This is a genomic window from Exiguobacterium sp. ZWU0009, from assembly GCF_000798935.2.
GTDB classification, from domain to species: domain Bacteria; phylum Bacillota; class Bacilli; order Exiguobacteriales; family Exiguobacteriaceae; genus Exiguobacterium_A; species Exiguobacterium_A acetylicum.
Genome location: NZ_CP018057.1, coordinates 1,812,926 through 1,869,990, shown reverse-complemented (window position 1 = coordinate 1,869,990; position 57,065 = coordinate 1,812,926). Strand labels below are relative to the sequence as shown.

At 46.9% G+C, this 57,065-nt stretch carries 63 protein-coding genes and 1 tRNA gene (2 of these 64 running past the window's edge); 41 read left to right on the top strand and 23 right to left on the bottom strand.

Features of this window, described 5'->3' with window-relative positions; translation table 11 throughout:
- From L985_RS09925 to L985_RS09850, 16 genes are all read left to right on the top strand, one after another.
- On the top strand, positions 1-1,037 hold the 3' portion of the coding sequence (locus tag L985_RS09925) for a mannitol-1-phosphate 5-dehydrogenase (protein WP_047395567.1). The gene continues 106 nt to the left of window position 1, outside the view; the window shows 1,037 of its 1,143 coding nt (coding positions 107-1,143); its start codon lies beyond the left edge, outside the window; the stop codon is at positions 1,035-1,037.
- 245 nt (positions 1,038-1,282) lie between these two features.
- Complete coding sequence (locus L985_RS09920) at positions 1,283-2,080, top strand: hypothetical protein (RefSeq protein WP_029341935.1); 798 nt, start codon at positions 1,283-1,285, stop codon at positions 2,078-2,080.
- 68 nt (positions 2,081-2,148) lie between these two features.
- On the top strand, positions 2,149-2,673 hold the full coding sequence (locus L985_RS09915) for a TraR/DksA C4-type zinc finger protein (protein ID WP_029341934.1): 525 nt from the start codon (positions 2,149-2,151) through the stop codon (positions 2,671-2,673).
- A 194-nt stretch (positions 2,674-2,867) separates the two neighbouring features.
- Positions 2,868-4,388 carry an aldehyde dehydrogenase gene (gene adh, locus L985_RS09910; RefSeq protein WP_029341933.1) on the top strand — a complete coding sequence of 507 codons (1,521 nt, stop codon included), beginning with the start codon at positions 2,868-2,870 and terminating at the stop codon, positions 4,386-4,388.
- A 22-nt stretch (positions 4,389-4,410) separates the two neighbouring features.
- Positions 4,411-4,773 (top strand): DUF779 domain-containing protein, encoded by a 363-nt coding sequence (locus tag L985_RS09905; protein WP_047395570.1) that lies wholly within the window; start codon positions 4,411-4,413, stop codon positions 4,771-4,773.
- Positions 4,774-4,960: 187 nt separating this feature from the next.
- Entirely contained in the window at positions 4,961-5,971 is a 1,011-nt protein-coding gene (locus L985_RS09900) for a S66 family peptidase (RefSeq protein WP_047395574.1), read from the top strand.
- Positions 5,972-5,986: 15 nt separating this feature from the next.
- Positions 5,987-6,328: a hypothetical protein gene (locus L985_RS09895; protein WP_023468553.1), complete on the top strand. Its 342-nt coding sequence runs from the start codon at positions 5,987-5,989 to the stop codon at positions 6,326-6,328.
- Between the two features lie 21 nt (positions 6,329-6,349).
- Positions 6,350-7,282: an alpha/beta hydrolase gene (locus L985_RS09890; protein ID WP_029341930.1), complete on the top strand. Its 933-nt coding sequence runs from the start codon at positions 6,350-6,352 to the stop codon at positions 7,280-7,282.
- 42 nt (positions 7,283-7,324) lie between these two features.
- Positions 7,325-7,408, top strand: a tRNA-Leu gene (locus tag L985_RS09885).
- Positions 7,409-7,610: 202 nt separating this feature from the next.
- Entirely contained in the window at positions 7,611-8,378 is a 768-nt protein-coding gene (locus tag L985_RS09880) for a transporter substrate-binding domain-containing protein (RefSeq protein WP_023468551.1), read from the top strand.
- Between the two features lie 31 nt (positions 8,379-8,409).
- A complete protein-coding gene (locus L985_RS09875) occupies positions 8,410-9,054 on the top strand; it encodes an amino acid ABC transporter permease (RefSeq protein WP_047395577.1) in 645 nt (214 codons plus the stop codon).
- A complete protein-coding gene (locus tag L985_RS09870) occupies positions 9,051-9,779 on the top strand; it encodes an amino acid ABC transporter ATP-binding protein (RefSeq protein WP_023468549.1) in 729 nt (242 codons plus the stop codon). The genes L985_RS09875 and L985_RS09870 overlap by 4 nt, the downstream gene beginning before the upstream one ends.
- Before the next feature lie 312 nt (positions 9,780-10,091).
- Positions 10,092-12,932 (top strand): 2-oxoglutarate dehydrogenase E1 component, encoded by a 2,841-nt coding sequence (locus L985_RS09865; protein WP_047395580.1) that lies wholly within the window; start codon positions 10,092-10,094, stop codon positions 12,930-12,932.
- A 35-nt stretch (positions 12,933-12,967) separates the two neighbouring features.
- A complete protein-coding gene (gene odhB / locus L985_RS09860) occupies positions 12,968-14,230 on the top strand; it encodes a 2-oxoglutarate dehydrogenase complex dihydrolipoyllysine-residue succinyltransferase (protein ID WP_047395583.1) in 1,263 nt (420 codons plus the stop codon).
- Between the two features lie 152 nt (positions 14,231-14,382).
- On the top strand, positions 14,383-15,279 hold the full coding sequence (locus tag L985_RS09855; RefSeq protein WP_047395586.1) for a glycerophosphodiester phosphodiesterase: 897 nt from the start codon (positions 14,383-14,385) through the stop codon (positions 15,277-15,279).
- A gap of 217 nt (positions 15,280-15,496) precedes the next feature.
- Positions 15,497-15,940 (top strand): Rrf2 family transcriptional regulator, encoded by a 444-nt coding sequence (locus L985_RS09850; RefSeq protein ID WP_047395589.1) that lies wholly within the window; start codon positions 15,497-15,499, stop codon positions 15,938-15,940.
- A 53-nt stretch (positions 15,941-15,993) separates the two neighbouring features.
- Here L985_RS09850 and mnhG read toward each other — a convergent pair whose 3' ends face one another.
- From mnhG to L985_RS09815, 7 genes are read right to left on the bottom strand one after another with little or no spacing between them, the layout of a single operon-like run.
- The gene (gene mnhG / locus L985_RS09845) at positions 15,994-16,368 is read right to left on the bottom strand and encodes a monovalent cation/H(+) antiporter subunit G (protein ID WP_047395592.1); all 375 of its coding nucleotides are present in this window, start codon (positions 16,366-16,368) and stop codon (positions 15,994-15,996) included.
- Positions 16,352-16,588, bottom strand: a complete 237-nt coding sequence (locus L985_RS09840; RefSeq protein WP_369792030.1) for a Na(+)/H(+) antiporter subunit F1 — start codon at positions 16,586-16,588, stop codon at positions 16,352-16,354. The genes mnhG and L985_RS09840 overlap by 17 nt, the downstream gene beginning before the upstream one ends.
- 47 nt (positions 16,589-16,635) lie before the next feature.
- On the bottom strand, positions 16,636-17,112 hold the full coding sequence (locus L985_RS09835) for a Na+/H+ antiporter subunit E (protein ID WP_047395595.1): 477 nt from the start codon (positions 17,110-17,112) through the stop codon (positions 16,636-16,638).
- A gap of 3 nt (positions 17,113-17,115) precedes the next feature.
- The gene (locus tag L985_RS09830; protein WP_047395597.1) at positions 17,116-18,603 is read right to left on the bottom strand and encodes a Na+/H+ antiporter subunit D; all 1,488 of its coding nucleotides are present in this window, start codon (positions 18,601-18,603) and stop codon (positions 17,116-17,118) included.
- Positions 18,596-18,937: a Na(+)/H(+) antiporter subunit C gene (locus L985_RS09825; protein ID WP_023468540.1), complete on the bottom strand. Its 342-nt coding sequence runs from the start codon at positions 18,935-18,937 to the stop codon at positions 18,596-18,598. The genes L985_RS09830 and L985_RS09825 overlap by 8 nt, the downstream gene beginning before the upstream one ends.
- A gap of 1 nt (position 18,938) precedes the next feature.
- Positions 18,939-19,379, bottom strand: a complete 441-nt coding sequence (locus L985_RS09820; RefSeq protein ID WP_023468539.1) for a Na(+)/H(+) antiporter subunit B — start codon at positions 19,377-19,379, stop codon at positions 18,939-18,941.
- Positions 19,376-21,781: a Na+/H+ antiporter subunit A gene (locus L985_RS09815; protein WP_035396993.1), complete on the bottom strand. Its 2,406-nt coding sequence runs from the start codon at positions 21,779-21,781 to the stop codon at positions 19,376-19,378. The genes L985_RS09820 and L985_RS09815 overlap by 4 nt, the downstream gene beginning before the upstream one ends.
- Positions 21,782-22,138: 357 nt before the next feature.
- On the opposite strand from L985_RS09815, the gene L985_RS09810 reads away from it, so the two are divergent.
- Complete coding sequence (locus L985_RS09810; RefSeq protein WP_029341919.1) at positions 22,139-22,390, top strand: hypothetical protein; 252 nt, start codon at positions 22,139-22,141, stop codon at positions 22,388-22,390.
- A gap of 40 nt (positions 22,391-22,430) precedes the next feature.
- Here L985_RS09810 and L985_RS09805 read toward each other — a convergent pair whose 3' ends face one another.
- A complete protein-coding gene (locus tag L985_RS09805; protein WP_023468536.1) occupies positions 22,431-22,724 on the bottom strand; it encodes a hypothetical protein in 294 nt (97 codons plus the stop codon).
- A gap of 244 nt (positions 22,725-22,968) precedes the next feature.
- Positions 22,969-23,682 (bottom strand): YebC/PmpR family DNA-binding transcriptional regulator, encoded by a 714-nt coding sequence (locus L985_RS09800; RefSeq protein ID WP_023468535.1) that lies wholly within the window; start codon positions 23,680-23,682, stop codon positions 22,969-22,971.
- A 194-nt stretch (positions 23,683-23,876) separates the two neighbouring features.
- Here L985_RS09800 and L985_RS09795 point away from each other — a divergent pair, with 194 nt between their 5' ends.
- Positions 23,877-25,649, top strand: a complete 1,773-nt coding sequence (locus L985_RS09795; protein ID WP_047395601.1) for a glycoside hydrolase family 13 protein — start codon at positions 23,877-23,879, stop codon at positions 25,647-25,649.
- A gap of 55 nt (positions 25,650-25,704) precedes the next feature.
- On the opposite strand, the gene L985_RS09790 is transcribed toward L985_RS09795, so the two are convergent.
- The 6 genes from L985_RS09790 to L985_RS09765 all read right to left on the bottom strand — a co-directional run bounded on the left by L985_RS09790 (position 25,705) and on the right by L985_RS09765 (position 30,423).
- Positions 25,705-26,907: a DUF1015 domain-containing protein gene (locus tag L985_RS09790; protein WP_071908814.1), complete on the bottom strand. Its 1,203-nt coding sequence runs from the start codon at positions 26,905-26,907 to the stop codon at positions 25,705-25,707.
- Positions 26,908-26,921: 14 nt separating this feature from the next.
- Positions 26,922-28,079, bottom strand: a complete 1,158-nt coding sequence (locus L985_RS09785) for a phosphoglycerate dehydrogenase (protein WP_047394199.1) — start codon at positions 28,077-28,079, stop codon at positions 26,922-26,924.
- A complete protein-coding gene (serC, locus tag L985_RS09780; protein WP_047394203.1) occupies positions 28,080-29,144 on the bottom strand; it encodes a 3-phosphoserine/phosphohydroxythreonine transaminase in 1,065 nt (354 codons plus the stop codon).
- Positions 29,145-29,268: 124 nt separating this feature from the next.
- Positions 29,269-29,634: a nuclear transport factor 2 family protein gene (locus L985_RS09775; RefSeq protein WP_047394207.1), complete on the bottom strand. Its 366-nt coding sequence runs from the start codon at positions 29,632-29,634 to the stop codon at positions 29,269-29,271.
- Positions 29,635-29,718: 84 nt separating this feature from the next.
- Entirely contained in the window at positions 29,719-29,919 is a 201-nt protein-coding gene (locus tag L985_RS09770) for a cold-shock protein (protein WP_023468529.1), read from the bottom strand.
- Between the two features lie 243 nt (positions 29,920-30,162).
- A complete protein-coding gene (locus L985_RS09765; RefSeq protein WP_029341914.1) occupies positions 30,163-30,423 on the bottom strand; it encodes a hypothetical protein in 261 nt (86 codons plus the stop codon).
- Positions 30,424-30,566: 143 nt separating this feature from the next.
- Between L985_RS09765 and L985_RS09760 the strand changes: the two genes are divergently transcribed.
- The 7 genes from L985_RS09760 to L985_RS16800 all read left to right on the top strand — a co-directional run bounded on the left by L985_RS09760 (position 30,567) and on the right by L985_RS16800 (position 36,557).
- Positions 30,567-31,124, top strand: coding sequence for a GNAT family N-acetyltransferase (locus L985_RS09760; protein WP_029341913.1), 558 nt, complete (start codon positions 30,567-30,569; stop codon positions 31,122-31,124).
- Complete coding sequence (locus L985_RS09755; RefSeq protein ID WP_051656280.1) at positions 31,111-31,617, top strand: NUDIX domain-containing protein; 507 nt, start codon at positions 31,111-31,113, stop codon at positions 31,615-31,617. The genes L985_RS09760 and L985_RS09755 overlap by 14 nt, the downstream gene beginning before the upstream one ends.
- Before the next feature lie 160 nt (positions 31,618-31,777).
- Entirely contained in the window at positions 31,778-32,761 is a 984-nt protein-coding gene (gene guaC, locus L985_RS09750; protein WP_029341911.1) for a GMP reductase, read from the top strand.
- Positions 32,762-32,884: 123 nt separating this feature from the next.
- Positions 32,885-34,165 carry an ergothioneine biosynthesis protein EgtB gene (egtB, locus tag L985_RS09745; RefSeq protein ID WP_047394211.1) on the top strand — a complete coding sequence of 427 codons (1,281 nt, stop codon included), beginning with the start codon at positions 32,885-32,887 and terminating at the stop codon, positions 34,163-34,165.
- Positions 34,165-35,121 (top strand): L-histidine N(alpha)-methyltransferase, encoded by a 957-nt coding sequence (gene egtD, locus L985_RS09740; RefSeq protein ID WP_029341909.1) that lies wholly within the window; start codon positions 34,165-34,167, stop codon positions 35,119-35,121. The genes egtB and egtD overlap by 1 nt, the downstream gene beginning before the upstream one ends.
- Positions 35,122-35,208: 87 nt before the next feature.
- On the top strand, positions 35,209-35,718 hold the full coding sequence (locus L985_RS17265) for a helix-turn-helix domain-containing protein (RefSeq protein ID WP_071908812.1): 510 nt from the start codon (positions 35,209-35,211) through the stop codon (positions 35,716-35,718).
- A complete protein-coding gene (locus L985_RS16800) occupies positions 35,661-36,557 on the top strand; it encodes an IS3 family transposase (RefSeq protein ID WP_442856721.1) in 897 nt (298 codons plus the stop codon). Before L985_RS17265 ends, L985_RS16800 begins: the two co-directional genes overlap by 58 nt.
- 73 nt (positions 36,558-36,630) lie before the next feature.
- On the opposite strand, the gene L985_RS09725 is transcribed toward L985_RS16800, so the two are convergent.
- On the bottom strand, positions 36,631-36,954 hold the full coding sequence (locus L985_RS09725) for a hypothetical protein (RefSeq protein WP_047394863.1): 324 nt from the start codon (positions 36,952-36,954) through the stop codon (positions 36,631-36,633).
- A gap of 42 nt (positions 36,955-36,996) precedes the next feature.
- Entirely contained in the window at positions 36,997-38,115 is a 1,119-nt protein-coding gene (locus L985_RS09720; protein WP_047394860.1) for an NAD(P)/FAD-dependent oxidoreductase, read from the bottom strand.
- A gap of 284 nt (positions 38,116-38,399) precedes the next feature.
- Here L985_RS09720 and L985_RS09715 point away from each other — a divergent pair, with 284 nt between their 5' ends.
- The 3 genes from L985_RS09715 to L985_RS09705 all read left to right on the top strand — a co-directional run bounded on the left by L985_RS09715 (position 38,400) and on the right by L985_RS09705 (position 41,306).
- Positions 38,400-38,948 (top strand): hypothetical protein, encoded by a 549-nt coding sequence (locus tag L985_RS09715; protein WP_047394858.1) that lies wholly within the window; start codon positions 38,400-38,402, stop codon positions 38,946-38,948.
- A gap of 486 nt (positions 38,949-39,434) precedes the next feature.
- The gene (corA, locus tag L985_RS09710; protein WP_047394855.1) at positions 39,435-40,385 is read left to right on the top strand and encodes a magnesium/cobalt transporter CorA; all 951 of its coding nucleotides are present in this window, start codon (positions 39,435-39,437) and stop codon (positions 40,383-40,385) included.
- Positions 40,386-40,397: 12 nt separating this feature from the next.
- Positions 40,398-41,306, top strand: a complete 909-nt coding sequence (locus L985_RS09705; protein ID WP_047394851.1) for a LysR family transcriptional regulator — start codon at positions 40,398-40,400, stop codon at positions 41,304-41,306.
- Between the two features lie 282 nt (positions 41,307-41,588).
- On the opposite strand, the gene L985_RS09700 is transcribed toward L985_RS09705, so the two are convergent.
- Both L985_RS09700 and L985_RS09695 read right to left on the bottom strand, forming a co-directional pair.
- The gene (locus tag L985_RS09700) at positions 41,589-45,176 is read right to left on the bottom strand and encodes a dynamin family protein (protein ID WP_047394848.1); all 3,588 of its coding nucleotides are present in this window, start codon (positions 45,174-45,176) and stop codon (positions 41,589-41,591) included.
- Positions 45,177-45,296: 120 nt separating this feature from the next.
- Entirely contained in the window at positions 45,297-46,721 is a 1,425-nt protein-coding gene (locus L985_RS09695) for an NAD(P)H-binding protein (RefSeq protein ID WP_047394845.1), read from the bottom strand.
- 156 nt (positions 46,722-46,877) lie between these two features.
- Here L985_RS09695 and L985_RS09690 point away from each other — a divergent pair, with 156 nt between their 5' ends.
- Together L985_RS09690 and L985_RS09685 are read left to right on the top strand one after the other, a co-directional pair.
- Positions 46,878-47,267, top strand: a complete 390-nt coding sequence (locus tag L985_RS09690; RefSeq protein ID WP_029341901.1) for a hypothetical protein — start codon at positions 46,878-46,880, stop codon at positions 47,265-47,267.
- Positions 47,268-47,512: 245 nt separating this feature from the next.
- Entirely contained in the window at positions 47,513-48,862 is a 1,350-nt protein-coding gene (locus tag L985_RS09685; RefSeq protein ID WP_047394842.1) for a phenylacetate--CoA ligase family protein, read from the top strand.
- 59 nt (positions 48,863-48,921) lie between these two features.
- Here the strand turns inward: L985_RS09685 and L985_RS09680 are convergent, their stop codons facing one another.
- Entirely contained in the window at positions 48,922-49,776 is an 855-nt protein-coding gene (locus tag L985_RS09680) for an AraC family transcriptional regulator (protein WP_047394838.1), read from the bottom strand.
- A gap of 172 nt (positions 49,777-49,948) precedes the next feature.
- On the opposite strand from L985_RS09680, the gene L985_RS17170 reads away from it, so the two are divergent.
- Genes L985_RS17170 through L985_RS17160 form a run of 4 tightly spaced genes read left to right on the top strand, consistent with a single transcriptional unit; the run spans position 49,949 to position 51,225 of the window.
- Entirely contained in the window at positions 49,949-50,458 is a 510-nt protein-coding gene (locus L985_RS17170) for a hypothetical protein (RefSeq protein WP_235609827.1), read from the top strand.
- The gene (locus L985_RS17210) at positions 50,446-50,574 is read left to right on the top strand and encodes a hypothetical protein (protein ID WP_256375353.1); all 129 of its coding nucleotides are present in this window, start codon (positions 50,446-50,448) and stop codon (positions 50,572-50,574) included. The genes L985_RS17170 and L985_RS17210 overlap by 13 nt, the downstream gene beginning before the upstream one ends.
- Positions 50,575-50,586: 12 nt before the next feature.
- Positions 50,587-50,733 (top strand): hypothetical protein, encoded by a 147-nt coding sequence (locus L985_RS17165; RefSeq protein WP_231925627.1) that lies wholly within the window; start codon positions 50,587-50,589, stop codon positions 50,731-50,733.
- A 24-nt stretch (positions 50,734-50,757) separates the two neighbouring features.
- On the top strand, positions 50,758-51,225 hold the full coding sequence (locus L985_RS17160) for a phenylacetate--CoA ligase family protein (protein ID WP_231925626.1): 468 nt from the start codon (positions 50,758-50,760) through the stop codon (positions 51,223-51,225).
- Positions 51,226-51,356: 131 nt separating this feature from the next.
- Here L985_RS17160 and L985_RS09670 read toward each other — a convergent pair whose 3' ends face one another.
- The gene (locus tag L985_RS09670; protein WP_029341898.1) at positions 51,357-51,707 is read right to left on the bottom strand and encodes a hypothetical protein; all 351 of its coding nucleotides are present in this window, start codon (positions 51,705-51,707) and stop codon (positions 51,357-51,359) included.
- Positions 51,708-51,816: 109 nt separating this feature from the next.
- On the opposite strand from L985_RS09670, the gene L985_RS09665 reads away from it, so the two are divergent.
- Positions 51,817-52,548 carry a DUF5694 domain-containing protein gene (locus L985_RS09665; protein WP_047394836.1) on the top strand — a complete coding sequence of 244 codons (732 nt, stop codon included), beginning with the start codon at positions 51,817-51,819 and terminating at the stop codon, positions 52,546-52,548.
- A complete protein-coding gene (locus L985_RS09660) occupies positions 52,549-53,145 on the top strand; it encodes a glyoxalase/bleomycin resistance/dioxygenase family protein (RefSeq protein WP_029341896.1) in 597 nt (198 codons plus the stop codon). It begins immediately after the preceding gene.
- Here the strand turns inward: L985_RS09660 and L985_RS09655 are convergent.
- Positions 53,127-54,050, bottom strand: a complete 924-nt coding sequence (locus L985_RS09655; RefSeq protein WP_148662032.1) for a zinc-dependent alcohol dehydrogenase — start codon at positions 54,048-54,050, stop codon at positions 53,127-53,129. The two genes, L985_RS09660 and L985_RS09655, sit on opposite strands and share 19 nt — an antisense overlap.
- 125 nt (positions 54,051-54,175) lie before the next feature.
- Between L985_RS09655 and L985_RS16975 the strand changes: the two genes are divergently transcribed.
- From L985_RS16975 to L985_RS09640, 4 genes are read left to right on the top strand one after another with little or no spacing between them, the layout of a single operon-like run.
- Positions 54,176-54,343 (top strand): hypothetical protein, encoded by a 168-nt coding sequence (locus L985_RS16975; RefSeq protein ID WP_156323149.1) that lies wholly within the window; start codon positions 54,176-54,178, stop codon positions 54,341-54,343.
- 12 nt (positions 54,344-54,355) lie between these two features.
- Positions 54,356-54,769 (top strand): RDD family protein, encoded by a 414-nt coding sequence (locus tag L985_RS09650; protein WP_029341894.1) that lies wholly within the window; start codon positions 54,356-54,358, stop codon positions 54,767-54,769.
- Positions 54,759-55,484, top strand: coding sequence for an alpha/beta fold hydrolase (locus L985_RS09645; RefSeq protein WP_052169480.1), 726 nt, complete (start codon positions 54,759-54,761; stop codon positions 55,482-55,484). The genes L985_RS09650 and L985_RS09645 overlap by 11 nt, the downstream gene beginning before the upstream one ends.
- Complete coding sequence (locus tag L985_RS09640; protein WP_029341892.1) at positions 55,456-55,914, top strand: NUDIX hydrolase; 459 nt, start codon at positions 55,456-55,458, stop codon at positions 55,912-55,914. Before L985_RS09645 ends, L985_RS09640 begins: the two co-directional genes overlap by 29 nt.
- A 53-nt stretch (positions 55,915-55,967) precedes the next feature.
- Here the strand turns inward: L985_RS09640 and L985_RS09635 are convergent, their stop codons facing one another.
- The gene (locus L985_RS09635; RefSeq protein ID WP_047394832.1) at positions 55,968-56,711 is read right to left on the bottom strand and encodes an SDR family oxidoreductase; all 744 of its coding nucleotides are present in this window, start codon (positions 56,709-56,711) and stop codon (positions 55,968-55,970) included.
- A 202-nt stretch (positions 56,712-56,913) separates the two neighbouring features.
- Here L985_RS09635 and L985_RS09630 point away from each other — a divergent pair, with 202 nt between their 5' ends.
- On the top strand, positions 56,914-57,065 hold the 5' portion of the coding sequence (locus tag L985_RS09630; protein WP_029341890.1) for a thiol-disulfide oxidoreductase DCC family protein. 238 nt of this gene lie beyond the right edge of the window; 152 of the gene's 390 nt are visible here — the first part of the coding sequence; its start codon is at positions 56,914-56,916; its stop codon lies off the right edge, out of view.

Below are 57,065 nucleotides of genomic sequence, written 5' to 3'. Positions count from 1 at the left end.
TCGTCGATGCATTAAAAGCACGACATACCTATGAAGTCGGTTATGCCTCTGAACAGGGAGGGCGTGAGCGCGTCGACGGCGTGACGGCGCTCAACAGTATATCTGAAGCAGAACAAGTCATCGACGCGATTCGGGAAGCGGATGTCATTACGACGGCCGTCGGACCTACCTTGTTGTCGAAAGTCGCTCCATTGATTGCGGAAGGGTTACGTCAACGTGATCAACAGGAACCTGTCTACGTCATTGCATGTGAAAACATGATTGGTGGGTCAAAACACTTGCAAGCAGAGGTGGCGAAACATCAGCCGTTAGAGGAGAACTGGTATTTCCCAAATGCGGCGGTTGACCGGATCGTGCCGCTTCAACATCATGAAGACCCGTTATACGTCGAAGTGGAAGAATTCTTCGAATGGGTGATCGAGACGACTGGATTACCGGAAGCCTATCCACGGATCGAAGGCGTCACCTATGTCGAGAACATTGAACCGTTCATCGAGCGGAAACTGTTCACCGTCAACACAGGACATGCGATCGCATCGTACCTCGGAGCATTGTTCCAAAAAGAGACGATCGCTGAAAGTTTAACAGATCCACGCATCCGTCGTGGTGTCCAGACAGCACTTTACGAAACAGGGTGGTTGTTACTTGAAAAGTACGGCTTTAACCCAGTCGACCATAGTGCGTATATCCAAAAGAATATGAAACGATTTGAAAACCCGCGGATTCATGATGAAATCATTCGGGTTGCTCGTTCACCGATTCGTAAACTGAGTCCAAGCGACCGACTCGTTAAACCAGCGAAAGAATTGATGGAACGCGGCATCGAAGCAGATGGATTAGCACGCGGCATCGCAGCAGCCCTAACCTATTTCGACCCGGATGATTCAGAATCTTCAGAATTAAATGCGTATATTACAAAACATGGAATCGAAGATGCGCTGAACGCATATCTACAACTGTCAGCAACGGATCCACTTGGATCTCGAATCATCGAACATTATGAAGCAATGCAACAACAAGTCAATTCGATTGCTTAAGAAAGAATACTCTTGTGTGTCAAACACCTTTCACATCTTGTGGAAGGTTTTTTTTTTTTTGACTTTAATGCGAAATGGTATCATAGAAAAGATCTGTTTTTAAGAATCTTCTATCACAATTTGATTACAATTTGTATATTAAATTTGGAATATTCGAAAACGAATATTTAGTGATTAAAATACATTGTACGCTATATGAACGGAACATCTCTATTCCGATTTTTCAGGTAAGAGAAGGTGATCATATGTTGAATTATAAAGTAAACGTATATAGATTAAACGGAGCACGACCAAAAGCAACAAAAGGAACCGGACCGAAGCATTTGATTTATTCGAGTCAATTTTCTTCACGCACACCAGTCCATTTATTGCATCAACTTATCTTGAATCGATTGTTGGTTGAACAAGAAAAAAACCTTGATTTAACATACACGATCGAAGTAAATGCGGTACTCGATCAATTCGTGATCGACGTCCGTGTCTTTTCAACAGATACGGTCAGTGTCCAAGTCGAGCGTGACTTGATTGAAATCATTGAACGTGAAGAAGTCCGTCATATCCCGGCGCTTGAAATTGGAAAACCAGATTTCGCAGAATTCGCTCACATCGTTCTAAAGGTCAAAGATGGTGGACCACGTCTTTCACAAGAGGATACGCAACGGATTTTCAATGAATCTGGTGTTCGAGGACGAATCATCCTCCATAAGGAGCGAATCGATAGTCATGAACCCTCCCATTCGATTCAGTTGTTGATTGGTGGGGCGGAGAAGTGTTTGTATAGTCTCTCGCAATATCAGCTTGATCCACTTTTCCGGAAGCACGGTTTAACGATTCAATCCTTGAATCTGTTACCGTTTGATTTATTCATGATTCGCGACAAAATCGCCATGTTGTCTTCGGCAGATGCTTCGCAACTGTGGATTGACGATATCACGACATCCAAAAACGGACGGTCGCATCAGATTTGCTTTAATGATGGAAATGAATGTATGACGGTCATCTGCGATCTTCACGGATCGATTCGTTCTTACAAATGTTCCTGATGGTTTAACTCTTCTCCGAATAGGCTACATTCTTAACAGAGGTACTAACGAAGGGGAGTCGAACAATCATGTTATCTAAACAACAGACGGAAGAATTCAAGCAACGGTTATTAAAGGAAAAAGAGAAGACGACATCAAACATCGAACAACGCGATACCGATTACGATGAAGGTGAATTGTCGAGTTACGATAATCATCCTGCCGATTCCGGCGATGAACTGTTCTTGCGGGAACGCGATCAAGCGATCACGGATATGCAAGAAGACATGCTGTCGGATGTGGATCGTGCTCTTAAAGCGATTGAAGACGGAACGTACGGGATTTGTGAAGTATGCGGAAAAGAGATTGAGATTGAACGTCTTGATATCATTCCGGAGACGTTATTATGTATCGAGCATGCTAAGGAAGAAGCTGCACAAAATGAGAACGATCCGAATTCACGACCAAGCGAAGAAGATGTACTTGATCCATCGGTCACAGCCCGCGGAAAAGACATCGACGGTGATACGGACGGTTTCTCGAAAGTGAGTGACTTTGGTAGTTCCGATACACCGTCTGACCAAGAAGACGGGATTGACCCGACACGGTCTTGATCGTAAAACATCTCCTGAAAACGGAGATGTTTTTTTTCGAAAAAAATCACAGATATTTACCGGAATTTTTTGACTTTTCATATAATTTTGGTACGATGGTATCGAGAGGGCTGTTTTAGCCTATATTAAAATGTAAGCGCATACAAGCATCCGTCTCACTGCTTGACCATTTTAGTTGAGGGAGGAAGTAACGCATGATTTATGACATTCCGAACAAGCAAGGGTCAAAAGTACAGTACAAGGAACGGTATGAAAATTACATCAATGGAAAGTGGACGGCACCTGTCGGGGGAGAATATTTTGATAATGTAACACCTGTCACCGGTAAAGTATTGTGCCAAGTCGCTCGTTCCGGTAAGGAAGACATCGAACTGGCTCTTGACGCAGCGCATGCCGCAAAAGAAGCATGGGGGAAGACCTCTGTAACGGAACGTTCAAACATTTTAAATAAAATCGCGAATCGGATGGAAGAAAACCTTGAGATGCTCGCTTATGCAGAGACACTTGAGAACGGGAAAGCGGTCCGTGAGACACTCAACGCGGATTTACCGCTTGCAATTGATCACTTCCGCTATTTCGCCGGCGTCATCCGTGCCCAAGAAGGTTCGGTCGGTGAACTTGACCAAGATACGGTCGCGTATCACTTCCATGAGCCACTTGGCGTCGTCGGTCAAATCATTCCGTGGAACTTCCCGCTTTTAATGGCTGTCTGGAAATTAGCACCAGCTCTCGCGGCAGGAAACTGTGTCGTCTTAAAACCAGCAGAACAAACACCAGCGAGCATCATGGTACTCGTTGAACTCATCGAAGACTTACTTCCACCAGGTGTTCTTAACATCGTCAATGGATTTGGTCTTGAGGCAGGGAAACCACTCGCTTCAAGCAAACGAATCGCCAAAATCGCCTTTACGGGTGAGACGACGACAGGACGTTTGATCATGCAGTACGCATCACAGAACCTGATTCCGGTCACACTCGAGCTTGGTGGGAAATCACCGAACATCTTCTTCGAAGATATCATGCAGGCAGATGATGCCTTCTTCGATAAAGCAATCGAAGGATTACTGATGTTTGCATTGAACCAAGGAGAAGTCTGTACGTGTCCGTCGCGTGCCTTGATTCAAGAATCAATTTACGAGCCGTTCATGGAACGTGTTCTTGAGCGCGTCAAAGCCATCAAGATCGGAAATCCTCTTGATTCGGACGTCATGATGGGGGCTCAAGCTTCGAACGAACAGATGGAGAAAATCCTTTCATATCTTGAAATCGGGAAATCTGAAGGCGCAGAGTGTCTCGTCGGTGGAGAGCGTAACATGCTCGAAGGGGATCTCGCAGAAGGATATTACATCCAACCAACGATCTTTAAAGGGCATAACAAGATGCGAATCTTCCAAGAAGAAATTTTCGGACCGGTCTTGTCGGTCACGACATTCAAGACGGAAGAAGAAGCGCTCGAAATTGCGAATGATACGTTGTACGGTCTTGGTGCCGGTGTTTGGACGCGCGATATGAACCGTGCGTACCGGTTTGGTCGTGCGATCGAAGCAGGACGCGTCTGGACGAACTGTTATCACCAATATCCAGCTCACGCGGCATTTGGTGGTTACAAAATGTCGGGTATCGGACGCGAAAACCATAAGATGATGCTTAACCATTATCAACGGACGAAAAACCTACTCGTTAGCTATAACCCGAATAAACTCGGTTTCTTCTAAGTCGGAAAGGACGTGGATGCAAATGGTGGAACGTGTTCAGGCGACAGCAGCTTGTTTAGAGTTAATCGACCAGTTGAGAGAAAAGCACGGTCCGTTGATGTTTCATCAATCTGGTGGTTGTTGCGATGGCAGTTCCCCGATGTGTTTTGCGCAGGGTGATCTATTTCTAGGGGATCAGGATAAAAAACTAGGAGAGATCGGTGGTTGTCCGTTTTATATTCATGAAGATCAATATGAGTACTGGAAACATACGCAACTCATCATTGATGTCGTGAATGGTCGAGGCGGAATGTTCTCTCTTGAGGGTGTCGAAGGGAAACGTTTTTTGACACGCTCCCGTGCGTTCACGCAAGAGGAATATGCTGAACTATCAGCATCAAGTTAAAAAAGATTCAAACACGATTTCGTCGAGGTGACTTGTTCATTCAGGTCGCTTGTGCGGAATCGTGTTTTTTGTTCGTATCACGACGTTCTAACAGGATAAAAGTTGGTAATGCGGCATAAGAACGGTATAATGAACTCATATTTTGACGAGAAGATAGTTTCACACTATGACATTATAGGGGGTCACCATGAAATATCCATTTTTAGGTTGGACAGGTCAAACGATCGGAGTGACGGCGCCCTCCTCCGGATTACGTGAACAGCAACAGGAATGGGTCGAACGAGCAGTTGAACAAGTACAAGCACGGCAAATGAACGTCCGTTTGGGCGAAACGATTTGGTCGCATCAACTTGCTGCGAGTGCGCCGGTTAAACAACGCGCCGAAGAATTGAATCAGATGATGACGGATGAGACGATTGATGCCGTTATCCCGCCATTTGGTGGGGAACGCGCCATTGATCTTTTACCCGAGTTGGCGCTAGCTACGTACCAACCGAAATGGTTGCTTGGCTATTCCGATATCAGTACGTTATTGCTCAGTCTGACGCTTCAGACGGGGATGGCGACAGCACATGGTCCGAATTTCGTTGAGCTTCGAAGTGAAGAATGGGACGAGACGACAAGTGCCTGGCGACGGGTGCTCGCAACGCCAACTGGAGGAACCGTCACACAGTGGGCTTCCGATCGTTATCAATCCGAGTGGACAGACCAAGAACGTCCAGCAGGTTCGTTATTTCAACTGACGGAAGCGACCGAATGGAAAGCACTTGATGAGCGAAAAGAAGTGACCGGACGGATACTTGGTGGGTGTCTTGAGACGATTCGCCATCTGATTGGGACACCGTACGGAGATGTACAGCGTTTCCAGCGTGAAGAAATCAACGGAGAACCGATACTCTGGTACTTCGAGGTGTCTGAAGCGAGTTCAGCAGAGGTGCACCGGACACTTCGACAAATGGCGTATGCAGGATGGTTTGACCATGCGGCTGGCTTTTTATTCGGTCGTACGTCTGCAAGGATCACAGAAGATCTGACATGGCTAGACGTGTATCAGTATCTAGCAGATGAAACGGGCTTACCAGTCTTATATGATCTTGACATCGGTCATCAGCCGCCACAGTTGACGTTAATCAATGGAGCGACGGGTACGGTTCGTATTCAAGGAAAAGATTCACGAATCGATCTGACGTTCAACTAAAAAGGAGAGCACGCAATGGCACGTCGTAAGTTTCAAGCATTAGGCGTTTATAAACGCGTCCATATCAATCCGGAGACACGTCGAATGACGTTACCGGAACCATTTTACGATGCACTTCGTCTAGAAGATGAATTGCTGATTGCACAAGTCGGAGATGTTCTCGTCATGCGACGTCCGGGCGAGGTCGTCGAGACAGAAACGGATTTATTGAGCGAACTCGTAGAAGATGGGTTCACGGGTACAGAGCTTGTCCAAGAGTTTGCCTACCGGCGTCAGCAACAAGAACAACGATTACGTCAACAAGTCTTGCAGGATGAAGAGGATGACCATGCTGCTCAACTGAAGATCGAGCTATAACTGAAAGAAGGAGTGGGGCAGATGCGTCGCAGAACAAAAATTGGAATCGGAGTCATCGGATCCGGATTAGTAGCAGCGAGTTATTATTTTTATGAGATGGCAATCGCCACGAATCCGAAGCCTTTCTTATCGAATAATCGGGATTTGAGTGATGAGATGGTCCGATTGATGCAACCTGGACAGACCTGGATCAAGGAGCAGCCGCTCGAGCGGATCGAGATTGAAGCGAAAGATGGTTTGACGTTACGCGGGCACTTCCTTCCGTCTCCTGTTCCATCAGATCGGATTGTCATTCTCGTGCACGGATACGGAGGCGTCGGAACGGATTTAGCCGGATTCGCCTATCTGTACCATCAGGCCGGTTTTCATGTCATGATGCCGGATAATCGAGGACACGGAATGAGTGACGGTCACTATATCGGATTCGGATGGCATGATCGGGAAGATTGTCTCAGTTGGTCGAACTATCTGATTGAACGGATTGGACAGGATGCGAAACTGTTCTTGCATGGGGTGTCGATGGGAGGGGCGACCGTATTGATGACGAGTGGCGAGCAACTCCCACCACAGATCAAAGGAATCATTTCTGATTGTGCCTATACGTCCGTCAATGCTGTACTTGCGTATCAGATGAAGCGGATGTATCGACTACCACATTTCCCGTTTTTAGGTATGACGAGCGTATTGACGAAGCTAAAGGCAGGTTATACGTTCCGTGAAGCATCAGCGCTGAAACAAGTCAAAAAAGCACAGGTACCAATTTTGTTCATCCATGGTGGGGCAGATACGTTTGTACCGACAGATATGGTATATGAGCTGTATGAAGCTTGTCCAACAGAAAAAGAGCTCGTCGTCATTCCGAATGCCGCTCACGCGATGGCCTATTTTGAGGATCCGGCATTGTATGATGATGTCGTCGAGAAGTTCGTTCGCAACATCTTGCGAAATGATTGACAACTCAGTTCGTTACCCGCTATATTAATATCATAAATCAACGTCGTCGTGGCGGAACTGGTAGACGCGCTAGACTCAGAATCTAGTGGTGGCAACACCGTGGAGGTTCAAGTCCTCTCGGCGGCATAAATGATTGAAGGAGGCAATCCCAGCAAGGGGGTGCCTTCTTTTTTGATGATGAATAGAAAACGGTTTCAACGAATAAAAATTCAGAAAAGTTTATCTTTTTAGAATTTTTCTGGTAAAATACGTTTTAAAGAGGGTACTCTTCAGGGAAAGTACTAAGTAGAGTTAACAATCTTTAACACATAGGAGAGGGGAAACAAACATGAAAAAAGGGAGTATCTTGCTAGCGCTCTTGATGAGCTGTGTTCTCGTGCTTGGTGCATGTAGCATCGGTTCGAAAGAAGAAGAGTCGTCAGAAGGAAAGACGTATAAGGTCGGCATTGACGTCACGTACCCACCATTTGAATATAAAGATGGGGATACGTACAAGGGAATCGACATTGATCTCATGAAAGCAATCGCGAAGGATCAGAACTTCAAGATTCAATTTGAAGCAATGGACTTTAGCGGTATCATTCCGGCACTTCAAGCCAATCAATTGGACGTTGCCATTGCCGGTATGAGTATTACGCCAGAACGGAAGAAAGTCGTCACATTCTCAGATCCATACTTCAAAGCTGGTCTTATTTTAGTCGTCAAAGAAGATGAGAATGGTATTAAATCCGTCAACGATTTAAAAGGGAAAAAAGTAGCCGTCAAAAAGGGAACGACGGGTGCGAAATATGCAACGGATAACGCAGATAAGCTTGGCTTCACAGTCACACAGTTCAATGACAGCCCAGCGATGTTCCAAGAAGTGAAGAACGGTAACGCAGCAGCCTTGATTGAAGATTATCCTGTCATCTCATATGCAAACAAACAACAAAACCTTGGATTAAAACTTGTCGGAGACCGTCTCAACGGGGACAATTACGGAATCGCTGTCTTAAAAGGTGAGAACGAGGATCTGATGAAGAAAATCAACAAAGGACTTGCGAATCTAAAAGAAAACGGTGAATACGATAAAATCGTTGATACGTATCTGAAATAAGTCGCAAGGCAATAAGGGAGTGGGATAGCCAATGGAAGTGGTCAAAACCGCATTTCCATTTTTCTTGGAAGGGCTTCAAGTCACATTGTATATTTTCATCATCGCGGTCATCGTCGGCTTTCTGATTGGCTTAGTCGTCGCATTGATGCGCTTATCACCATCAAAAATCTTAAACGGGATCGCGATTGTCTATATTGATGTCATTCGCGGAACGCCGTTCATCGTTCAGTTATTCTTCATCTATTTTGGACTTAACTCGCTCGAATGGTTATCGATGGACCGGATGTATGCAGGGATACTGACGGTCGCAATCAATGCCGGTGCTTATTTTGCAGAGATCATTCGAGCTGGTATCCAATCGATTGATAAAGGACAAACAGAAGCTGCACGTTCACTCGGGATGACAGGGCGTCAAACGATGGTGCAGATCATCTTACCGCAAGCATTCCGGCGGATGTTACCAACGATTACGAACCAATCGATCATTAGCTTAAAAGATACATCGTTGTTGTCGATTATCGGCATCGCTGACTTGACGCAACAAGGTCAAGTACAGCAGTCAACGACGTTTGAACCATTCATCGTCTGGTCCATCGTCGGATTGATGTACTTCGTCATCATTTATCTCTTGTCCTTAGTGGCGAAGTTCTTGGAACGGAGGTTTACATTACGATGAGTATCATTGAAGTAAAGAATCTAAAGAAATCCTTCGGTTCGAATGAAGTCTTAAAAGACATCAACGTCTCGATTGCCGAAAAAGAAGTCGTCTGTGTCATCGGTCCGTCGGGATCTGGGAAAAGTACGTTTTTACGCTGTTTGAATCGATTGGAAGAGATTACAGGTGGCACGGTCATTGTCGATGATTTCGACATTACGAGTCCAAAGGTCGATATTAACAAGGTCCGGGAAGAAGTAGGGATGGTCTTTCAACATTTTAATCTCTTCCCGCATAAAACTGTGTTAGAAAACGTCACGCTCGCACCGATCAAAGTACGTAAATCGGATAAAGAACAGGCGAAACAGCGGGCACTTGAACTCCTTGATAAAGTCGGATTACGTGAAAAAGCGGATAATTATCCAGGTGAATTATCTGGTGGTCAAAAACAACGGGTCGCGATTGCCCGCGCGCTTGCAATGAATCCGAAAATCATGTTGTTTGATGAGCCAACGTCAGCACTTGACCCGGAAATGGTAGGTGACGTGCTTGCCGTCATGAAACAACTTGCTCTTGAAGGCATGACGATGGTCGTCGTGACCCATGAGATGGGATTTGCTCGAGAGGTTGGAGATCGCGTCTTATTCATGGATGGTGGTTATATCGTCGAAGAGAACGTACCACAAGCATTATTTGATTCTCCACAACACGAACGGACGCAATCGTTCCTTAGTAAAGTCTTATGATGAGACCGGCGTATCTAAATGCGGATACGCCGGTTTTTTGACGAATCATAAATAACTAGGCAAGTGGTCATAAGAAAAACTTATACATTTAAGCGTGAGAATTTGGGAATTCGAAATGCACACATAGGAAAAGAGTAGTAATATAGTAACGAAGGCACTTTCATGGAAGAATGACACGGTCATTCCTTCTCATGACGTTCAGCGTTTTATTCATGCAATTCCTTTTGAAAGCGCTAACAGGTAGAGGGCTGGAAACACATCGAGTATCCACTGGATGTGTGGGGAGAAATATAGAAACGGGGGGAACCGTACATGGCAGGCCACGAGCAAGATCAACAAGCATTTTATGGACCAAACCTTGGCTACATTATTGAATTGTACGAGCGTTTTTTAGAAGACAAGACATCCGTTGATGAGGAGACACGTGCGTATTTCGAAGAGCATGGTGCACCCGTGACGGAACCAGTCGTACCGATGCAAGTCGAGACAGGAGATTTCGAAAAATATCTTGCGGCGAATCGTTTAGCGGAACAAATTCGTGCAAAAGGACATCTTGCGGCGGATATCTATCCGCTGAAGGACCATCCGCGAGAAACAGGATTATTCGAATTGAGTCAGTACGGATTGACAGAGGCAGATCTTCGGAAAATGCCAGTCTCACTCGTCTGCCCTGAACCACCAACTGGTATACAGGACGCGTATGAAGGCATCGAACATTTAAAGGCACAGTACACGGGAGCAGCCGCTGTTGAGTTCCAGCATGTCGACGATCTCGATGAAAAGAAATGGCTCCGTCAAAAAATCGAGCAAGGTGCTTTGACAGCGACGCTAGATGCTGAACAAAAGAAACAGTTATTCAAACGCTTGGCTGAAACGGACCTTTTCGAAAAATACTTGCACAAAACATATGTCGGTCAAAAGCGGTTCTCGATTGAGGGACTTGACGCAATGGTGCCATTGCTCGACACGATCGTCGGACACCTCATCTCGAACGGGTCGGAGACGATCAATATCGGAATGGCACACCGTGGACGGTTGAACGTTTTGGCGCACGTACTCGGGAAGCCATATGAAATGATCTTTGCTGAGTTCCAACATGCACCGAACCATGATCTCGTTCCATCTGAAGGCTCGATTGGGATCACGTACGGTTGGACAGGCGACGTGAAGTATCACCTCGGTTTAAACCGAAAACTCGAGCAAGAGACACGTAACGTCCGGATGACGCTTGCAAACAATCCGTCGCACCTTGAGTTCGTCGACCCAGTCGTTGAAGGCTTCACACGTGCGGCACAAGATGATCGCTCACAAAAAGGGGCACCACGCCAAGAGCAAGCAGCTGCTGCTGCGATCCTCATTCACGGGGATGCAGCGTTCCCAGGTCAAGGAATCGTGGCTGAAACGTTGAATTTAGCGAATCTCAAAGGATATAACACCGGCGGAACGATTCATATCATCGCGAATAACACGATCGGCTTCACAACGGAGCCGACGGACTCCCGTTCGACGCGTTACTCGAGTGATCTTGCCAAAGGGTATGAGATCCCAGTCTTCCACGTCAACGCAGATGAGCCGGAAAGCTGTCTCGCTGTCGCGTTACTCGCGAGCGAGTACCGGGCAACGTTTAAGAAGGATGTCATGATTGATTTAATCGGATACCGTCGTTTTGGTCATAACGAAATGGATGAACCGATGAATACGAACCCGGTCTTATATGATTTGATTCATAAACATGATCCAATTCGTGTATTGTACGGGAAAACGCTTGTCGCGAATGGGGATGCGACAGCTGACGAAATTCAATCGATTGAAACATCGATCAATGATCAGATGAAAGCGGCTCGAGAGAAAGTACCGAACGTCGAGAAAGAGTATGGTGGGGTCATGCCGGATGTCGTCTTTAAAGGGGTACCGACAATCGAGACAGGGGTCTCGATCGAAACACTAACAGCGTACAACGAAGAATTATTACAGTGGCCGGATGGCTTCCAGGTGTTCCATAAACTTGAGAAGGTCCTGAAGCGCCGGACGGATGCGTTCTCGACAAAGAACGGAATTGACTGGGGACATGCCGAAACATTGGCGTTCGCTTCGATTCTCTCAGATGGAATACCCATCCGCTTGAGCGGTCAAGATTCTGAACGAGGAACGTTCGCACAACGGAACATTAATCTTCATGATGTGAAAACAGGAGAAGGCTTCTCGCCACTCCATGCCTTATCAACGGCAACTGCATCATTCTCGGTCTACAACAGTCCGTTGTCTGAAGCAGGTGTACTTGGTTTTGAATACGGTTATAACGTCTTCGCTCCGGAAACGCTCGTATTATGGGAAGCGCAATATGGGGACTTTGCGAACTCAGGTCAAGTCATCTTCGACCAGTTCATCTCAGCTAGCCGCGCGAAATGGGGACAAACGTCAGGTCTCGTCATGTTGCTTCCGCATGGTTATGAAGGGCAAGGACCAGAACACTCGAGTGGTCGTTTAGAACGCTTCTTGACGTTATCGGGTGAGAAAAACTGGACAGTCGCGAACGTATCGAGTGCTGCCCAGTACTTCCACTTATTGCGCCGACAAGCAGCGATTCTCGGAAAAGAGGAAGTCCGACCGCTCGTCGTCATGACGCCGAAGAGTCTCTTGCGTCATCCGCTTGCAACATCGGATGTCTCTGAGTTGACGGAAGGTAGTTTCCAACGTGTCATCGAACAAGCTGGACTTGGCGAAGCACCAGATCGAGTTAAACGTCTTGTGTTCTGTTCTGGTAAGATGGCAATCGATCTAGCGGAAGCCGTTTCAAAATCAGATGAGAATCTCGATTGGCTACAAATCGTCCGGGTCGAGGAGTTGTATCCGTTCCCGGCGAAAGCCTTACAAGAAGTCATCGCGCGCTATGAAGCCGTCGAAGAGATGGTCTGGGTACAAGAAGAACCGAAAAACATGGGGGCTTGGTCCTTCATGGAACCTCGACTTGAGACAGTCGCACCGAACGGCATCCAAACCGTCCGTTACATCGGTCGTCGTCGCCGTTCAAGTACAGCAGAAGGTGACCCGTCAGGTCATAAAGTAGAGCAGGCACGTATCATCAATGATGCACTCACAGCGACTGCTTCTACTCCAACAGCACCATCACACGTATCAAATCACACATCATAACTTAAGATAGAATCGAGTCATAGGGGGAGAATACGATGGAAATCAAAGTACCAGAACTTGCCGAATCAATCACAGAAGGAACGGTGGCGTCTTGGTTGAAACAACCAGGTGATCACGTTGAAAAAGGAGAAGCCATCGTTGAGCTCGAGACAGATAAAGTCAATATCGAAGTACCGTCAGATGAAGCAGGTACGTTGACGGAAGTGATGGCTGCTGAAGGAGATACAGTTCGCGTCGGGGAAACGATTGCTGTCATCTCTGCTGGTGGCGAGGCTCCAAAACCGGCTGCGGCAGAACCAGTACAAGAAACTCCAAAAGAGACACCAAAAGCAGAAGAAAAAGCGGAACAACCGGTGGCTGTGGCAGCGACTGAAAGTACATCTGTTGCGGATCGTCCGATTGCTTCACCTGCTGCCCGTAAACTGGCTCGTGAAAAAGGAATTGATTTAGCACAAGTGGCGACGCAAGATCCACTTGGTCGCATCCGTGTGCAAGACGTCGCGACGTTTGAAGTAGCACCACGTGAGCAAGCAAAACCGGCTCCTACGAAACCCGCTACACCGGCACCAGCACCAGCATCTGCAGCCGCTCCTGGGAAACCGGAAGAGCGAATCAAGATGTCACGCCGTCGCAAGACGATTGCGAACCGACTCGTTGAAGTTCAGCAAACGGCAGCAATGTTGACAACATTTAATGAGATCGATATGTCAGCGGTCATGGCACTGCGTAAACGTCGCCAAGAGAAATTCGTGAAAGAAAACGAAGTCAAACTTGGCTTCATGTCATTCTTTACGAAAGCAGCAGTCGCAGCACTTAAAAAGATGCCATACTTGAATGCTGAGATTCAAGGCGACGAAATCGTCCTGAAGAAATTCTACGATATCGGTATTGCCGTTTCAGCACCAGATGGTCTCGTCGTTCCAGTCGTGCGTGATGCGGACAAAAAGAACTTTGCTGAGATTGAAAAAGACATCATTCAATTAGCGGTCAAGGCGCGCGATAACAAACTCGGTCTATCTGATTTGACGGGTGGTACGTTCACGATCACGAATGGTGGTACGTTCGGTTCACTCATGTCGACACCGATTTTAAACGGTCCACAAGTCGCGATTCTCGGAATGCACGCAATCAACTTACGTCCTGTAGCGATTGATGCTGAACGCATGGAAAACCGTCCGATGATGTATGTCGCACTCTCTTATGATCACCGAATCGTTGATGGAAAAGAAGCTGTTACGTTCTTGAAGCACATTAAAGATCTCCTTGAAGATCCAGAGTCATTGATTTTCGAAGCGTAATCATTAAAAGACCCGTTTTAGATGCGGGTCTTTTTTTTGTTGATATCACTTTGTCATCAAAACACGAAACGACATTTACATCATCTCTATATCAGCTTCATACATACGATTTAGGATAAGTGTTGTAAGAATATTTCAAGGGGGGATTGATTATGTTGAAACAATTTGGATTGACGATGGTAGCAGGAGCCGTATTAAGCACAGGTCTTCCGACAGAAGATGTCAGCGCACATTCAAAAGGAACATCGTTACTCGATCCAAATCGAATCATCAATGTTGCTCACCGCGGAGCTTCGGGATACGCGCCAGAGCATACGATGCCAGCTTATGAAATGGGACATAAGACATTCAAAGCAGATTACATCGAAATTGATTTACAGATGACAAAAGACGGTCAATTGATTGCGATGCACGATGAAACGGTTGATCGGACGACGAACGGAACGGGTGCCGTCAAAGATAAAACGCTTGCTGAAATCAAGAAACTTGATGCCGGTAGCTGGTTCAATGAAGCGAACCCGACCCTTGCGAAAAAATCGTATGTCGGTTTGAAAGTTCCGACGCTTCAAGAAGTCTTGAGTAAGTATGGGAAGCATGCGAATTACTACATCGAGACGAAATCACCGGAAGTGTACCCGGGAATGGAACAGAAATTGCTCGACGTACTAAAGCAGAACGGATTGTCGAGTAACAAGGTCAAATCAGGACAAGTCTTGATTCAGTCGTTTAGTGAAGCGAGTCTTCAAAAAGTCAGAGCCATCGACCCGAACGTTCCCTTGGTTCAGTTGATGGAAGCAAATGAAGTCAAGGCAATGACGGATGATCGATTAACAGCAATCCGCCAGTATGCGGTCGGTGTCGGTCCTTCCTTCAAAGCATTGACACGTGAGAACGTCGCAGCAATTCGGGCGCATGATTTGTTACTTCACCCGTACACAGTGAATGAAAAAGCGGATATGGTTCGTATGCTTGATTATGGTGTCACGGGAGTCTTTACGAACTATGCCGACCGTTTTAATGATGTCGTGAAAGGACTGTACAAAAAATAAGGTAAAAAGGAAATAGTACTATTTCTTCTTTCGAACAGGAAAGGAGAAATAGTTTTTTTGTTTTTAAAACTCGTATTTTAAATCCAATATTTCATTCCATACGTAAACCCTATAGAGGTTTATCAGAATTTCGAATCATGAGACAAAACAATGTAGTCAGTTTCGTATTTCATGGTACGATAACAGTGCAGTTTTGGGAAGGAATGGAGTGAGGATCGTGAGAATTACACAGTATACGGATTATGGATTACGTGTGTTGATGTACCTCGGGGTGCACCGGGATGTCATCACACCAATGCCGCAGATTGCAAATCATTATGGCATCTCATCCAACCATTTAATGAAGGTGACACAACAGTTAGCGAAACTTGGCTATGTCGAATCAACAAGAGGTCGGTCAGGCGGACTCCGTTTGATTCGTGATCCAAAAGACATCAACATCGGTAAAGTCGTTCGGGAGATGGAACCGATGGATATCGTCGAGTGTTTTGGAAGCAACGGTCATTGTGTCATCGAACCAGGATGTCGTCTAAAAGGTGTGCTCGGACGAGCGCTTCGAGCTTTTATCCGGGAACTGGAACAGCATACATTAGAAGAATTGCTGGTTAATCGTGATGAGTTGGCACTCTTGTTTGCTGCCTCACCTTTACAGCGTTCTTAATCAAAAAACCCTCGCTTCCGTGAATGGAAGCGAGGGTTTTGTCATAGCGATACTTATACATCATCTTGGCGTTTCTTTGGTTCCACATGTTCTTTGTTCTGAGACAAGTCGTCACGAACAGACGATTTCCATAACGGCACATTGCTGTAATATGCAGCACGAGCGATCAGATGTCCTCCAATCGGTGCTGTAATGAGCACGAACAGGATGCCGAGAACGACACGAGAGGAGAAGAATCCATCTTCAGTGACGAAATAGATGATGACGCCGATTAAAATCGACATGACACCTAATGTCGCGCTTTTAGATGCAGCGTGAGCACGCGTATAGACATCCGGTAAGCGGATCAGACCAAGCGCGGTGACGAGACTAAATCCCATACCGAGCAAGGCGAAGACCGCGACGATCAATTCATTGATTGCGATCACGTTCGATGATCTCTCCTTTCTCGATATATTTTGAAAAGGCAACCGTACCGATGAAGGCGAGTATACCAATCAACAGGATGACTTCGAGGTAGTCGCTCGTCCGTAAGATGATCGAGACAAGGCCAACGATTGAAATCAAGCTGATACCAATCGAATCAAGAGCAATGACACGATCCGCCACACTGGGTCCTTTGATGACCCGGTAAAACAGACCGAGCATCGAGAGAAAGACACCCCCGAGTGCGATATAGATTAAAATATCGAACATTACCGACTCACCTCCAGAATGGCTTTCTCAAAACTATCACGAATCGAAGCGACTGCTTCATCGACCTCTGGCATGTGGAGTGCATGAATGTAGAGTGTCTTATTATCATCCGAGATATCAACGACGAGCGTTCCCGGTGTCAATGTGATCAGCATCGACAGCAACGTGATTTGCCACGGTTGATCGAGTTCGGTCTCATAAGCGAAGATACCAGGCTGAATATCTAACTTCGGCTTTAAGATGATTTTCAAGACATCGATGTTCGCGACGACAAGCTCGTAGAGAAAGCGGAAAAACAATAGGACGAGTGCGACGACGGGTCCGAGATAAAAGCGTCCTTTGAAGCCGCGACGGAAAGCGAACATCGCAATCAACCCTAGCGCGTAACCGATGACGAAACCGGAGGCCGAGAAATTGTTTGAGAGAAACATCCACAAGAATGCAAGAAATAAGTTGAGCAAGACTTGAAATGGCATGAATTAACGACCTCCTTTTAGTACGGCATCGATATAGAGCGTTGGATTCGTCAACGGTTCAACGGCTTGTTGAATCAGTGGACGCATCGCCTCAGCACCTACTCCATAGAGAACGCTGAGCGCAACTAAGGCAATCGTAGGAACTAGCAGCTTTGGAACAAGCGCTTGTTTATCACCAGAGTAAGTCTTCGGTGTTCCCCAAAAGGCACGCATGAACAATTGAACGACCGAATACAAGACGAGTAGACTGGATAGTAGAACGATGATTGGTCCAATCAACTCACCGGCTTCAATACCACCACGAACGATCAAAAATTTCCCAATGAATCCGCTGAGCGGTGGAATCCCGGCAAGTGATAACGCCGCGATGAAGAACGTCCAACCTAATACAGGATAGGCTTTGATCATCCCGCCCATATCTTTCAGCTTACTCGAGCCGGCAATTCCGACCATGATTCCTACGAGTAGGAATAAAGCGGCTTTAATCAACATATCATGAAGAAGATAGAAAATCGCACCTTCTAGTGCTTGCGGTGTCATGAGGGAAACCCCGTACAAGATGACTCCGACTGCGACGATGATGTTGTAGATGATGATTTGCTTCGCATCCCGTGTCGCAAGCGCACCAATCACCCCGATGATGATCGTACTGAGCGCAAGGATACTCAAGATTTGATGAATCGTTCCAATCTCATTTGAGAAGAACAAACTATACGTCCGTAAAATCCCGTAGACCCCGACCTTCGTCAACAAGGCACCGAACAGAGCAAGAACAGGCGTCGGTGGTACTTGATAAGAACCAGGCAACCAGAAGTAGAGCGGGAAGATCGCACCTTTTAATCCGAAGACGATCAGGAATAACAAGGCGATGACGTTGAGGATTGCTGGCTGTCCGACCTCTGAAATCTTTTGACTGATATCCGCCATGCTGAGTGATCCGATGATTCCGTACAAGAAGGCGACGGTCATGACGAATAATGCAGACGAGATGACATTAATCAAAAGATACTTCAGCGATTCTCGTAATTGTGCCGGTTTCCCGCCGAGAACGATCAAAACATAAGACGAAATCAGGAAGACTTCGAAGAAGACGAACATGTTAAAGATATCACCTGTCGTAAAGGCACCATTGACACCAACGAGCAGGAATTGGACGGCGATGAAATAGTAGTACCGTTGATAGGAAACGCTCAAGTAGACAATGGCATACCAGATGATACAAAGAACAAGAATGCTTGTCGTCGTGACGAGTAAAGCGGATAGCATGTCAGAGACGAGTGTGATACCAAAAGGTGCTGGCCAGCTACCGAGTGTGACTGTTAAGATTCCGTTCGACCGGACAGTCAGCACAAGATAGATGGAGGCACAGACAGTTAAAATCGTCGAAAAGAGGGAAACGATTCGTTGTCCTTTGAGGTGTCGTGGGAAAAACATCAAGATGACACCAGTCAACAAAGGGATGATGATTGGTAGTAGCGGTAAGTTAATCATTCGAATCGGTTCCTTTCATCTCTTCGATATTATCGGTTCCGAGTTCTTGATAGGCACGATAAGCGAGTACCAAGAAAAAGGCAGTGACACCAAAGCTGATGACGATGGCGGTCAAGACGAGTGCTTGCGGTAGTGGATCCGTATAGGAAGTCACGCCGTCCTTTAAGACCGGAGCCGCGCCTCGTTTTAATCCACCCATCGTCATGACGAGTAGATGGGCAGCGTGGCTGAGCAACCCTGTTCCGATGATAATGCGAAGAATACTTTTCGAAAGAATGAGATAAATGGCACACATCGTCAGGATGCCTGCGGCGATCGCCATGATGATTTCCATATTAATCACTCTCCCCAATCGTTTGAATAATCGTCATCGTCACACCGACGACAACAAGATAAACACCAAGATCAAACAACATCGCCGTATGAAGTGATGTCTTACCGAATAACGGTAGGTTGAAATAGTCATGTGCATGTGTGAAGAACGGGACGTTAAAGACAAGCGCTCCTGAAGCCGTCAGTACGGCAATCAACATGCCAAGAGCCGTGATCCATTTGTAGTCGAATGGCAAAATCCGGCGTAACGTCTTGATGTCGTAAGCAAGTAAGATCAAGACAAGAGCAGACGCCGTCACAAGACCACCAATGAAACCGCCACCTGGCGTATAGTGTCCAGCAAAGAACAAGTAGACAGCAAACAGGAAGATGATGAACGTGATAAAGGAAGTCGCGGACTCTAAGATGACGTCATTCGTATGCTTTTTTGTCTGCTTTTTCATTTATCCATCCCTCCTGTTCGTCTGAATTTAATCATCGTGTAAATTCCGATTCCGGCAAGTGCGAGAACGGCAATCTCAAACAACGTATCGAAGCCACGGAAGTCGACGAGAATGACGTTGACCATATTACCGCCAGCGGCAAGATCAGCGACATTATCGATGTAATATTTGGCGATTGAAGTAAACGATCGTTGGCTGAGAGAAGCAAGTGCGACGAGTGTCACCGTCAGTCCGACGAGTGCCGAAATCAAGGCGTTGCCGAGCTTGAACGGAATGCGCTCTTCTTTCCGGCTGATTTCCGGTAAACGATAGAAAACGAGCAGGAACAGAGCGACCGATACGGTCTCGATGACGAGTTGCGTCAAGGCAAGGTCTGGCGCTCGGAACAAGACGAAGAACAGAGCGACCGTATAACCTGTCACACCGAGCAAGATGATCGATGTCAGTCGTGAACGCGCAAAGGTGATCGAGAGGGCACTCGAAACGAGAACGAGTGCAAGGATGATCTCATACGCGTCAATCGAGCTGATTGGATCAACCGCGAAGCGGAAGGCATCAAACCCGTATAATGCCGTCAAGATCAAGATGACGATGAATCCGAAGATGTAGACGAGATACGACCGCATGTATCCGGTCATGACCGTATCATGGATCTTTGTCGATGTCTGTTCACCACGACGTAACAAGGCGTCATATTGATGATTCAAGGAGACGGCACGTGGCATCCGGTTGTAAAGCGATTGCCAACGTGGGAGTGTTTTATACAAGATTACGCCAGCACTGATGATCACGAGTGTCAGGAATAATTCAGTATTGAATCCATGCCACATTGAAATATGCACATCAATCTTGCCACCCGCATCAACGACTTGCGGTAAGATCGCTTCGACTGCCGGTCGAATCAACGTATCCGATAATATATTCGGGAAGAGTCCGATGATGACGACGAGCGAGACGAGGACGAGAGGTGGAATCAACATGCCAATCGGTGCCTCGTGTGGTGTTTTCGGTAACTTGTCGTCTTGACGCTTACCGAAGAACGTTCTGCGGACGATCAAGATGCTATAGACGAATGTAAAGATACTTCCGACGACGGCGAGTACAGGAATAATCCAACCGTAAGACGGTAAGTGGAACAAGTCAGATCCTGAAACTTCAAGTACACCTGTCAAGAACATCTCTTTACTTAAGAAACCATTGAATGGTGGAATCCCCGCCATCGAAAGGGTCCCGATCATCGCAATCGTCATCGAAATCGGCATGAGTTGCGCAAGACCACCGAGCTTCCGAATGTCGCGAGTACCAGTCTCGTGATCGACGATTCCCGCCATCATGAAGAGACTGCCTTTAAACGTCGCGTGGTTGATCAGGTGGAAGATCGCAGCGACTGTCGCAATCGTATATAATCCGTCATCTAACGCGTCGACGTGCAAGGCGGCTGCTCCGAGTCCGAGCAAGGACATGATCAATCCAAGCTGAGAAATCGTCGAGTAAGCAAGGATTCCTTTCAAATCATGTTGTTTCACCGCATTGAGTGAACCCCAGAATAAGGTGAATATTCCGACAGATGAGACGAGATAGAACCAGAGCGACTCATCCGCAAAAATCGGACTGAAACGAGCGACAAGATACAACCCTGCCTTGACCATCGTTGCCGAGTGCAAGTAGGCGCTGACAGGGGTCGGTGCTTCCATCGCATCCGGTAACCAGATGTGGAACGGAAATTGAGCCGATTTCGTGAAGGCAGCTAGCAAGAATAAAACGAGGGCGACCGAAAAGAAGGGTTCACCTTGAATCGATTCAAGCGACGCATAGGTCTCACGAATACTTAACGATCCACTGAGTGTTGAGAGAATCGCGATTCCCCCAAGCATCGCTAGTCCACCGAAGACGGTGATCAGCATCGATTTTTGAGCGCCGTAACGAGAACGTTCCCGCTCGTACCAATAGGCGATCAATAAGAACGACGAAATCGACGTTAATTCCCAGAACAGATAGAGGACGATCATGTTATCTGACAGCACGACGCCAAGCATGGCGGTCATGAACATCAACAGATAAACATAAAATGTTCCGAGTGATTCTTTTTTCGCATCTAAATAAAAAATCGAATAAAGAACGACGAGTGAGCCGATTCCTGTGATCAATAGTGCGAACAATAAGCCGAGTCCGTCGAGATACGTGACGAAATCGATACCGAGCGATGGTATCCACGGCATGCGTGCCGTAAAGGTCTCACCTGACATCGTACCAGCGAGAAAGCGGCTGAAATACGAAACGAGCAGTACAGGTACGACAAGTACAAACCAACCGGTATGAATGTTCGGAAGGCGTTTCGCTAGAAGCGGAATGAAAAGACTGATCAATATGGGCAGTAAAATAGCCCCGTGCATCACGGACACGAAATTCCCTCCTTTGTGACATCGACGACCAAAAATGAAAAAGGGACGCGAACGCAAGCTGTTGAAGCTCGGAACTGTCCAGTAGAAGACACGATTCATTTTGTTCGTCGAAGATGTTTCTGAATCAAGTATAGCGTACTTTTTTCCTTCTTGCATGACGTGAAGCGTTGAAGCATAAGGGATAGAGCCATTTTCTCTCTTGATTATTAAATATGTAGGAACACGGCAGAAATAGGCTGAAATTTTTTTTGATTTTTTTCAAATAACACGTTGATCCATGAGAAGAATGATTCAAATTCAAGTAACTCGGGTACATCTACCTAGAGCACAACTAATGACCATAGAGGGGGAACTTTCATGCGAGCAACATTCAAGACAGGTGTCATTTTAGGTGGTCTAGCGGCGATTGCGACAATCGCCTATCAACAATACCAACAACGAAAATCGACTTCAGATGATATTGACCATCGTCCAAGTGTCGACGCGAAACGCGATCCGGCTGAAGTCGGACTGACACAACTGGATTCCATTCATCGGGCAGATTGGCAAGCGAATGGATTCCCACAAACACACGCAGAACTCGAGCGCCTCGAGCGAGAAGAAAATTAAAAAAGCACGTCTCTCGAATGAGAGGCGTGTTTTATGGTCATTAAGCACTTGTTGTGACTAGGGCACGTGTCCGTTCACTGTGTGCAGTATAAGAAGAGAGATGTTCGAATTGATAAAGCGTTAAGGTCGCTGTGCGACGTTGACCGGTACTCGATTCAAGCATTAAATAAGCTTCATTGAAGTCCGTACCACCACCATCATAGCGGATGTGTGCCGTAATCGTTCGTCCATCTGTTGTCTGCATATAAATATCGTAACCTCCGAAATCAACGCGCTTAAAGCTAGTTGCCTCGCTTACGATGTGTTTGAATGTTTCAATTAAAGAATATGTCATCGTTCGTTCCTCCTTTTATTTCTTCAAAGCAAAATAAGTTATAATCAACTCCGAATAATACTATTCCCATTAAATACAAGAAATAAACATCACAAATGAATCTTTTTTTGTTCTTGTTATGAAACGCGTTTCATACTTTATGATAAAAACAGACGGTGCGTGACCGATTTCGGGCGTTAACCGATACAGAAACTATAATTAAAAAGACAAGGGGATGGTCGTGACCATCCCCTTGTCTTTTTAATTATAGTTCTACGTTATGGTAGACCTGTTGCACATCCTCAAGATCTTCCAGTGCATCGATCATTTTCTCGAATTGTGCGACGTCGTCTTCAGACAACGCGACTTCGTTTTGGGCGAGCATGACCAGTTCGGCAAGTGAGAACTCAGTAATGCCTGCAGCTTTCAACGCTTCTTGTACAGCATGGAATTGTTCCGGCTCAGCGTAGATGATGACAGATTCGTCTTCTTCGAGGATATCGCGCACATCAATATCCGCTTCCATCATCAATTCGAGAACGTCATCTGCAGTTTTACCTTCAAACGCAAAGATTGCCGTCGCATCGAACATATAAGCGACGGATCCGCTCACGCCCATGTTTCCGCCATTTTTTCCGAATGCAGCACGAACGTCAGAAGCCGTCCGGTTAACGTTGTTCGTCAACGTTTCGACGATGACCATTGAACCGCTTGGACCGAATCCTTCATAACGCAAGACGTCGTAGTTTTCTTCCGCTCCACCTTTTGCTTTTTCAATCGCCCGATCGACGATGGCACGTGGCACGTTGTATGTTTTCGCTCGTTCGAGAACGACCTTTAATGCTTGGTTTGATTCTGGATCGGGTTCACCTTGTTTAGCCGCTACATAAATCTCACGACCGAACTTTGCGTAAATCCGACTCGTATTTTTGTCTTTTGATGCTTTTTTTTCCTTGATGTTATTCCATTTACGACCCATTTCGTATCCACTCTCTTTCCGTAATGTCAGAAATCCGTGATTTCCTATGCGTTATCAGTATACCTTAAACTACCTGACAGACTGAACTAAAATGTCGGTGGAACCGTTGAATTTCTATTAAATACGTTTAAGCGATGTGGAAGAAAGGAACTTTACCGATAGAGAAATATCAATTTAAGGGAGAGTGGCAGAATTTGAACCAGGCTGGGGTAGTTCATCGCGCATTATCACCGTTCGTTTATGCTTACGATCAAGAGACGGTCCATGTCCGACTCATGACGGCTAAAGACGATATTGAAAAAGTTGAATTGATATATGGTGATCCGTACGAATGGGAAGCGGAAAAAGAAGAAGACCGAGATTGGAATTTTGATCCGGAGAAAGAAAAATCATGGAAAGTAGAGCGGACGCCGATGCAACACAATGGAAGTGATGCAACGTATGACTATTGGTTCGTTGCAATCCGTCCAGAACGGAAGCGGGTACGGTATGGGTTTGAGGTTCATGGCGATAAGATAGCCGTTTTAACAGAGCGTGGCTGGTATGACGAAGCACCACTCGATCATCCAGGCTATTATTTTTCTGTGCCATATGTTCATGCGACGGATGTCTTTGATACACCGGATTGGGTGAAGGATACGGTCTGGTATCAAATTTTCCCGGAACGATTTGCGAATGGCGACACGACGAATGATCCAGCGGGAACGAAGGAGTGGGGAAGTGAAGCACCGGCTTTTCAGAATTTCTTCGGTGGAGATTTTCAAGGGGTCATTGATCACGTCGATCATTTACAACGTCTCGGCGTCACGGGTGTCTACTTCTGCCCAGTCTTTGAGGCACCATCCAATCATAAATACGATACGCTTGATTACTTGAAGCTTGATCCTGCGTTCGGTGACGAGAAAACGTTCCGCAAGATGATCGATGTGCTACATGAGAACGGTATCCGCGTATTACTCGATGCCGTCTTTAATCATATTAGTGAAGAGCACCCAGCATTTCAAGATGTCTTAGAAAAGGGACAAGACTCAAAATACGCCAACTGGTTTACGATTGATTCCTTCCCGGTCGATCCATCGATTCCAAACTATGAAGTGTTTGCATTTGAACGAAACATGCCGAAGTTGAATACTGCCCATCCGGACGTCAAAGACTATTTGCTTCACGTCGGACGTTACTGGGTCGAGGAATTCGGAATTGACGGCTGGCGTCTGGATGTCGCTAGTGAAGTCGATCATGCGTTTTGGCGTGAGTTTCGAAAGGAAGTCCGGGCTGCGAACGGAACATGTTATATCGTCGGCGAATGCTGGACGGATTCGCAACCATGGCTCCTCGGCGATCAATTTGATGCCGTCATGAATTACGGTTTGACAGAGAGCTTTTTGACTTGTTTTGCGACGGGCGAGACGAGCGTTCGTGATTTCTCACATGCAGTCAGCCGGAATTTAAACTGGCATTCTCAAAATGTCAACGAGGTCATGTTCAATTTGATTGACTCGCATGATACGCCGCGTGCTCTAACGCGTGCGAAAGGGAATATCGATCGAATGAAGTTACTCTTCACTACACTGTTGACGTTCCCGGGTTCACCCGTCATCTACTATGGCGATGAGATTGGAATGACTGGGGGGCAAGACCCGGCAAACCGTGCGTGTATGGAATGGGATGAGACGAAGCAGAACCGTGAGTTGTTCGATCACGTTGCACAGTTGATCGCTCTTCGAAAACAGCATCCGGTTTTAGCAAATGCCGGAACGTATCATTTCCAAAGGATCGATGATACAAAACAGACATTTGTCGTCGAGCGACGTCAGGGTGAACAGATTTACTTGCTCGTGGTCAACGTAAGTGAAGAGGCACAATCTCTTTCGCTTGAGGGAACGTATGAAAGTCTGTTAAATGCAACGACGTTGTCGGGAACTATTCAAGTAGAAGCTGTGTCGGCTCTTCTTTTGCGACACGTATAAGAAAAAGCAAGTCGTGGATATCGCATCCGCGACTTGCTTTTTTAGTGTGTGTGCATTATGAATCAAACGGATGGATCAGTAAACCGCTCCGAAGCTTCGGTTCGAACCAAGTCGACTTCGGCGGCATCACTTCTCCCGCATCAGCCACAGCCATTAAATCTTCGATCGAAGTCGGATGCAAGTGGAAGGCGACAGCGGCATGTCCAGAGTCCACGATCTGCTCAAGGCCGGCATACCCCTTATGACCACCGACGAACTGGATCCGTGCGTCCGTCCGTGGATCTTCGATACCGAGTAACGGTGTCAACAACTCTTCTTGTAAAATCGAGACGTCGAGATTCGCTTTCGTCCCGATTCGTTCAGATTTGTACGAAAGGGTATACCATTGCCGGTTGAGATACATCTCAATTTGGTGAGACTTCGTTTGTTCAGCGCGTCCTTTTGTAATCGTAAAGCGATGGGCTAATCGCTCGAGGAAGTCAACGACCGATTGACCGTATAAATCTTCGACGACACGGTGGTAGCCAAGGATTCGTAATTGATCCTGCGGGAAGGAGACACCAAGAAAACGTTGGGCTTCCTCCTGATCCGTCCGACTGGCAGCGATGGCTGCCGCCGCTGCACGGTGGTGACCATCAGCGATATAGAGAGCGTCGTGACGGGCGAACTGGCTTCCGATCGTCAACAGGTGATTACGATCGGCGATTTTAAAAATTCGGTGCGTCACTCCATCGACGGTGAAATCATATAGGGGATCTCCAGCAGTGACCGTTGTGACGATTGCTTCGAGTTGTGGATCGGTCTGATGCGCCAGTAAAATCGGTCCCGTATGAGCTTGTAACTGTTCGACGTGTCGGACACGGTCGCGCTCCTTATCTGGACGTGTGAATTCATGTTTACGAATTTGATTCGTCTCATAATCGTTGACGGCAACACATCCGACGAAACCGGATTGCGTATGTGTCCCGTCTGACAACTGATAAATGTAATATGTCTCGTCCGTGTCGAGCTGTAAGATACCGTTTGTTTGACTCTCTTCGAAGGCAAGCGCTGCTTGCTGATAAACGCGTGGGTCATCTTCAGCGATCAATGACGGAAGGGTGGCTTCTGCTTTATCGATCCGTAAAAAAGACAGCGGATGACGTCGAATCTCAGAACGTGCTTCTTCGCGCGAATAAACATCATACGGTAAGGCGGCAAATTCTGCCGCATATTTTGAGTCCGGTCGTAACGCCGCAAAAGGTTCGAAAGTTGGCATGGGGTTCACTCCTTTTAAAGTAGACGTGTTTTCAAGACGCCAGGAATCTGATTCAGTCGGTCGAGCGAGATCGATTCGTCCGCATGGTTATCGATATCGATGATTGTATAGGCAATCGCATCTTTACTACCGTTGATCATGTTGGCGATATTGATCGACTCTTGTGCTAACACCGAGGCGATTTGACCGACCATGTTCGGAATGTTGTGGTGAGCAATCGTAATCCGTCGTTTTCCAGTGAACGGTAACTCGACAGCTGGAAAATTGACAGCATTGCGGATATTTCCTGTCTCAAGGAACAGACGCAGTTGATCGACCGCCATGATGGCACAGTTTTCTTCCGCTTCACTCGTCGATGCCCCGATATGTGGTAAGGCAATGACTCGGGGGAGGGACAAGATGAAGGCATTCGGGAAATCCGTCACATAGTTCGCCAGGCGACCGGACCGGAGTACGTCGGCTAACGCTTGTTCATCGACGAGTTCGCCACGCGAGAAGTTGAGCAGGGTCGCGCCGTGTTTCATCTTCGAGAGGAGAGACGCATCGAGTAAACCTGTCGTTGCGTCAACGAGCGGCAGGTGCAACGTGATATAGTCACTTGTCGCGAGAAGATCCTCAAGCTGTGTTGCCCGCTGAATCTGATTCGAGACGCGCCAAGCTGACTCGACGGACATGTGTGGATCATAGCCTGTGACGCTCATGCCAAGCTCGTGAAGGGTGTTGGCTAAGTTTGCCCCGATTGCACCAAGCCCGACGATCCCGATTCGTTTCCCGAGTAACTCCGTTCCGACGAATTGTTTTTTGTTCGCTTCGATCCGCTCTGGAATATCCGGTCCGCGTAAGTTATTCGTCCAAAGCAGACTCGGGACGAGCTTTCGCGCCGTCAGGAATAAACTACCGATGACGAGTTCCTTGACGGCATTCGCATTAGCACCTGGCGTCGAAAAGACGGGAATCCCGCGGTTCGCGAGTTGATTAAGTGGAATCGTATTGACACCGACACCGGCTCGGGCGACGGCTTTGAGACTATCTGGAAAGCGCATGTCATGCAAATCCTTGCTGCGGACGAGAAAAGCGTCTGGTTGTTCCGTTTCTCGCTGAACGTGATAGTCGTCTGTGAATCGTTTTAATCCTTTGTCCGATAAATCATTCCATAGTTGGATTTGATACATTTAACGTTCCCCCTGTTCAAAACGGTGCATGATGTGAATCAGTGCCGTAACCCCTTCGGTCGGCATCGCGTTGTAGAGACTCGCGCGCATTCCACCAATCGAGCGGTGACCGGCAAGGTTGATTAAATCGTGACGCGCAGCAAAGTTCAAGAAAGCAGCATCCTCCGACTCACTACCGGTCGAGAATGGAATGTTCATCCGGCTTCGATCCTTGACGCCTACATGGTTATGAAATAGATGGGATTGATCAATTGCTTCATATAACATGCGTGCTTGTGAGACGTTTCGTGCCGCGATCGTCTCGAGTCCCGTCTCTTCAATCCATTCGAGTACTAATTTCGTCATATAAAGACTGAACGTCGGTGGCGTGTTATACAGAGACCGCTGTTTGGCATGGATGTCATACCGTAAGTAGGCACCAATCGTGTCAGGAACACGATCTAGCAACGCGTTCTTCACGATGACGACCGTCAAACCAGCGACGCCAAGGTTTTTTTGAGCACCAGCATACAACACATCGAATGACTCGATTGGCAATGGTTCAGACAAAATCGAAGAAGAGACATCAGCGACGAGTGGCACATCGACGAGAGGCGGTGTCTGATACGTCGTCCCTTCGAGCGTATTGTTCCAAGTGATATGCAGATAGTCGGCCGTTGATGTGAACGGACCTTCTGGGATGAAGCGATATCCGTGATCAGCGGAAGAGGCGAGCACATTGACAGAGGTGTACAGTTTGGCATCTGCAATCGCCTTCTTCGACCAGCCACCGGTATCGATGAAATCAACCCGTCCGGTCTTCGTCGCTAGATTTTGCGGTAACATCGTGAACTGAAGTGTAGCTCCCCCTTGAAGAAACAATACGGAGTACGTATCGGGAATCGACATCAGTCTCCGTAAGGATTGTTCAGCCGCATCTCGAATCGATTCAAAGATTGGCGAACGATGACTCATTTCAAAAACGGATTGTCCTGAATTTTCATAATCGAGTAGCTCGGATTGAGCCTTCAATAGGACCGGGGCAGGAAGGACTGCTGGACCGGCAGAGAAGTTATAAACCGTCATGAGGAACACTCCTTCTTGAATTTTCAGAAAATATGTACCTCTCAAGTGTAACGGAATGAAAAATGAGAAGCAATTCCAACTGACGATGAATGGAAAATGAAAACAAAAACATCTCTTGAATCCGTTACGACGGATCAAGAGATGTCAATTGACCAAAGTGCCATTTCCAACCATCTGACGTAGCACGATAGATGGACACGATCCGGAAACGACCAACGTATTGAGTTGTCCCGTATTCAAATCGGTCTTCTGTCAAACTATACTGGATTGCCGTATCTTCGAAATGATCAATGTATGAAAAATCATCAGTTCGGGATAACCAGCGGATGTTTGCAGGGTCCACGTAATGATCGAGGTAGGTCTCGGCATCAAATGACCGCCCTAATGCATCGATGAACGTAAATTCGGGAGATAATAGATGTGAGACTTGTGTTAGGTCGCCTTTTAGCATAGCATCTTGAAGGTGTTGCATCGTTTGTTCAAGTGTCATATTACATCTCCTTTCTTCCTGAATCGCTAGTGTAGCATATATAAATACAAAAAAAGACCCTGCGTGAGCAGGGTCTAAAAGAAATTAAAGTTTTACAACGTTAGTTGCTTGTGGTCCACGTTGACCTTCTTCAACTTCGAAAGAAACCTCTTGACCTTCGTCAAGTGATTTGAAACCTTCAGATTGGATTGCTGAGAAGTGTACGAATACGTCGTCTCCGCTTTCGCGCTCGATGAAGCCGAATCCTTTTTCTGCGTTAAACCATTTTACTTTACCTTGTTCCATGTGTATTGCCTCCTGCGTGTGACTGGCACACTGATTATTACTACCGTGATCAATTTCATCGAATATAAAGTGAAACACTTCGTATCTCCACCGAACAACAATAATTACTTAATAATATAGCATGCCTCAAACAAAAAAGAAAGGACAAAACAAAAAAAGAACAAACGAAGCTGTTCTTCTCTGAATAAATCATGCAATTAAAGGGTTCATTCTACTCATGTCGAAAGAATATAACTGATTCTTTCAGCGAGTCGGGATATGTTCTCTTTTGCTACTGAGTTGTCGTAATGTATGCAGAATGAATCCTTGAAAGTTCGGATAACGTGTCGGTTGCTCCCAAACAGTGCGGAATAACTGAGTCATCGCGGAATGAATGAGTGCTTCCTCGACTTGCGTGCGACGGAATAGAAGAAAGAGTGTTTTTTCGTAACGATCGTATAATCGTTCTAACGCGACGGAATCGCGTTGTTTGATTTGATTGAGCAAATCAGTGTCTGAATACATAAGTCACTCCTTCTTCGACAGTTTTCTCTATAGTATGCTGTCACAGTAATGTAATGAAACTATTATGTAGATTCCCGCTGGATGAATTATGAAACACTCAAACTTCTTGAACTAAAGATATTGATGGAAGAGGAGGAATAATTATGTTACCTGTTTACATTCGTCCTTATACATTAGAGGATGCAGCGGAGGTCCTTGAGGTGAATTTGCGAAACCGTGATCACTTTGAGTACTGGATGCCAATCAAACCGTCTCCTGAACAATACACGATCGAAGGACAACGAGAACGAATTTACCGCCACCAAGAGTTGATGCGCCAAGATGCTTATTATGCGTATGGCGTCTTTTTAAATGAGACAGACCAATTGATTGGGGATGTCTCGGCGATGTTCGTTCAGCGTGGACCAGCCGAGACATGCATGATCGGTTATCAACTGGATGCCACCTTTTCTGGTCGAGGATATATGGCTCAAGCAGTCGGATTATTCGTAGATCATTTATTTGATGTCCACCAGTTCCACCGGATCCGTGCTGAAGTCATGCCAGAGAATATCGGCTCGATCCGTGTCCTTGAGAAAGTTGGGTTTCGCCAAGAAGGAATCGCGAAACAAAATCTCTTCATCAACGATGCCTGGGAAGACTTTATTTTGTTTGCTCTATTAAAAGAAGACCGAGAGGAGTCAAAACATGCCAATCTCTGATTACTATGCTAATCTGCGCCAACTTGTCGGAACGCAACGTCTTTTTACACCATGCGTCGCAGCGATCATTCGAAACGAAGCAGGTCATATCCTCTTTCAGGATCCAGGAGGTCCGTTTTGGAGTTTGCCTGCTGGAGCGATCGAACTGGGAGAATCTCCTGCGCAAGCAGTCATTCGTGAAGTCTATGAAGAAACGGGTCTATTCGTCCGACCGGTCCGACTGATTGCGACATTCGGTGGAGAGGCGTTTCGTTTGACGTACCCGGACGGAAACGAAGTTGAATACGTAGCGACAGTATTCGAGTGTAAGGTAGTCGGGGGAACGCTCGAAGCCGTCGATGGGGAATCCAAACAACTGGCATATTTCCCAAAACAGGAGCGTCCACCTCTAGCACTTCCTTATCCTGATCATGTGTTTGAAGCATCCGAAGCGACGAGCTATTTTGACTGGGAAGAGCACTGGTTGACAGATTTACAACGGAAGAACCGTTAAAAACCGAACATTAAATTGCTGATAGCGGAATAAAGTTCTTGAAAAACCTTAAAAACGCGAAAATTTCTTTGACACTATGAGGACAGTTCGTTATAGTAGTCAAGGGGCGAATGATTATCGCCAATATATTTAAAAATATTCGTAATTAGAGGTGTTATTCATGGATGTAGTATTCGATTATGAAGATATTCAATTAATTCCAGCAAAATCAATCGTTGGTAGTCGTTCGGAATGTGATACGTCAGTCGAGTTCGGTGGTCGTCGTTTCAAGCTTCCAGTCGTACCGGCAAACATGCAAACGATCATTGATGAATCGATCGCTTTGTTCTTAGCGGAAGGCGATTATTTCTATATCATGCATCGATTCGAACCGGCTCGTCGTTTGGCATTCGTTCGTATGATGCAAGAACGCCAACTGTTCGCTTCAATTAGCGTCGGTGTCAAGGAAGAGGAATATCAGCTGATCGAACAGCTCGCAGCAGAAGGGCTGACTCCGGAATACATCACGATTGATATCGCGCACGGTCATTCGGAAGCCGTCATTCAGATGATTCGCCACATCAAGTCGCTTCTACCAGAAAGTTTCGTCATCGCTGGTAACGTCGGAACACCGGAAGCGGTGCGTGAACTTGAGAATGCGGGAGCCGATGCAACAAAAGTCGGGATCGGACCAGGTAAAGTGTGTATCACGAAGATTAAGACAGGATTCGGTACAGGTGGTTGGCAACTCGCGGCACTTCGTTGGTGTGCAAAAGCAGCAAGTAAACCGATTATTGCTGATGGTGGGATTCGGACGCATGGCGATATCGCGAAGTCAGTCCGGTTCGGTGCGTCGATGGTCATGATCGGTTCACTCTTCGCAGGGCATGAAGAATCGCCTGGTGAGACACATGAAGTGGACGGAGTGCTCGTCAAGGAATACTTCGGTTCTGCTTCTGAGTTCCAAAAAGGGGAACGCAAGAACGTCGAAGGAAAGAAAATGTTCGTCGAGCATAAAGGAAGTCTAGCGGATACATTGATCGAGATGGAGCAAGATTTACAATCGGCAATCTCGTACGCTGGTGGGAACAAATTGCAGGCGATTCGGACGGTCGACTACGTTGTCGTCAAGAACTCGATCTTCAACGGCGATAAAGTATATTAAAGTGATCAGTTCGCTCTTAACGGAGCGGACTTTTTTTGTTTCTTTAGCATAACTCTTCCATAGGAGGGGTATACATCAAATGGACCAAAAGATTCGGAATATTTTGGATAGGGAGTGATTGACATGCTATTTGAAACGACATCTTACTTAATTGAAAAATTTTCCACTGTTCGTAATCAAACAATCGCCTTGATCGAACCACTCGAAGCGGAGGATTTCGTCATCCAGGCAAGTTCCGACGTGAGTCCACCGAAATGGCATATCGCCCATACGACCTGGTTTTTTGAACGAATGATACTACAGGAATATAGTGAAGACTATCGCGTCTTCCATCCGAAGTACAATTATCTATTCAACTCGTACTATAACTCGATCGGTCCTTACCAACCTCGTCAACAACGAGGAATGCTGTCACGTCCGACCGTCGAAGACATCATTGCTTACCGGTCATATGTCGATGGACAAATGATCGAGTTCTTGAAGGAAGATCGAACTCCAGAAGACCAACGAAAAATCGAAGCATTAGTCGAGATGGGATTACAACACGAACAACAACATCAGGAATTGATCTTGATGGACGTGAAGAATAACTTTTTTACGAATCCGTTGTTACCTGCCTATCAGTCAAAGTCGCGGGCAACAGATGTGCCTGAAAATGCAGTCAAGGAAACATCTTTTATCCAATTCGAGGAAGGACTCGTCGAGATCGGTCATACAGGAGACGGTTTTGCGTTTGACAACGAGAGTCCACGTCATAAAACGTGGCTGTATCCGTTTAAACTCGCGACGCGTCCTGTCACGAATGGAGAGTATTTGGCGTTCATTGAAGCAGAGGGCTATGAAAAATCAGAATACTGGTTGTCCGACGGCTTTTCGACGGTTCAAAAAGAAGGCTGGAAAGCACCGTTATATTGGATGAAGGATGAAGCAGGGGAGTGGACGATCTTTACGATGAATGGTGTCGAACCTCTTCGTCTCGATGAACCGGTCTGTCACGTCAGTTTTTATGAGGCGGATGCTTATAGTCGTTATATAGGGAAACGGTTGCCGACAGAAGCAGAGTGGGAATGGGCTTCTCGCCAAGTCGATTCTGTCACGAAGCGTAATATGATGGGAAGCGGGACCTTCCATCCGGTAGCCGTCGAAGAGTCAGAGACAACGCTTGCGAGCATGTTCGGAAACGTTTGGGAATGGACGTCGAGCGCTTATAGTTCATACCCAGGCAGTAAACCGCTCGAAGGAGCACTTGGAGAATACAACGCGAAGTTCATGTGTAATCAAATGGTACTGCGTGGAGGAGCGTGCGTGACGCCTGACGATCATATTCGCGAAACATACCGCAACTTCTTCCCGCCTGATAAACGTTGGTTATTTGGCGGCTTCCGATTGGCAGGTGACATGTGATGCGGGAAACAGTAATAGGTTACGATTTATATACGCCGCAACAAAACATGCGTTTAGAAGTCATCGAAGGTCTGTTGCAAGAACAAAAGGTCTTACCGGCAAAATATTTTTATGATCACATCGGATCCCAGCTGTTCGAACAGATTACGCAACAACCGGAATATTATCCGACACGAACAGAACTCGCCATCTTGGAGCAACATCGAGCGGAAATCGCACGAAGTATCGGGGATGTGCATACACTGATTGAATATGGAAGTGGAAGCAGTCGTAAAATCCAAATGTTACTGGAGACATTTACACATTTAGACACGTATATGCCCATCGATATTTCAAAAGATTTCTTAATGGAATCTGCACGCCAATTGTCGGAACGGTATCCTGCGCTGCATATTAAAGCGGTCTGTGGGGATTACTCACAATCGATTTCTTTACCGGTCGAGGAGTCTCAAAAACGAGTCATTTTTTTCCCGGGATCGACGATCGGAAACTTTGAACCTGAGGAAGCGATGCGCTTCTTACGTCATTCCTCACGAATTCTTGAAACAGGAGATGGATTCTTGATCGGGGTCGATTTGAAAAAGTCTGTTGACGTTCTTGAACGAGCTTATAATGATGCAGCCGGCGTCACAGCAGCATTCAATTTGAATATGTTGACGCATTTGAATCAGATGCTTGAGGGAACATTTGATGTGACGCGATTCGAACATCATGCTTTTTATAATGAGGAAAAAGGACGAATCGAAATGCATCTTCGGAGTCAACTCGATCAACTCGTACAAGTTGGAGATGTGACGGTTCCGTTTAAACAAGGAGAAACGATTCATACGGAAAACTCCTATAAATACAGTAAAGAAGAGTTTGAGACACTTGCCCTTAAAAGTGGTTTTCATCCGGTCAATTGCTGGATCGATGACGATGAACGATTTAGCGTACATTATTTAGAAAAAATGTAATGGCATATCTAAAAACACTCCCGCTTGAATGATGAACTGCCCCATAAAAGTTGGACATAAAAATCCAACTTTTATGGGGTGTTTTTTATGGTCAAATATACAAAGGCATTTAAAGTCCAAGTCGCTGAGCGTTATCTGACAGGACGAGACGGATACCGAGGTGTAGCGATAGAATTCGGGATAGCATGTGAACTGATCCGCGAGTGGTCGCGTCTCTATGAGCGTTGGGGGGAAACGATCTTCGATCCTTCCTATACAAGCCACTCGCTGGCATTTAAACTGGAGGTATTAAACGACATGGTGACCAACAGGCTGTCCAATATAGAGGCGGCCGTAAAGTACCGAATTTCTTCCCCAGGGACGATCTCGAGATGGCGATCGACGTATGAACGGGAAGGGACCGCAGGTCTGGTCGCCAGACCGAAAGGACGTGCCCCGATGGCGAGACGCAAGAAGAAGGAATTTGAAGAGATGACAGAAGTCGAGAAGCTCAAAGAGCGGATCGAGTATCTCGAGATGGAGAACGCTGCGTTAAAAAAATTGAAAGCCTTGGTTCAAGAAGAGAATGCGCGACGAACCGGATCAAGGCACAAGTAATCGACGAATTGCGGTCAGTCTATCCCGTTCCGGGACTCCTTCGCGTGCTCGGTATGGCACGAAGCGTCTATTACTATTGGCGGACGCGCCTGACGGGCGAGGACAAGTATGCGGAGGTGAAGACAGCTATCCATACTCTCTTCCACGAACACGAGGGACGATGTGGCTATCGTCGCATCCACGCACTTCTCGAACGCCAAGGCTTCCGGCACGATCCGAAGACCGTACGCCGTCTCATGAATGAGCTCGGTCTAAAATGTCTTGTCCGTATGAAGCGATACCGCTCCTATAAAGGACGGGTCGGAAAGGTCGCACCGAATCTTCTCCAACGTGACTTCAAGGCCACCGGCCTGAACCAGAAATGGGTGACTGACGTCACTGAGTTTCACCTGTTCGGGGAGAAACTCTACCTCTCGCCGATGATGGACTTGGGAAATCGTGAGATCATTGCTTATACCCTATCGGACCGCCCTACCTATCAATTCGTTGGTGAAATGTTGGATCAGGCAATCGGGAAGCTCGACGGGAAAGCCCGACCGATTCTGCATTCCGACCAAGGGTGGCATTATCAATATCGAGCGTTCGTCGGTACGCTTCACGAGCACGGCATTACGCAAAGCATGTCCCGTAAGGGCAACTGCCTCGACAACGCAGCCATCGAAAGCTTCTTCGCTGTGCTCAAGTCAGAGCTCCTGTATCTCAAGGAGTTCGATGACATGGACCACTTCAAATGTGAGCTCGAGCGTTACATCGAGTACTATAACCATCGTCGTATCAAGAGACGACTAAAAAACCTGAGCCCGGTGGAATACCGGACTCAGGTCCTCAAGGTCGCCTGACAAATTATTTATTGTCTAACTTTTTTGGTTCAGTTCAAAGCGACACAGGGAGTGTTTTTCTAAATGATCTGCCTTATTCGACACGTGCGCCTTCCGGAATCGGATGTTCCGGTACGACAAGAATCGGCATCCATTGTTCTGAGCGACCAATCTCAAGCACCCGACCGGACTCTTCAGGCGTACGTCCAGGTATGTTCAGGACGGCAATCGCTTGTTTTCCAAGCAATTCATGGACATCGGGTCGCAGTGATTCCCAGTCGAGTGAAAATGAACGTGTAAATCCGTCGAATTGTAGTTCAAGCTGAATCAAGCCGTCTGTGCGATTTGAAATCGACTGGATCGTACCAACGCGTATATCTAAAGCATCGAATAATTCAAGAGGAACGTTAGGTTTCATGGACAATGGTGTACTTCCTTTCAAAATGAAGCATAGAGTGGGTCAGGAGTCGAGAGCGACGTAGGTCGGCTCATAAGTCGTCCATTCGATATCAGGCGTTTGATGACGTGCAAGCTTCGCTAATTGGCTACCGAGATAAGGTCCGATCGTTAGACCGGATGCACCGAGTCCATTCGCTAGGAACACGTTCGGATGATTTTGAAGCGGTCCGATCACCGGTAGGGAGTTTTTCGTATACGGGCGTAAGCCGATACGCAGTTCATCGATCGTCGTTTCTTCTAAACTTGGTAAGACAGGTAAGGCGCGATTCAATAAAGCATGCATCCCCTTGACGGTCGGTTTCAAGTCATAGTCGGTCTGCTTTTCGTGTGTCGAACCGACGATCAGTTTCTTTTCGTGGATTGAGACCAGATATAATCCGCGTTGTCCCATGATGACCGGCCACGTCGTTGATGTAGAATCCGTCAAGTCGAGTTGTAGGATTTGTCCCTTCTCCGGATGCAAATCAATTTTAAGCGCAAGCGGGCGGAGAAGATCATTCAACCAGACACCTGCCGTTAAAATGAATTGTTCTGCCGTATACTCCTCACGCCCCACTTTGATTCCCGTGACGCTCCCGTCCTCTACGATCAGAGAAGCGTCTCCTTCGATCACGGTGGCTCCATGTTCGACAGCACCACGGATCATAGCGGCACATAAGGCACGTCCATCAACACGGGCACCGCCAGAGACGAACAACGCATCTTCAATTTGTTCGACGAGCGGAAAGAGCGTTTTGACACGATCTTGATCGAGTCGCTCGATGCGCTCGATGGCAGGAGCTTCCGGAAAACGATTATGTGCAATCGTCTCCATCTTATCGATTTTTGACGTTTCGTGTAAGGCGATTGTTCCAACTTGCTGATAACCCGTACTCGTCTCACCGAGTGCTTCGAGTTCAGGAATCAATGTCTTGTAAAAATGAGCCCCGTTATTCGCTAATTTGTACCATGCCTTATTTCGCCGTTGTGTCATCCATGGACAGATGATACCGGCTGCCGCATGAGAAGCGCGACCTGGTTCCTTTCGGTCGACGAGTAAGACGCGTTCACCAGCCTTTGATAAATGATAGGCTGTCGAGGCACCGAGAATTCCGGCGCCGATGATGATATGGGTGTACATGAAAGATTCAACTCGATTCTGTTCAATTGGAATATCTTTAATTGTAGCAGTAGAAGATCAGGACGACTAGCAAGAGCGGGTTTCCAATCTGTAGCACATCGAATGATGGGAAATGATGGGGAAAGTGAACCATTTAGTGAATCATGACGTATACTAAATATACAGTTTCTAAAAACTGTGAATTAGACGATTAGAAACAGCTGAATTCGGAAACATACCCTTATAGGCATCATGTCCTGTCATCATCGACTTTGAAACGGTCCATCATGAAGGAGGGGAAGGCAATGAATATGAGTCAAGCCATCGTACGCAGACGCTACACGGATCATACTTTATTTTATTCCGCCATCCTAATCTGGAAATTGCTATTCTTCCTGCCACTGCTCATGTTCGTCAACAGCGGCACGGACCATGTGTTTCAAATGTACTTCGTACCGTACCTCACGGTCATCTTCCTATTTCGTGTGATGACCTACTTTGCGACCTATAAAGCATCTTTCATGGAGATGACGGAAATGGGTCTCTCGTTATCCTTGCTGATCGCAGATGTATATTTGATTGCGTTGTTCGATATTCCACTTCCGTTTGCTTTAATTATCCTTGCGCTCGCCTTACTCCACTTCTGTGCGGCATTCAGTCGCTTTCGTTGGTTCCGCCGTCGTCTTTGGTTGAATCGACATCTTGAAATCCTCAATTATTTGACGGATCACGGTGAAGTACCCATTAAAATCGCCGTCATGGCAGAAGATGAGATGCTTGTGACGACGAAGAGTGGAAAAGAGTTTACGTATCGTCAGGTTTATTGGAGCGGATTTTATATTGAACATGGTTGATTGCTATATGAAACGGATTTCTCTTCGGGGAAATCTTTTGAGACTGAAGACAAGTGCAATTGTTCTCTAACGAGAAGGATTGCGCTTTTTTTGTTCGACTCGCATCGTTTTCCTGGGACAAGCATCGCGCCGCTTCGCTTCGCTGCAGGGTCGCTCTTGCTTGTTTTTCCCTAGGAAGCGATGTCGAGTGAACAAAATGCTTCTCGGTCCTTCTTCCGGATATAAAAAAATGACGCATTACACGCCACTCCTACAGGAAAAAGTGCGATTTTGCGCTGTCAGAGACAAACAAGACCCGTTTTCCTGCTCGAATGGAGCGGGAAAACTGGCTTGTGTCTCGCCTGAGGAAAGGGCGTGAAAAGGTGTGTCATTTTTTGAGTCAGTTCATTTATCTACAATCTGAAAGGATTTCTCTTCGAGGAAATCCTTTTTTTGTTGCATACGAAAAAATATAGTACGCTTACATAGGAAAAGGGGGAGAAAAAGTTGATTCGTTGTATACTGATCGATGCGAATGACACAATCATTTTGACCGATGATGTAAGTCGAATACAGGAGTCGGGCATCAAACGTTATTTCGTTGATTTCAATCAACCGAACGACGCAGAGAAGCAAAAATTGATTGAGGTTTTTGATTTTCATCCACTGGCGATTGAAGATTGTTTTCATTACTTGCAACGCCCAAAGCTTGAATATTATACAGAACATAGCTTTTTTGTCCTTCATGCGCTCGATGAAGGAACGTTGACGAGTCGTGAAATCAATTTGTTCGCAAGTGATCGGCATCTCGTTAGCTACCATGAGCAATCTTCACCAGAAATTGATATCGTGTTTGAACAGTGTACACAACGCCTTGACAAACAAGAGACGGTCGACCTCGTCCATAAAATCATGGACAAAATCGTCGATGGTTATTTTCCGATCGTTCATGCGACGGAAGATGAGTTGTTTGCGCTTGAGGAACGTTACCGGACGCGTGGAAACGATCGTCGGTTGATGGAAGAAATTTTCGAACTACGGGCGCGGTTACTTCGAATCTCGCGGACGGTCATGCCGATGCGGGACTTATTGTACCGTGTCGTCGAATCGAAGCGCTTATCGATTCATCCGAAGAAACAGGCATTTTTTCGCGATTTGTACGATCACTTACTGAAGTTATCGGAAATGATTGAATACAATCGATTGATGACATCTGAATTTCGGGACAATTTCATTTCCCTCAACTCGTACCGGATGAATAGTATCATGAAGACATTGACAATCTTCACGACGATTTTCATGCCGTTGACGTTCATTGCTGGTATATACGGCATGAACTTCGAACATATGCCAGAACTGACCACTCGGTACGGTTATTTCGTGACGTTAGGGGCAATGGCGCTCCTTGCTTTAGGAATGATTCTGTTCTTTAAAAAAAATCGCTGGTTTGATGAATAAGGGGAGATAGAAGTGGATATTCGACAGTTACTTTTTTTTACGACGATCGTCGAGCAAGGCTATAACTTAACGCGTGCTTCGAAGCACTTGTCGATTTCGCAACCAGCGCTTAGTCAGATGATTCGCGACTTCGAACAGCTAGAGCAAGTGGAACTATTCATTCGAAAGCACGGACGGTTGACAGGATTATCGGAAACGGGACGTCAATTATATGAAGATGCGAAGATCGTTCTGACACGTCATCAAGCATTGATGGGTCATCTGCGCGAACGCTCGAACGTCGTCCGAGGGAAAGTCCGTCTTGGCATCCCACCCGTTATCCTCCCTGTCTTATTTTCACAGTTGATTCCGAAGTTCATGGCGGAACACCCTGGGATTGAACTCGAAATCATCGAGGAGGGGGCGTTTGAACTCAAACGTCGACTGTTACTTGAAGAACTCGACTTGGCCATCTTGATCGAACCAGGTGAATCCTATGGCATCGAACGTTTTCGATTGATTGAAGACGAGGTCGTCGTCGCCGTGCGTCCGAATCATCCATTTCAATCAAAAGAAGCCCTATCGTATCGTGATATCGGAAATGAACCACTCGTCATCTTAAATGATCGATTCATGTTGCACCATCAGATACTATCGGAGTTTCGTAAGGTGCAACAAGAACCGAATATCTTCTTCATGTCAGGGGCATGGGACTTGTTGATCGGGATGGTCCAAGAACTTGACGTCATCTCGATCCTACCGGAACCGATCCTACGGTTTCATCATGCGGATGACATTAAAATCATCCCGTTCGACCCACCGATGTTATGGGATGTCTCATTGAACCGACTCGTTGGGACGGAATTACGTCCTGTCGTCCAGCACGTCCACCAATACATCGTCCACTATTTTCAGTCGTACTGGCCAACGCCATCGCGTTGACGAGAAGGCAATCAAAAAGGGGACTGACTCAAAAAAGAATGACTCGTCTATTCACGCCCTTTCCTCAGGCGAGACACAAGCCCGTTTTCCTGCTTCATTCCAGCATGAAAACGGGTCTTGTTTGTCTCTGACAGCGCAAAAATGAGCTTTTCCTGTAGGAGTGGCGTGTGACGGGTCATTCTATTTTTACGAGATAAGGGTGGCAGAATTATGATCTGCCACCCTTATCTTTGTAGAGACTGACTGTTGGGTCAGCCTCTTTTACGTTGGAGCGATCGTGTTTCAAGAAGTGACGTGTTGCGTCAGACTGCGAATCTGCTTAGCTGCTTGTTTATAAGGGGTCAGCGTCTCTTGTGCCTGTAACGTCGCGCGTTCACTCTCAAGTTGCTCGAGTGTTTGACGTAACAGGTGCTCTGAAACGGCTGTCAAAGAAACATCTAGATGTGCCGCCGCGACTGCCAGCAAGCGTTTTTCTTGAGTGGCAGTATACGCGAGTGCTTCTTGTTTGGTTAATGTCGCAAGCTCCTCTTTCAGCTGCTCCTTCTCATTTTTCTCGAAGAAGGCTTTCGCATTCCGGAAGTGACGTTTGACGCCGACATAAGGCGTTGCATCTTCGAATGGACCATCGAACGTCATTTCGTTTAATCGAGAGACCGTGACAGGTGCGAGTTGGAAGGATTCGTTCCATTGCTCTAGCAACTGTTGCTCCTCTTGTTGACGCCGGATCAAGGCCGCTTCGAGCCATTGATCGACACGGAAATGCGTGACCCGGAGCTCTTGTTCAAAATCGAACCGAAGGAACGTCAACAGTTCCGTTAATGCATCCTGTAATGCCGCTCCTTTGCCAGTTTGAGCAAAACGAACAGGATTATAGGATTCCTTGAAAAAGTCGGGGAAACGGTAATAAATGCGTTGTACGACATGATGCAACAGCTCATGGATCTCTGCTTTGAGTGCAGGTTCGATCAAAGCGGCGCGATTGTCTTCGAAACGATCCGTGACCTGCTGTTCTAAAGCAGACAGCTCAGCCAACCGTTCTTCTTTTCGCAACAGATTCGCTTCAGTCGCAGCGATAAATCGTTCGAGTCGCTGGACGGTCTTTTCCGTCTGCTCAGACAACGATACTTTGGCGAGACCGGTCAGATCCTCCGCTAGGAAGTGATGGAATGCCTCCTCGAATTCAGGTAAACCGGAAGTTGAATCCGATCGCTCTTGTTGCTTTTCCGTGAGTCCTTGTAAGCTCGAGACGCCATACAGTCGGGGCGATCGAATCCCGAACCGTTGCAATTCCGTCGCGACATAGTTCAAGACATCTTGACGTTCGCTATCTGACGCAGCAAGATCAATCGCGTTGACGAGGAAGAACATCTTATCGAGTTCGAATGCGTCTTTGACACGACCGAGTTGAATCAAGAATTCACGGTCAGCGCGGGCGAAGGCATGATTGAAGTACGTGACGAATAAGATCGCATCCGCGTTCTTGATGTAATCAAAAGCGACATCAGTATGACGGGCATTGATTGAATCTGCTCCCGGTGTATCGACAAGCGTCACGCCAAGACGTGTTAACGGGCTATCGTAATAGAAATCGATGACATCTACGAAACAGCTTCGTTCTTCCTGCGCGACATACTGTTTAAAAGCTTCTTGATCGACCGTCTGGACGGTACCGATGAAGGATTGAACGGCAGGGAATCCTTTCAAGAAAGCACGCAAGAACGGATCCGTCAGTGACGCGGTACGTGGTAAGAGCGTATCGTATGCCTGTTTCGTTGACTCGAACGTCATCGTCCCGACCATCGCTTCATTTAAGTCTTCAAGCATCGCTGCTTCCGACTTGAACGTGACTTCTGCCACGCCGTGCGGGTGTGCAGCGTCAACGGGATGAATCCGGTTGATCGACGCGGTCGTCGGGTTCGGAGAGACCGGTAGTACCTTATCTCCGAGCAAGGCATTGCAAAACGACGATTTTCCAGCACTGAAGGCACCGAATAAGGCAATCGTAAACGATTGGTGTGTCAGTCGGTCCAATTTGTCATTTAAATAATCGACGGCATCTTCAAAGCCTTTCAGACCATTCAGATGCTGACGGATTTGAGCGACGTCTTCTGGTGCATAACGGATGGCTTGTTGCTCACTGACCGTCGTCGCAAGTTCAAACGCAGTTGTCTCTGTCATCGACTCAAACCCGGTAAAGGAGACGATCGCCGCTTCTTGTTGGATCAATTGCTCCTCCCAGACCGAAACTTGCGTCCGAGCTCGTTCGAGTTGTTGATCAGATGGATCGGCAACACCATGCTCATAACGCTCAAGTGCTACGGTAGCCTGTTGCCATACTTGGACGCTGTTCCATTTGTGCTGTAGTGACGACTGTCGTTGCAATAGTTCAGCTTGCTCTTTCGGGAAAGTCACCGTTAACTCTTGGCGCACATGCTCCCGCCACGCGTTCGTTTCCTTGACGAACCACGCTTGTGTCTGCTCAGCGACACGATTCGTGAACTGGAGCACCGATTCACCGGTAATCGTAATACCCGTCGGCAAGGCACTTTCGAGTACGGAAAGCGGTGGGTCGAGTGAGAGCTGATCGATTGCGACGATATGCATATCCTGCAAGAGACCAAGGTCACGTAACGATTGTTTCATCAAGTTACGTAAATGTAGCGAAATTTCGGAAGCGGTCACCGTCTGATAGGCACGTAGCACGTCTTGCGCGATCTCTGCTTGAGCCGCTTCCGTCTTTTTCGTGCTACGGAATAGTCCAACCTTGAAGTCACGTTGGCGTGACTCAAGAAAACGGCGCATCTTCTCACGTAACTCAAACGGCATCAAGGTCGCATTTTTCAAGAGTTGATCCCGATGCAACGAAAACGTCTGTACCCAACGGTCCGGTTGGCGTGCTTCTAATTGCTGCGAGATGTGGACTAGTTCGGCTTCGATCGTCGCCGGATCGCGTCGTTCAGCGTCACTCAATTGTTCAGTCATCGTCTCGTGGGCTTCTGAAACGAGACGTGTGAGATACCGTGTATGCTCTTGGTGAAGACTTTCAAGTGTCAAAGCGGCAGACGTCAACAACTTCGGTTGAGCGTCGCGAATGCTTTGCTTAACGAGCTGTTCGACTTCCGTAAAATCGTTATGCAAATGATCTGGATTCCTTAGACTCGTAAAGAAGATTCCTTTTGGCACGACACCATGTTCGGCGAAGGATGCATGGACCGAGCGGCGGAATGCGTCGAATGATAATTCATCGTCACGATGTTTATCAATTTGATTGACGATTAAATATAACTCAGGTACGGCAGCTTGTAATTCATCCGTTACCATGAAGTTCAATTCGGATTGGACATGGTTGTAGTCCATGACGTAAAACAAGATGTCTGCTAAGTGAAGTGCGGATTCCGTTGATACACGGTGGGCATCATCGACCGAGTCAACGCCAGGTGTATCCATTAGGACAAGACCAGGTGGCAGCTTGGACGCGGCATGCGTCAAGTCGATTTGTCGGACATCGCCACTCTTCCCAAGCGTTTGAAGATGCTCCTCTTGCTCTTTCGCTGTCAGGCGAACAGACGGTTGTTCGTGAAAGTGAACGATCGCTGAATCCGTGTCACCTTGCTGAAGCGTCACGATGTTCGCACTCGTTGGAATCGGGCTCGTTGGTAAGACCGATTCTCCTGTCAAGGCGTTAATCATGCTCGACTTCCCAGCCGAGAAATGACCAGCAAACGCAATCGTGAACTCTCGTTTTAATAGTTTCATGGCGAATTTATCTAGTTTATCTAAACGAAGTTGATCCGTTGAAGGTTGAATCAATGTGACGAGTGAGGCCGTCGCCTCGAGTTGGTTCGATAATCGTTCCTCAAATGAGCGCATGCGATGAAACCCCTTTCTTTCAGTCACCGTTCAGTGTATCACGATTTTTTCAGTTTCGTCATCCTTCTAAAAGCGACAAAAAACGATCCGCCCGGGAAGAGGCGGATCGTGTGATCGTGATCAAGATGACGGAACGATTTCGTCTGCGCTTGTCGATTCTTGCTCCGTCGAATGAATCCGACGCAACAAGTGTAATTTAAAGAGGTACATCACAAGCAAGTGAACGTTCGCCTGCGTTGCTTTATAGAGTACCCAAGGCAACGCGGGCACGAATTCATGGATGGCGATGATACATTCCTGTGTACCAGGAATTTGCCGGAATTCAATCCGACCACGGCTATCTTGCTCGACTTTCGCGAACAGTCCACCAGTAATCCGGTACGTCGCCATTTGTCGGTCGTGGACTGGTTCCTTCGTCAATTCAAGTAGTGGTTGTTCGTAAAATGGAATGTGGATTCCGACGACTTGATCCTGCACAGTTGACGATAGGAAGGGACGGGCAAACGAAGACAACCAATTCATATAATCATCGGCTGCCCAATCGGCGTCACGATCCTTCGGTAGAAGGACACGTTGGACTGAACGAACGTCTAGGACGTCTGGTGTCGAAGACGACGAGGAGGAAGAGCCTTTTTGTTCTTCTTCCTCTTTTAACGCATCCCGAACCGATTGTTCGAAAGTGATTTTACCGTAACTGATGCCTGGAACCATTTTTTCTGGATCTGCGACCATCTCATGCACCATGCTTTCAACAAGTGGATAGACGGTTTCTTTTGGTTCCCCGGACACGAGCGTCACCCAGAGTCGGGATAATTTAACGGTCAGTAAAGGAATATCGATCGTCGGTTGTCGTTTTCCCATGATATCTGCCGTTTTAAGAATCATCTCTTTGTAAGTCATCGCTTCCGGACCACCGATATCGATTGCCCGGTCTTTCACGTCGTCACGATCAACACTTTCGCCAAGTGCATGAATGACGTCGGGCAAGGCGACTGGGTGCGTTTTGTTGCGCGTCCAGCGGGGGAGTGCCATGACGGGAAGGCGTTTGACGAGCTTCGATAAGATCGGGAACGATGAGCCTTTTGGACCGACGATCAACGCGGCACGGATCGTCGTCACTGGAGTCCCGTATGCACCGAGGACACGTTCGACTTCCAGTCGGCTCTTTAAGTGACGTGATAGGTCTTCTGTTTCCTCAGGGATGATACCACTTAAGTAGATAATCTGGCGGATACCATTTTCTTTTGCGGCACGGGCGAAGTTATCAGCTAACAGCAAATCCATGTTCTCAAACGATCCTTGTGTCAATTTGGCAGAAGGCATCATCGAATGGACGAGATAGACAGCGATGTCCGCTCCTTTCATACCTTCGATCGTATCGTTTAAAGAAAAGAGATCGCACGATCGCCATTCGACGCGTTCCTCATTGTCCTTATCATCACCGTTTCGTGAAAGGGCGATGACGTCATATTTTTTCTTTAATTCATTCAGTAGGTTGTGACCAATGTATCCGGTGGCTCCGGCTAAAGCTAAACGCGTTGGCATGGATGTAAACTCCTCTCTTATATCTGTTGTAATGTACCCCCAATCGAGTCGGTTCAATCGCAAGAGATTATGCTAAGACGATTCAGGTGAACGGAATAGGGAATAGATGAATATAGAGAACCAACAGGAAGAATGAAAATAAAGGGGGCTTCAACCATGCAGACGATACAATTCATGCAAGAGGGACATGAACGACGATTCGATCTGTTGTGGAGACGCTTAAAGCCGAAACACCGGGAAGATGCAGCGATGGTCTCGATGCTGTACCTTGCGACAGGACAGCCACAAGTGCTCGAACGATTTTCGGATTACTTTTTCCCGGATAGTGGCGAGTTTTTTGACCGTGAATTTCTAGCTGAACCCTATCCGAATCCAGCGTTAGAAGCAATCATTCACTTGATCGTTCAACTGTATAATGGACGAACGACGATCACGATCATCGAGCTGATTGAACGATTGGATCAGCAACAGATGTCGCTCGTACTCGAAGCGATAAAATTGCGGGCTTACGGATGTCAAATGTTACAAAAAGTCGCAAAATCGTAAGGACCCTACTATGAATCCGATTGATGAAGGAACTTCTCTTCGTCGATCGGATTTTTTGTGAGGGAAGAAAAGTTGTAAGTTCAAGAATCGGTAAGAAGATGTTCGTGAATTAGAGTTCATTAAAATAAATCGCCATGAAAATAAAAGCTAAGTTTATTCACGAAGAACTAATTGAGATGGGCAGCGACTGGAAATAAGATGAAAGTATCAGTAAAAGGTGGTCTAACTATGGAAGGAGTGACATCATGCAGCTTAAAGAATCGATCTACTTTCACTCACCAATCTTCATTCAAAACTTGTTGACGACGTTACAAGGACGCCGTCTGTTCCACGAACGATACGGTGCAACTTACCAGCAACGCTTACAAGAACTGAAACAGAAGTTAGGACGACCGATTGACGTTCGAGCAGAACAGTTGCATCGATTAAACGACTTCCTTTCTTTTTGCCAAACGCATAGTCCATACTATCAGGAATTGTTTTCTTCTATCAGATTAGAGCTCCCTTTAAAATCGATTGACGAGCTAAAGCAGATTCCCCCTTTAACGAAAGAAATCTTACGGCAACAAAATGAAGATGTCCATGCGCACGTCCATGCCCCGATTCTCGGAAAAACGGGCGGGACGACTGGTAAATCGATTCAAGTGCATTATACAAAGGAAGATATGCAAATCCGGATGGCACACCTCGATTTCTTCAAGTGGACCCATGGAGTCGATCAAGGAATGCGCCGTGCAAGTTTTACCGGTCAAACTCTCGCTTCGCCGCAACAAAAGGCACCGGTCTACTGGCGGACGAACAAAGTCATCAATCAGATGCTGTTCTCGATCAAAAATATCAATCCGAAAACCGCTGCTGCATACATTGAACAACTGAATCGGTTTCAGCCGGAATCGATTGATGGTTTGCCTTCAGGAATGATTGAAGTCGCACGATATGCTAAAAAATATGGGATGACCTGTACGTTCCGACCGAAAGCGATTTTCCCGACGGCAGAGATGATGACAGCAGAAGAACGAGCACTCGTCGAAGACGTCTTCCATGCACCGATCTATGACCAGTATGCGTCTTCAGAAGGGGCACCGATCGTCGCCGAATGTCCGTATGGGAAAAAACATTTACATTATGAGATGGGAATCATTGAACGCGATGAGGATGGAGAAATTCTCGTGACGAGTTTTGATACACACGGGACACCACTCGTCCGTTACCGCGTCGGCGATCGGATGACGCTCAGTCAGGAAACGTGTCCGTGCGGTCATCAAGGTCCAATCATCGCTTCGATTGATGGTCGAGGGAGAAGCTTCATTCAACTCAGAAACGGACATCGTGTTTTTGAAGGGGAGCTCGCGGGAATCGTTCGAGCGTTCCCGAACTGTATCGAACGCGTGCAATACATTCAAGAGACGCGGGACGAGATTGTATTATTGTATGTTCCGGATGAACGATGTTTTGAGAAAGAACATGAGAAAAAACTCTTTTTCGTTCTTGACCGACTGTTTGACGGACAATTGAATGTCGTCATGCGCGCGGTACCCGAAATACCGAAAGAAATCAGTGGCAAAACGTTACTGATTAAACAACAGTATGCATGACGTACAACGTAAAAGGCGAGACCACCGATGATTTCGCCTTTTCGTATGTCCTGAAATTATCAGTCGCGCGGACGCACCGGAATCCAGATGGCAGATTGATAATCGGCGGCAGACGGGTCGCCTACCGAATACACTTCGAGTTCAGCGTGAGGCAGAGGATCATATCCATGCGATGGGAGCCACTCTTGATAGATACGCTGCCAAATCTCTTGAATGGCATGCGGCATCGGACCAACGACCGGAAACGTCGCCCAAAGACTCGCCGGAATCGTCATCGTCTCTTGACCGGGCAGGACTTCCGTTGTCGTTGTCGCGATCCAATAATCCATTGATGCTTCGGTGAAATTGGAGCAGACACCAATCACACCTTCGATCTTTCCATCGTTTTGTTTGAACAAAATCGCGTCTTGACCAGAACGATTCACATCATTCCAAAACAACGGAATCAGTTGCTGTTGGGCGCCATCTTGCGTCGGGAAATGTTTGCGCCATCCTGAAATCTGTAAAGCCGGTCGTTCGATGAGTTGGTAATCCATTTGCTTCAGTCCTTTCAAAGTCACCTGAATACTCAGGCGGTTATAGGCGTGAATCGGACGTCGCTCGTTTCGCATCAACGTCGGCGAACAACCATGCTGACGTTTGAAAGCTTTTGTGAAAGCTTCCGGCGTCTCATAACCAAAACGTAAGGCGAGATCGATGATTTTTTCGTCCGTCTGTGTCAATTGTTGGGCAGCGAGCGTCAGACGTCGCCCGCGGATGTATTCCGGTAAGGTCATCATCGCAAGTAACGAAAACGTCCGTTGTAAAGGATACGTTTGCATCTGCGCCACCCTTGTCAAAACGTTGAGATCGAGCGAATCTTCTAAATGATCTTCGATATAGTCAATGACGCGTTGAATTGATTCGAGCCACATCTTGTCACCTCCTTGTTTTTAGTATAATAGAGCGATGATCGTCTGACCTGTCCAAGGCGATAGTAATTTGTCAGGATGCATGTTCCCTTATTTTTGTCATATTCTTGTCAGGTACATAGGCTATCGTAGAGACATCGAAACCGTTACTTCCCTTGCGAAAGGACGTGATGACATGGGTATCAAAGAGCAGATCTACAATCGCTCTCCTCTATTTCTCCAGCACCTCTTCACAACCCTCTATGGGTATCAATTGCATCGCGAACGTTATGGACCGGCCTATCAAGAACGGTTCCGGATGCTCCTCGAACGAGAACATACGACGATCGACGTCAAAGCGGAACAACTTGATCGTTTAAATGACTTCCTTCACTTCTGTACGGAACACAGTCCCTATTACCATCAGCTCTTCACTTCACATGGCATTCGCCTACCGTTCAAAGACTTATCAGAACTAAAAAACATCCCTGTATTATCAAAAGAAACATTACGAACGAAGATGGCGGAAATTCAAACGGACATTCCTGCATCAATCATAGGGAAAACGGGCGGAACGACAGGCATGTCACTGCAAGTACGATATACGATACCGGATATGCAAATTCGCATGGCCCATCTGGATTATTTCAAGGCGACCCACGGTGTCTACCGTGGCATGCGGCGAATCAGCTCTTGTTCACGGTAAAACGATTGTCTCCACGGACGATGGCAGCGTATCTTGAAGCCATCGAACGTTTTCAACCAGAAACGATCGATGGTCTTCCGTCAGCGATGATTGAGCTCGCCCGGTTCGCGAAGTGAGAAGGGATCCGCTTGACGTGTCAACCGATTGCGATTTTTCCAACGGCTGAACGGATCGATGCGGAAGAGCGCCAAGTCATCGAAGAAGTGTTTCACGGACTAGTTTTTGATCAATATGCATCGTCTGAAGGGGCACCAATCGTTTCGGAATGTCGGTAAGGTCAAAAACATCTGCATCATGAGATGGGGATCATCGAACTCGATACAGACGGGGAGATTCTCGTGACGAGTTTTGATACACATGGGACGCCACTCATTCGCTACCGTGTCGGCGATCGGATGACGCTCAGTCAACGCACCTGTTCGTGCGGTCATCCAGGACCAATCATTGATTCAATTGACGGAAGAGGACGCGCCTTCATCCAAAAACCGGATGGGCAGAAGATTTTTGAGGCGCAACTGTCAAGTCTCGTCAAACACTTACCAAACAGTATCGAACGCATTCAATATGTTCAAATGACGCCGGATAGCGTATCGATTTACTACGTTCCGGACGCAGAGCGGTTCAGTCAATCAGACGAACGACTTCTGATGGAACGGCTATACCGTTTATTCGGTCGTGATATCCATCTCGATGTGCAAGCCGTTTCTTATATCGATGCTGAGGAAAGTGGTAAGATCTTGCTCGTCAAATCAAGCTTAACAGGATAAAAGAAAGGAGACAGATGGCGCCATCTGTCTCCTTTCTAAATTCTTCTCACCATACCTCGTGTAAAAGTACAAAACATCTCCGCTGTTAGTACTTCTAAAGAGGTACCACGTTAAAAGTGTTAAGTACCTCATTAATTCAAATGGTTTTTGATATCTCTTACCTTTTGTAAAAGCCATTTTTTATTTTCTTTGTCTTTTACGATGATAAAATCTTCTGTTCCTTTAACAGAATAGATGGTGGACCCGACTGAAAAAAGATTCGATTGACTGTTCGCTTGGGGCATTTCATATGCTTTTGTTTTCTTTAGTATCGTGCTAATTTTTTCTCCTTGTTGCTTAGATGCATCCAATTCTGCTTCTGTTCCGTTATACTCTTTGTTATTCACAATGACGATCATGGCATAACTAGCTTCGTCCTCTGTACCGGTTTGACTGCATCCGAATAAAAATCCAATGAACACAATGACAAATATCTTTTTCATCGGAACCTCCTTATATGAGTATTTGTTGAATAGGAACGTAAATTCATGATAGGTAAAAGTCGCTTCCCTTACCAAATATAAGGTAAAATCAGGAAAAGGAGGGGGGTAGATGAAACCTCAGATTTTACTGCTAGGCATGTTCCATCTCGATCGCCCGGCCAATGGAGATCTGATTCGTCCGTCGATATTTGATGTCAGATCAGAACGACGGCAACGAGAAATCCAAGAAGTCGTTGCTCGATTGAACGCATTTCGACCGACAGGCGTTGCTCTTGAGACGGTAGCCGAACGCATGAATGATTTGCAACATACATATGAAACCTGTCAATCCGAGAGCGACTTAGCTGATAATGAACGGCAACAAATTGGTTTTCGCTTAGCCCGGATGGCAGGATTAGCACATCTCCATGGGGTCGATTGGAACGAAGTCGTACCTGGCGTACCGGATTTAGGAATCGTCCGTTCACATCATCCGGAAGCCTTTGAGACGATCGTCGCGGCTGAGATGAAGCGGACAGAACAGTTAGAGCACGCGATGGAGCAGTTATCCTTCTCCGAATGGCTCGACCGATTGCACGCTGAAGAAACGATTGCAGCGTCGGCTAGAATCTATGATCAAATCGAACGACTGGAAAGCGGGCGGATTTGGATCGAACGCTACTGGCAAGTCCGCAATCAAAAGATCACAAATCGTTTACTGCAACTCGCTCAGACGAACGAGCGAATCGTCTGTTTGTACGGTGCTGCGCACCTCCCGTTATTACGACAGTACTTGAATGAATCGAACCAAGTCGAAGTGATGACGTGGAACGATTGGAACAACGAAAAGGAGTGTATGTAAATGCTATTTCACTACCATATCTGGACACCACATTTGGAAGAAACAGAAGCCTGGTACACGGCACGCGGGTTTCACGTTTCCCAGCGCATCGGGAAGAAGGACGGAGAATTTTCTTCGTTTAATCCACCTCTGTCATGGAATGATTTTCGAGCGGATCAAATTTTATTCCGAATCATCGAAATGAAACGGGGGGCGGTCAACGTGACGATCGGATTCGGAAAAACGGTTCGCTTCGATCACATCGGATTTTTGATTCAGCCTGGTGACGTGCAAGCGATTCTCGACCGCGCAGAAACGTTATCGTTCACGGTCCAAGCGAACGAGCGTCGGACGTTCTTGCAGACACCATACGGATTACGGATTGAACTGCAAATCCATGAAGATGCGATTGCGGATACTGATGGAACGACACTTGAGCGTCTCGTTCTGGCGACGCCACGAGAAGGATTAGAGGCGGATTTAGCGAAACTGTTCGATCAACCGATGTCACAAATCCAAACCGTCCGCGGAGAGAAGACCGTCTTGCAAGAAGCAGTCTTTTCCGACGTATCGCTAGTAGGTACGGATCCGAACGGTGTTCAGCTCGTCTGCTCATAATCAACGAATACTTTAATCGGGAGATCTGGTGTTTCCATCAAGGCAGCGAAGCAACTGGCGAGCTCCGAAAACGAAGTCTCGTGTTCGAACAAAGCGGGCAATGTCGCGTGACGCTCGTCTGCAAAGAGCCAGTCTGCGTGCTTGCGGTAGTCCCAGCCGTCACTCGATGCAACGATCTGAAGTTCTTTCGCGTGAAAAGCGGGCGTCAACGCCAAGGCTTCCCGGTTGCCGTCCGATAAGACGCAGATTGAACCATGAGGACGGACAGCGGATTGAAGCTCGGCAAAGGCCGCTTGACGTCCGGAACATTCGATGGCGGCGTCATACATACTTGAACCCGGTGTGACAACACGTGCACCTAATTGACGCGCTAACTCCGCTCGGGACGTAAGCGGCTCGATGATATCAATCTGACAAACATCAAAGTAATGCCGTAAGTAATGTACCGTCAGAAAACCGAGCGTACCCATTCCAGAAACTAAGACGCTAGAATCGGGCGTCAATGTCAGCTTTCGGACGCCTTTTGCCGCGTCGCAAGACAGGATCAGAAGTAAAGCTTCACGCGGTGAAATGTGAGCAGGAACCGGGATGACCTTCGATTCAGGAACGATCGCTTGATCTTGATGTCCATAGAAGCTGACGATCCGATCACCCGGCTTGACGATTTGGACCGCGTCACCAACAGCAATCACTTCGCCGTAACTTTCATATCCGGTCTCGAGTGGATAATCATAAACGGTTTCGGTTATATCCTGTTCCAGCCATTGGGGAAGTTCGGCACCAATACTGATGGCACCGGCTAAGGTGCGGACGTGGACGTCATGGATGCCAAGCGGCGGCAGTTCCCGAACAAGATAACTAGGCGTCTTCGACTCAACAAGACAGCAAATTGTTGTAGTGTTCAACATGTAAACCTCATTTCATTGTTGGATTGATTACATATGGATCAAGCATATACCACTTTACTTGTAAAATATAACAATTCGAAACCAGAAATGATGTAGAATAAAAAAGAAGAGGGGGGAATCAAATGGCACCATTATTAATTTTGGCATTGCTCGTGTTCGCATTTTTGACGTTTCGGTATAGTAAGATCCTCGTCCGAAAGGATATCTCTGCCGCAAACAAGCGACTCGCGATCGTCTTTTACCTGATTGCGGTCAGTGGACTCGGCGCTGTCGTCTATTTTAACGTATAAGGAGGACCATTCATGCATTCAACGACCAAACGACGAATCGGTGCGTATATTATCAACCAAGCTGTTTATCTTGGACTTTCCGTCGTCATCGAAAAAACGGTATTACGGCGTGTGAAGTCAGAAGTCGTGCACGCCGTCGTCACACAACCGACGATCAGTTTTCTAGGAGAAGTCGCGCAATTAAAACTTTTGAACGGAAAATCGATTGGTGGTCAGATCTGTGGCATTCAGGTCGAAAGCGAGAACGGATTGCCGTTGACGACAAAACAAATCGTCCGCCGAACAGTCTATCGTGATACGGTCTCGCTATTTAAGATTCGACCGTACTGGAAACCGTTTCTTGAGAACGGACAACGATTACCGGAAGATGACTTCGCGAGAACGATCGTCCGCTTGAATCAGGAGAAGCTAAAAAATGAAGCTTGATTTTCATGTCCATATCGTCCGATCCTCTCAACCAACAGGAGCCATCCTGCTCTATCATGGTTGGGGTGGGACAGCTGTTTCTTATCTAGCGTTTGCTGAGCAACTCGCTGACGAAGGATACGATGTCTTCATTCCGGAACTCGTTCGACATGATCAACGAGAACCGTTTGATGACCCTTACGATAAAGAAGTAACGACGACCTATTTTTGGACGGTCGTCGAACAATCGATTACGGAAGCGACAGCTATCATCGAACAATCAGGCTGGCATGTTTCAGATGTGATGGCAATCGGCGTCTCGATGGGTGGGTTCATTGCCCATGGAATCATGGCACGTCAGGCGATTAAAGCGCTTGTTGCGATCAATGGGGGCGGTGCCTATCTTGAAGCGGAACGTCAATTCCGCGTTCGTGACGGGCGACCTGCCATCAAACAGGAGGATGTACCATGGAAGCTCGATCCGATCAGTGTGATGGATGAGCGTCCGCGATTGCTCCTGCACGGCGATGCCGATGACATCATTCCACTATCGATCCAGCAGTTTTATCACGGGACAGCTGTTCAAGCAGGTATGGCGCAAACGACCGTATTAGACGTTTTTCCAGGTGTCAACCATACCGTGACCGATGCCATGATCAAGCAACTGATTGCATGGCTGAAGCACGTCAAACTTCAAGGGGCGACAGATGGACTACATACGTTTTCTTCGCAGTAAGGTCGGTCAAGAAAAAGTGATGTTGAACTTTGCGGGTGGCATCGTCTTCGACGAGGAGGGGCGCATTCTTCTTCAAAAACGGCGAGAGCAACAAGCATGGGGCTTTCCCGGCGGCGCACTGGAACTGGGAGAGTCAATTGTCGAAGCCGCACAGCGTGAGATTTTTGAAGAGACCGGTTTTCATGTCACGATTGAACGTTTGAGTGGTGTCTATTCGAAGTACGAAGAGATGTATCCAAACGGGGATGTCGCTCAACCGATCGTCCATTTTTTCGTTTGCCGAATCAATGGGGGGCAATTGACGATTGATTCCGATGAATCACTCGATATTACTTTTTTTGAAAGAGACCAAATGCCAGAACTCTATAGCGAGTTGCATCAAACAGCCTGGAACGATTTTTTGACGGAACTGGGTCCGGTTTTTCGATAACGCAAAAATCCCCCCTGATGTAAAAATCAGGGGGGATTTTATGTTCTCCATGTTCAGCGTTCAAAGCCGCCTTCGGAATGAATGATCTGTCCGGTCACCCAGTCACCGTCAGGACTCACGAGGAATTGGATCAATCGTGCGACGTCTTCTGGCGCACCGATTCGCCCGAATGGAAAACTAGGTTTAAGCGCTGTCCGTGTTGCTTCATCCATCCAAGTCGAGTCTGTCGGACCCGGATTGACCGCATTAACGGTGATGCCAAGCGGTACTACGGCTGCCGCGTAAGTCTTTGTAAATGTCGACAAGGCACCTTTTGTCGTAGCGTAAGCAATCTCGTCAGGCATCGGACCGAGATCTTGTCCCGATGTCAGTTGAATGATACGACCGGACGTTAGATGTGCTTCAGCGAATCGTTTCGTGAAACGTGTCGCAAGCAACAGCGGTGCCCGGAGATTGACGGCATAGTGTTGATCGAGACTTTTTGCATCAAGCGTTTTCCAATCCGTCATCGTCGAATGGGCAGCGTTGTTGATCAGGATGCTTGGTGTTCCAAAGTCTTCAATGCGTGCGAATAAATCGTCAGCAGCATCTGCTTGACCTAAATCTAGCTCGATCGCAAGGACGCGGGCACCTTGATTTTCGAGTTCGGTCGTAAAACTAGCCGCCCAATCCGCTGTTGCTTTAAAATAAGTAAAGACCAAGTCATGTCCGGACGAGGCAAGCTGGCGGCAAATGGCAGCTCCGATGTCGCGTGTCTGACTGGCACCGGTCACGATGGCAATCGGTCGTTTCGTCATATGTACGCTCCTTTACATAGATACATTCAAATAAATGAACGGTTCCAAATGTTTACAAAACCAGTATAACGTAAGAAAGACAATGAACAAAAGCGTTATCATGATTTAACATACTGATTAAATGCATGTTTTGACCTAAAGTGTGGTAAAGAAAAAGTGTACGAAATTATTCGTTAAACAGATAGGGAAGGATGAATCAATCATGAAAGCAATCGTCTTATTTGACGGGGAATGTAATCTCTGTGACGCGAGTGTCCAGTTCATCTTAAAGCGAGATCAAGGGTACCATGACTTTGCTTCATTGCAAGGGGAGACGGGGCAAGAACTCGTAAGGCGCCATCATCTCCCGGAAAC

What these genes read in the sequence shown, in the direction of transcription:
- L985_RS09900 (WP_047395574.1), top strand. Translation starts at nt 4,961, where the DNA reads ATGAAATATCCATTTTTAGGTTGGACAGGTCAAACGATCGGAGTGACG.
- L985_RS09775 (WP_047394207.1), bottom strand. Translation starts at nt 29,634, where the DNA reads ATGACACTTGAACAAACGATGCAACACCTTCAAGATGCTATGCTAAAA.
- L985_RS09635 (WP_047394832.1), bottom strand. Translation starts at nt 56,711, where the DNA reads ATGACGAAACGACCGATTGCCATCGTGACCGGTGCCAGTCAGACACGC.
- L985_RS09830 (WP_047395597.1), bottom strand. Translation starts at nt 18,603, where the DNA reads ATGATTAACTTACCGCTACTACCAATCATCATCCCTTTGTTGACTGGT.
- L985_RS09835 (WP_047395595.1), bottom strand. Translation starts at nt 17,112, where the DNA reads ATGCCATTTCAAGTCTTGCTCAACTTATTTCTTGCATTCTTGTGGATG.
- egtD (WP_029341909.1), top strand. Translation starts at nt 34,165, where the DNA reads ATGCGGGAAACAGTAATAGGTTACGATTTATATACGCCGCAACAAAAC.
- L985_RS09865 (WP_047395580.1), top strand. Translation starts at nt 10,092, where the DNA reads ATGGCAGGCCACGAGCAAGATCAACAAGCATTTTATGGACCAAACCTT.
- L985_RS09855 (WP_047395586.1), top strand. Translation starts at nt 14,383, where the DNA reads ATGTTGAAACAATTTGGATTGACGATGGTAGCAGGAGCCGTATTAAGC.
- L985_RS09820 (WP_023468539.1), bottom strand. Translation starts at nt 19,379, where the DNA reads ATGAAAAAGCAGACAAAAAAGCATACGAATGACGTCATCTTAGAGTCC.
- L985_RS09690 (WP_029341901.1), top strand. Translation starts at nt 46,878, where the DNA reads ATGCAGACGATACAATTCATGCAAGAGGGACATGAACGACGATTCGAT.
- L985_RS09840 (WP_369792030.1), bottom strand. Translation starts at nt 16,588, where the DNA reads ATGCTCGGTCTGTTTTACCGGGTCATCAAAGGACCCAGTGTGGCGGAT.
- L985_RS09905 (WP_047395570.1), top strand. Translation starts at nt 4,411, where the DNA reads ATGGTGGAACGTGTTCAGGCGACAGCAGCTTGTTTAGAGTTAATCGAC.
- L985_RS09665 (WP_047394836.1), top strand. Translation starts at nt 51,817, where the DNA reads ATGAAACCTCAGATTTTACTGCTAGGCATGTTCCATCTCGATCGCCCG.
- L985_RS16975 (WP_156323149.1), top strand. Translation starts at nt 54,176, where the DNA reads ATGGCACCATTATTAATTTTGGCATTGCTCGTGTTCGCATTTTTGACG.
- L985_RS09685 (WP_047394842.1), top strand. Translation starts at nt 47,513, where the DNA reads ATGCAGCTTAAAGAATCGATCTACTTTCACTCACCAATCTTCATTCAA.
- L985_RS09760 (WP_029341913.1), top strand. Translation starts at nt 30,567, where the DNA reads ATGTTACCTGTTTACATTCGTCCTTATACATTAGAGGATGCAGCGGAG.
- L985_RS09890 (WP_029341930.1), top strand. Translation starts at nt 6,350, where the DNA reads ATGCGTCGCAGAACAAAAATTGGAATCGGAGTCATCGGATCCGGATTA.
- L985_RS09790 (WP_071908814.1), bottom strand. Translation starts at nt 26,907, where the DNA reads ATGCCAACTTTCGAACCTTTTGCGGCGTTACGACCGGACTCAAAATAT.
- L985_RS09880 (WP_023468551.1), top strand. Translation starts at nt 7,611, where the DNA reads ATGAAAAAAGGGAGTATCTTGCTAGCGCTCTTGATGAGCTGTGTTCTC.
- L985_RS09645 (WP_052169480.1), top strand. Translation starts at nt 54,759, where the DNA reads ATGAAGCTTGATTTTCATGTCCATATCGTCCGATCCTCTCAACCAACA.
- adh (WP_029341933.1), top strand. Translation starts at nt 2,868, where the DNA reads ATGATTTATGACATTCCGAACAAGCAAGGGTCAAAAGTACAGTACAAG.
- L985_RS09895 (WP_023468553.1), top strand. Translation starts at nt 5,987, where the DNA reads ATGGCACGTCGTAAGTTTCAAGCATTAGGCGTTTATAAACGCGTCCAT.
- L985_RS09700 (WP_047394848.1), bottom strand. Translation starts at nt 45,176, where the DNA reads ATGCGCTCATTTGAGGAACGATTATCGAACCAACTCGAGGCGACGGCC.
- L985_RS17265 (WP_071908812.1), top strand. Translation starts at nt 35,209, where the DNA reads ATGGTCAAATATACAAAGGCATTTAAAGTCCAAGTCGCTGAGCGTTAT.
- L985_RS09670 (WP_029341898.1), bottom strand. Translation starts at nt 51,707, where the DNA reads ATGAAAAAGATATTTGTCATTGTGTTCATTGGATTTTTATTCGGATGC.
- L985_RS09785 (WP_047394199.1), bottom strand. Translation starts at nt 28,079, where the DNA reads ATGTATCAAATCCAACTATGGAATGATTTATCGGACAAAGGATTAAAA.
- L985_RS09765 (WP_029341914.1), bottom strand. Translation starts at nt 30,423, where the DNA reads ATGTATTCAGACACTGATTTGCTCAATCAAATCAAACAACGCGATTCC.
- L985_RS17160 (WP_231925626.1), top strand. Translation starts at nt 50,758, where the DNA reads ATGGGGATCATCGAACTCGATACAGACGGGGAGATTCTCGTGACGAGT.
- L985_RS09870 (WP_023468549.1), top strand. Translation starts at nt 9,051, where the DNA reads ATGAGTATCATTGAAGTAAAGAATCTAAAGAAATCCTTCGGTTCGAAT.
- L985_RS09660 (WP_029341896.1), top strand. Translation starts at nt 52,549, where the DNA reads ATGCTATTTCACTACCATATCTGGACACCACATTTGGAAGAAACAGAA.
- L985_RS17170 (WP_235609827.1), top strand. Translation starts at nt 49,949, where the DNA reads ATGGGTATCAAAGAGCAGATCTACAATCGCTCTCCTCTATTTCTCCAG.
- L985_RS09720 (WP_047394860.1), bottom strand. Translation starts at nt 38,115, where the DNA reads ATGTACACCCATATCATCATCGGCGCCGGAATTCTCGGTGCCTCGACA.
- L985_RS09920 (WP_029341935.1), top strand. Translation starts at nt 1,283, where the DNA reads ATGTTGAATTATAAAGTAAACGTATATAGATTAAACGGAGCACGACCA.
- L985_RS09680 (WP_047394838.1), bottom strand. Translation starts at nt 49,776, where the DNA reads ATGTGGCTCGAATCAATTCAACGCGTCATTGACTATATCGAAGATCAT.
- L985_RS09695 (WP_047394845.1), bottom strand. Translation starts at nt 46,721, where the DNA reads ATGCCAACGCGTTTAGCTTTAGCCGGAGCCACCGGATACATTGGTCAC.
- egtB (WP_047394211.1), top strand. Translation starts at nt 32,885, where the DNA reads ATGCTATTTGAAACGACATCTTACTTAATTGAAAAATTTTCCACTGTT.
- L985_RS09915 (WP_029341934.1), top strand. Translation starts at nt 2,149, where the DNA reads ATGTTATCTAAACAACAGACGGAAGAATTCAAGCAACGGTTATTAAAG.
- L985_RS09640 (WP_029341892.1), top strand. Translation starts at nt 55,456, where the DNA reads ATGGACTACATACGTTTTCTTCGCAGTAAGGTCGGTCAAGAAAAAGTG.
- L985_RS09800 (WP_023468535.1), bottom strand. Translation starts at nt 23,682, where the DNA reads ATGGGTCGTAAATGGAATAACATCAAGGAAAAAAAAGCATCAAAAGAC.
- L985_RS09805 (WP_023468536.1), bottom strand. Translation starts at nt 22,724, where the DNA reads ATGACATATTCTTTAATTGAAACATTCAAACACATCGTAAGCGAGGCA.
- L985_RS09770 (WP_023468529.1), bottom strand. Translation starts at nt 29,919, where the DNA reads ATGGAACAAGGTAAAGTAAAATGGTTTAACGCAGAAAAAGGATTCGGC.
- odhB (WP_047395583.1), top strand. Translation starts at nt 12,968, where the DNA reads ATGGAAATCAAAGTACCAGAACTTGCCGAATCAATCACAGAAGGAACG.
- guaC (WP_029341911.1), top strand. Translation starts at nt 31,778, where the DNA reads ATGGATGTAGTATTCGATTATGAAGATATTCAATTAATTCCAGCAAAA.
- serC (WP_047394203.1), bottom strand. Translation starts at nt 29,144, where the DNA reads ATGACGGTTTATAACTTCTCTGCCGGTCCAGCAGTCCTTCCTGCCCCG.
- L985_RS09725 (WP_047394863.1), bottom strand. Translation starts at nt 36,954, where the DNA reads ATGAAACCTAACGTTCCTCTTGAATTATTCGATGCTTTAGATATACGC.
- L985_RS09715 (WP_047394858.1), top strand. Translation starts at nt 38,400, where the DNA reads ATGAATATGAGTCAAGCCATCGTACGCAGACGCTACACGGATCATACT.
- L985_RS09755 (WP_051656280.1), top strand. Translation starts at nt 31,111, where the DNA reads ATGCCAATCTCTGATTACTATGCTAATCTGCGCCAACTTGTCGGAACG.
- L985_RS09875 (WP_047395577.1), top strand. Translation starts at nt 8,410, where the DNA reads ATGGAAGTGGTCAAAACCGCATTTCCATTTTTCTTGGAAGGGCTTCAA.
- L985_RS09810 (WP_029341919.1), top strand. Translation starts at nt 22,139, where the DNA reads ATGCGAGCAACATTCAAGACAGGTGTCATTTTAGGTGGTCTAGCGGCG.
- L985_RS09650 (WP_029341894.1), top strand. Translation starts at nt 54,356, where the DNA reads ATGCATTCAACGACCAAACGACGAATCGGTGCGTATATTATCAACCAA.
- L985_RS09825 (WP_023468540.1), bottom strand. Translation starts at nt 18,937, where the DNA reads ATGGAAATCATCATGGCGATCGCCGCAGGCATCCTGACGATGTGTGCC.